The 57,399-nt window shown below is 58.9% G+C and carries 53 protein-coding genes (2 of these 53 running past the window's edge); 28 read left to right on the top strand and 25 right to left on the bottom strand.

Annotation, left to right across the window (positions count from 1 at the left end; all coding sequences use genetic code 11):
* From CLH62_RS12475 to ftsY, 8 genes are all read right to left on the bottom strand, one after another.
* Window positions 1–30, bottom strand: partial view of a HAMP domain-containing sensor histidine kinase gene (locus CLH62_RS12475; protein WP_099618468.1) — the beginning only. The gene continues 1,464 nt to the left of window position 1, outside the view; 30 of the gene's 1,494 nt are visible here — the first part of the coding sequence; the start codon lies at window positions 28–30; the stop codon falls past the left edge of the window.
* The gene (locus tag CLH62_RS12470) at window positions 17–697 is read right to left on the bottom strand and encodes a winged helix-turn-helix domain-containing protein (protein WP_099618467.1); all 681 of its coding nucleotides are present in this window, start codon (window positions 695–697) and stop codon (window positions 17–19) included. Before CLH62_RS12470 ends, CLH62_RS12475 begins: the two co-directional genes overlap by 14 nt.
* Window positions 698–800: 103 nt before the next feature.
* Complete coding sequence (hyi, locus tag CLH62_RS12465) at window positions 801–1,580, bottom strand: hydroxypyruvate isomerase (protein ID WP_099618466.1); 780 nt, start codon at window positions 1,578–1,580, stop codon at window positions 801–803.
* Between the two features lie 7 nt (window positions 1,581–1,587).
* Window positions 1,588–2,499 (bottom strand): NAD(P)-dependent oxidoreductase, encoded by a 912-nt coding sequence (locus tag CLH62_RS12460; protein ID WP_099618465.1) that lies wholly within the window; start codon window positions 2,497–2,499, stop codon window positions 1,588–1,590.
* Between the two features lie 240 nt (window positions 2,500–2,739).
* Window positions 2,740–3,600 carry an RNA polymerase sigma factor RpoH gene (gene rpoH, locus CLH62_RS12455; RefSeq protein WP_099618464.1) on the bottom strand — a complete coding sequence of 287 codons (861 nt, stop codon included), beginning with the start codon at window positions 3,598–3,600 and terminating at the stop codon, window positions 2,740–2,742.
* 195 nt (window positions 3,601–3,795) lie between these two features.
* The gene (gene ftsX / locus CLH62_RS12450) at window positions 3,796–4,800 is read right to left on the bottom strand and encodes a permease-like cell division protein FtsX (protein WP_099618463.1); all 1,005 of its coding nucleotides are present in this window, start codon (window positions 4,798–4,800) and stop codon (window positions 3,796–3,798) included.
* The gene (gene ftsE / locus CLH62_RS12445; protein ID WP_099618462.1) at window positions 4,790–5,479 is read right to left on the bottom strand and encodes a cell division ATP-binding protein FtsE; all 690 of its coding nucleotides are present in this window, start codon (window positions 5,477–5,479) and stop codon (window positions 4,790–4,792) included. Before ftsE ends, ftsX begins: the two co-directional genes overlap by 11 nt.
* A 29-nt stretch (window positions 5,480–5,508) precedes the next feature.
* Entirely contained in the window at window positions 5,509–6,684 is a 1,176-nt protein-coding gene (gene ftsY / locus CLH62_RS12440; RefSeq protein WP_099618461.1) for a signal recognition particle-docking protein FtsY, read from the bottom strand.
* Window positions 6,685–6,844: 160 nt separating this feature from the next.
* Between ftsY and rsmD the strand changes: the two genes are divergently transcribed.
* Window positions 6,845–7,495, top strand: a complete 651-nt coding sequence (gene rsmD / locus CLH62_RS12435) for a 16S rRNA (guanine(966)-N(2))-methyltransferase RsmD (protein ID WP_099618460.1) — start codon at window positions 6,845–6,847, stop codon at window positions 7,493–7,495.
* Window positions 7,496–7,563: 68 nt separating this feature from the next.
* Here rsmD and CLH62_RS12430 read toward each other — a convergent pair whose 3' ends face one another.
* A complete protein-coding gene (locus CLH62_RS12430) occupies window positions 7,564–8,742 on the bottom strand; it encodes a DesA family fatty acid desaturase (protein WP_099618459.1) in 1,179 nt (392 codons plus the stop codon).
* Window positions 8,743–8,880: 138 nt separating this feature from the next.
* Between CLH62_RS12430 and mutM the strand changes: the two genes are divergently transcribed.
* The 7 genes from mutM to CLH62_RS21425 all read left to right on the top strand — a co-directional run bounded on the left by mutM (window position 8,881) and on the right by CLH62_RS21425 (window position 14,573).
* Window positions 8,881–9,693, top strand: coding sequence for a bifunctional DNA-formamidopyrimidine glycosylase/DNA-(apurinic or apyrimidinic site) lyase (gene mutM / locus CLH62_RS12425; protein WP_099618458.1), 813 nt, complete (start codon window positions 8,881–8,883; stop codon window positions 9,691–9,693).
* Between the two features lie 183 nt (window positions 9,694–9,876).
* Window positions 9,877–10,209, top strand: a complete 333-nt coding sequence (locus CLH62_RS12420; RefSeq protein WP_099618457.1) for a hypothetical protein — start codon at window positions 9,877–9,879, stop codon at window positions 10,207–10,209.
* Window positions 10,210–10,303: 94 nt separating this feature from the next.
* Window positions 10,304–10,993 (top strand): GMP/IMP nucleotidase, encoded by a 690-nt coding sequence (gene yrfG / locus CLH62_RS12415; protein ID WP_099618456.1) that lies wholly within the window; start codon window positions 10,304–10,306, stop codon window positions 10,991–10,993.
* 41 nt (window positions 10,994–11,034) lie between these two features.
* Window positions 11,035–11,442 (top strand): ribosome-associated heat shock protein Hsp15, encoded by a 408-nt coding sequence (gene hslR / locus CLH62_RS12410; protein ID WP_099618455.1) that lies wholly within the window; start codon window positions 11,035–11,037, stop codon window positions 11,440–11,442.
* Window positions 11,443–11,519: 77 nt separating this feature from the next.
* Window positions 11,520–12,374, top strand: a complete 855-nt coding sequence (gene hslO / locus CLH62_RS12405; protein ID WP_099618454.1) for an Hsp33 family molecular chaperone HslO — start codon at window positions 11,520–11,522, stop codon at window positions 12,372–12,374.
* Window positions 12,375–12,547: 173 nt separating this feature from the next.
* Window positions 12,548–14,080 (top strand): phosphoenolpyruvate carboxykinase, encoded by a 1,533-nt coding sequence (locus CLH62_RS12400; RefSeq protein WP_099618453.1) that lies wholly within the window; start codon window positions 12,548–12,550, stop codon window positions 14,078–14,080.
* A 265-nt stretch (window positions 14,081–14,345) separates the two neighbouring features.
* Window positions 14,346–14,573: a GDCCVxC domain-containing (seleno)protein gene (locus CLH62_RS21425; RefSeq protein ID WP_456085523.1), complete on the top strand. Its 228-nt coding sequence runs from the start codon at window positions 14,346–14,348 to the stop codon at window positions 14,571–14,573.
* Between the two features lie 87 nt (window positions 14,574–14,660).
* Here the strand turns inward: CLH62_RS21425 and CLH62_RS12390 are convergent, their stop codons facing one another.
* From CLH62_RS12390 to CLH62_RS12380, 3 genes are read right to left on the bottom strand one after another with little or no spacing between them, the layout of a single operon-like run.
* Window positions 14,661–16,079: an efflux transporter outer membrane subunit gene (locus CLH62_RS12390; protein WP_099618451.1), complete on the bottom strand. Its 1,419-nt coding sequence runs from the start codon at window positions 16,077–16,079 to the stop codon at window positions 14,661–14,663.
* Window positions 16,072–19,275 carry an efflux RND transporter permease subunit gene (locus tag CLH62_RS12385; protein ID WP_099618450.1) on the bottom strand — a complete coding sequence of 1,068 codons (3,204 nt, stop codon included), beginning with the start codon at window positions 19,273–19,275 and terminating at the stop codon, window positions 16,072–16,074. The genes CLH62_RS12390 and CLH62_RS12385 overlap by 8 nt, the downstream gene beginning before the upstream one ends.
* Window positions 19,272–20,462 carry an efflux RND transporter periplasmic adaptor subunit gene (locus CLH62_RS12380; protein ID WP_099618862.1) on the bottom strand — a complete coding sequence of 397 codons (1,191 nt, stop codon included), beginning with the start codon at window positions 20,460–20,462 and terminating at the stop codon, window positions 19,272–19,274. The genes CLH62_RS12385 and CLH62_RS12380 overlap by 4 nt, the downstream gene beginning before the upstream one ends.
* A gap of 354 nt (window positions 20,463–20,816) precedes the next feature.
* On the opposite strand from CLH62_RS12380, the gene CLH62_RS12375 reads away from it, so the two are divergent.
* A complete protein-coding gene (locus tag CLH62_RS12375) occupies window positions 20,817–21,776 on the top strand; it encodes an AraC family transcriptional regulator (protein WP_099618449.1) in 960 nt (319 codons plus the stop codon).
* A gap of 10 nt (window positions 21,777–21,786) precedes the next feature.
* On the opposite strand, the gene CLH62_RS12370 is transcribed toward CLH62_RS12375, so the two are convergent.
* Both CLH62_RS12370 and CLH62_RS12365 read right to left on the bottom strand, forming a co-directional pair.
* Window positions 21,787–23,850 (bottom strand): TRAP transporter large permease subunit, encoded by a 2,064-nt coding sequence (locus tag CLH62_RS12370; protein ID WP_099618448.1) that lies wholly within the window; start codon window positions 23,848–23,850, stop codon window positions 21,787–21,789.
* 26 nt (window positions 23,851–23,876) lie between these two features.
* Window positions 23,877–24,941: a hypothetical protein gene (locus tag CLH62_RS12365; protein WP_099618861.1), complete on the bottom strand. Its 1,065-nt coding sequence runs from the start codon at window positions 24,939–24,941 to the stop codon at window positions 23,877–23,879.
* Window positions 24,942–25,232: 291 nt separating this feature from the next.
* On the opposite strand from CLH62_RS12365, the gene CLH62_RS12360 reads away from it, so the two are divergent.
* Window positions 25,233–25,505: an HU family DNA-binding protein gene (locus CLH62_RS12360; RefSeq protein ID WP_099618447.1), complete on the top strand. Its 273-nt coding sequence runs from the start codon at window positions 25,233–25,235 to the stop codon at window positions 25,503–25,505.
* Between the two features lie 48 nt (window positions 25,506–25,553).
* Here CLH62_RS12360 and CLH62_RS12355 read toward each other — a convergent pair whose 3' ends face one another.
* From CLH62_RS12355 to gshB, 8 genes are all read right to left on the bottom strand, one after another.
* On the bottom strand, window positions 25,554–26,591 hold the full coding sequence (locus CLH62_RS12355) for a putative solute-binding protein (RefSeq protein WP_099618446.1): 1,038 nt from the start codon (window positions 26,589–26,591) through the stop codon (window positions 25,554–25,556).
* A 213-nt stretch (window positions 26,592–26,804) separates the two neighbouring features.
* Window positions 26,805–28,112 carry a dihydroorotase gene (locus tag CLH62_RS12350; protein ID WP_099618445.1) on the bottom strand — a complete coding sequence of 436 codons (1,308 nt, stop codon included), beginning with the start codon at window positions 28,110–28,112 and terminating at the stop codon, window positions 26,805–26,807.
* Window positions 28,109–29,122 carry an aspartate carbamoyltransferase catalytic subunit gene (locus CLH62_RS12345; protein ID WP_099618444.1) on the bottom strand — a complete coding sequence of 338 codons (1,014 nt, stop codon included), beginning with the start codon at window positions 29,120–29,122 and terminating at the stop codon, window positions 28,109–28,111. Before CLH62_RS12345 ends, CLH62_RS12350 begins: the two co-directional genes overlap by 4 nt.
* Before the next feature lie 27 nt (window positions 29,123–29,149).
* Window positions 29,150–29,659, bottom strand: a complete 510-nt coding sequence (pyrR, locus tag CLH62_RS12340) for a bifunctional pyr operon transcriptional regulator/uracil phosphoribosyltransferase PyrR (protein WP_099618443.1) — start codon at window positions 29,657–29,659, stop codon at window positions 29,150–29,152.
* 42 nt (window positions 29,660–29,701) lie between these two features.
* Complete coding sequence (ruvX, locus tag CLH62_RS12335) at window positions 29,702–30,145, bottom strand: Holliday junction resolvase RuvX (RefSeq protein ID WP_099618442.1); 444 nt, start codon at window positions 30,143–30,145, stop codon at window positions 29,702–29,704.
* Window positions 30,138–30,704, bottom strand: coding sequence for a YqgE/AlgH family protein (locus CLH62_RS12330; protein ID WP_170005794.1), 567 nt, complete (start codon window positions 30,702–30,704; stop codon window positions 30,138–30,140). The genes ruvX and CLH62_RS12330 overlap by 8 nt, the downstream gene beginning before the upstream one ends.
* Window positions 30,701–31,567, bottom strand: a complete 867-nt coding sequence (locus tag CLH62_RS12325; protein WP_099618441.1) for an energy transducer TonB — start codon at window positions 31,565–31,567, stop codon at window positions 30,701–30,703. Before CLH62_RS12325 ends, CLH62_RS12330 begins: the two co-directional genes overlap by 4 nt.
* A 48-nt stretch (window positions 31,568–31,615) precedes the next feature.
* The gene (gene gshB, locus CLH62_RS12320) at window positions 31,616–32,569 is read right to left on the bottom strand and encodes a glutathione synthase (RefSeq protein ID WP_099618440.1); all 954 of its coding nucleotides are present in this window, start codon (window positions 32,567–32,569) and stop codon (window positions 31,616–31,618) included.
* Between the two features lie 297 nt (window positions 32,570–32,866).
* Between gshB and pilG the strand changes: the two genes are divergently transcribed.
* The 12 genes from pilG (at window position 32,867) to CLH62_RS12260 (ending at window position 49,605) form a co-directional block, all read left to right on the top strand.
* The gene (gene pilG, locus CLH62_RS12315) at window positions 32,867–33,259 is read left to right on the top strand and encodes a twitching motility response regulator PilG (protein ID WP_099618439.1); all 393 of its coding nucleotides are present in this window, start codon (window positions 32,867–32,869) and stop codon (window positions 33,257–33,259) included.
* A gap of 32 nt (window positions 33,260–33,291) precedes the next feature.
* Window positions 33,292–33,654: a twitching motility response regulator PilH gene (pilH, locus tag CLH62_RS12310; protein WP_011787171.1), complete on the top strand. Its 363-nt coding sequence runs from the start codon at window positions 33,292–33,294 to the stop codon at window positions 33,652–33,654.
* Window positions 33,655–33,674: 20 nt separating this feature from the next.
* On the top strand, window positions 33,675–34,220 hold the full coding sequence (locus CLH62_RS12305) for a chemotaxis protein CheW (RefSeq protein WP_099618438.1): 546 nt from the start codon (window positions 33,675–33,677) through the stop codon (window positions 34,218–34,220).
* Window positions 34,221–34,311: 91 nt separating this feature from the next.
* Window positions 34,312–36,387, top strand: coding sequence for a methyl-accepting chemotaxis protein (locus tag CLH62_RS12300; RefSeq protein ID WP_170005793.1), 2,076 nt, complete (start codon window positions 34,312–34,314; stop codon window positions 36,385–36,387).
* Window positions 36,388–36,414: 27 nt separating this feature from the next.
* On the top strand, window positions 36,415–37,314 hold the full coding sequence (locus CLH62_RS12295) for a CheR family methyltransferase (protein ID WP_099618436.1): 900 nt from the start codon (window positions 36,415–36,417) through the stop codon (window positions 37,312–37,314).
* A gap of 11 nt (window positions 37,315–37,325) precedes the next feature.
* Complete coding sequence (locus CLH62_RS12290) at window positions 37,326–44,828, top strand: hybrid sensor histidine kinase/response regulator (RefSeq protein ID WP_099618435.1); 7,503 nt, start codon at window positions 37,326–37,328, stop codon at window positions 44,826–44,828.
* A complete protein-coding gene (locus CLH62_RS12285; RefSeq protein ID WP_099618434.1) occupies window positions 44,828–45,880 on the top strand; it encodes a chemotaxis protein CheB in 1,053 nt (350 codons plus the stop codon). The genes CLH62_RS12290 and CLH62_RS12285 overlap by 1 nt, the downstream gene beginning before the upstream one ends.
* A gap of 11 nt (window positions 45,881–45,891) precedes the next feature.
* Complete coding sequence (locus CLH62_RS12280; RefSeq protein WP_099618433.1) at window positions 45,892–46,353, top strand: chemotaxis protein CheW; 462 nt, start codon at window positions 45,892–45,894, stop codon at window positions 46,351–46,353.
* Window positions 46,354–46,435: 82 nt separating this feature from the next.
* Window positions 46,436–46,927 (top strand): Fur family transcriptional regulator, encoded by a 492-nt coding sequence (locus tag CLH62_RS12275; protein WP_099618432.1) that lies wholly within the window; start codon window positions 46,436–46,438, stop codon window positions 46,925–46,927.
* Complete coding sequence (gene znuC, locus CLH62_RS12270; protein WP_099618431.1) at window positions 46,920–47,708, top strand: zinc ABC transporter ATP-binding protein ZnuC; 789 nt, start codon at window positions 46,920–46,922, stop codon at window positions 47,706–47,708. Before CLH62_RS12275 ends, znuC begins: the two co-directional genes overlap by 8 nt.
* Complete coding sequence (locus tag CLH62_RS12265; RefSeq protein WP_099618430.1) at window positions 47,695–48,507, top strand: metal ABC transporter permease; 813 nt, start codon at window positions 47,695–47,697, stop codon at window positions 48,505–48,507. Before znuC ends, CLH62_RS12265 begins: the two co-directional genes overlap by 14 nt.
* Window positions 48,508–48,600: 93 nt before the next feature.
* The gene (locus tag CLH62_RS12260; RefSeq protein WP_099618429.1) at window positions 48,601–49,605 is read left to right on the top strand and encodes a PAS domain-containing protein; all 1,005 of its coding nucleotides are present in this window, start codon (window positions 48,601–48,603) and stop codon (window positions 49,603–49,605) included.
* On the opposite strand, the gene CLH62_RS12255 is transcribed toward CLH62_RS12260, so the two are convergent.
* The gene (locus tag CLH62_RS12255) at window positions 49,602–49,850 is read right to left on the bottom strand and encodes a CDGSH iron-sulfur domain-containing protein (RefSeq protein WP_099618428.1); all 249 of its coding nucleotides are present in this window, start codon (window positions 49,848–49,850) and stop codon (window positions 49,602–49,604) included. The genes CLH62_RS12260 and CLH62_RS12255 overlap by 4 nt on opposite strands.
* A 48-nt stretch (window positions 49,851–49,898) precedes the next feature.
* Window positions 49,899–50,981 carry a patatin-like phospholipase family protein gene (locus tag CLH62_RS12250; RefSeq protein ID WP_099618427.1) on the bottom strand — a complete coding sequence of 361 codons (1,083 nt, stop codon included), beginning with the start codon at window positions 50,979–50,981 and terminating at the stop codon, window positions 49,899–49,901.
* Between the two features lie 195 nt (window positions 50,982–51,176).
* Between CLH62_RS12250 and CLH62_RS12245 the strand changes: the two genes are divergently transcribed.
* Window positions 51,177–52,250 (top strand): GGDEF domain-containing protein, encoded by a 1,074-nt coding sequence (locus CLH62_RS12245; RefSeq protein WP_099618859.1) that lies wholly within the window; start codon window positions 51,177–51,179, stop codon window positions 52,248–52,250.
* 19 nt (window positions 52,251–52,269) lie between these two features.
* Here the strand turns inward: CLH62_RS12245 and CLH62_RS12240 are convergent, their stop codons facing one another.
* Window positions 52,270–53,190: an alpha/beta fold hydrolase gene (locus CLH62_RS12240; protein WP_099618426.1), complete on the bottom strand. Its 921-nt coding sequence runs from the start codon at window positions 53,188–53,190 to the stop codon at window positions 52,270–52,272.
* 195 nt (window positions 53,191–53,385) lie between these two features.
* Between CLH62_RS12240 and folE the strand changes: the two genes are divergently transcribed.
* The 5 genes from folE to CLH62_RS12215 form a co-directional block, all read left to right on the top strand.
* Window positions 53,386–53,955: a GTP cyclohydrolase I FolE gene (gene folE, locus CLH62_RS12235; protein WP_099618425.1), complete on the top strand. Its 570-nt coding sequence runs from the start codon at window positions 53,386–53,388 to the stop codon at window positions 53,953–53,955.
* 25 nt (window positions 53,956–53,980) lie between these two features.
* Entirely contained in the window at window positions 53,981–54,355 is a 375-nt protein-coding gene (gene folX, locus CLH62_RS12230) for a dihydroneopterin triphosphate 2'-epimerase (RefSeq protein WP_099618424.1), read from the top strand.
* 23 nt (window positions 54,356–54,378) lie between these two features.
* On the top strand, window positions 54,379–54,816 hold the full coding sequence (locus tag CLH62_RS12225; protein WP_099618423.1) for a CoA-binding protein: 438 nt from the start codon (window positions 54,379–54,381) through the stop codon (window positions 54,814–54,816).
* Between the two features lie 106 nt (window positions 54,817–54,922).
* A complete protein-coding gene (locus CLH62_RS12220) occupies window positions 54,923–55,324 on the top strand; it encodes a DUF3391 domain-containing protein (protein WP_228152839.1) in 402 nt (133 codons plus the stop codon).
* 122 nt (window positions 55,325–55,446) lie between these two features.
* Window positions 55,447–57,399: the 5' portion of a putative bifunctional diguanylate cyclase/phosphodiesterase gene (locus CLH62_RS12215; RefSeq protein ID WP_099618422.1), read on the top strand. Its footprint extends 315 nt past the window's final position; the window shows 1,953 of its 2,268 coding nt (coding positions 1–1,953); its start codon is at window positions 55,447–55,449; its stop codon lies off the right edge, out of view.

Here is a 57,399-nt window from a genome sequence, read left to right as displayed (position 1 = left end):
CGAAGTCCTTAGCTGACTAAGCAGTTTCACGTAACATGTACCCTGCTCCCCGGATGGTTTGCAGTAAGGGTGTCTCGAATTCCTTGTCGATCTTGGCACGCAGCCGGCTGATGTGCACGTCGATGACGTTGGTCTGGGGATCAAAGTGATAATCCCAGACTTTCTCCAGCAGCATGGTCCGGGTAACCACCTGGCCGGCGTTCCGCATCAGGTATTCAAGCAACCGGAATTCACGGGGCTGAACATCAATATTCTGGCCAGCCCTCTTGACGGTCCTCGCCAGCAGATCCATTTCCAGATCGGCCACCCGTAACACGGTTTCAGTTTCCGCCGCCTGGCGGTTGCGTCGAATCAGGGATTCGATGCGAGCCAGCAGCTCAGTGAAGGAAAACGGCTTGGTCAGGTAATCGTCTCCACCGCCCCGCAGGCCTTCGACCCGGTCGTCCACATCACCCAGGGCGCTCAGAATCAGAACCGGCACCTGGTTTCCGGTCGCCCGGACGGTTTTTATGATAGACAGTCCGTCCATCCCCGGCAGCATACGGTCCACAATCATAATGTCGTAGTCTTCACTGGCCGCCATCATCATGCCTTCCTTGCCATCGGCCGCATGATCCACCACGAAGTCGGATTCCTTCAGCCCTTTGACAAGATAATTTGCTACGTCCTGATCGTCTTCGATTACCAGCGCTTTCACCGGCTCTCCTCCCGATAGCGGATTACATTGACCACAAGGGTACGAAGAACTTGGGAAGCCGGCCAGTTACGATCTTGTAAGAGGGTGTCGCCTATGGCGACGGTCACCCCTGACCCACGAACCAGCCGAGGCTGTCCCCCGTAGCGGCTGAGGGCCGGTACTCGGCACCAACCCAGCCTTCATAACCCATGCGATCGATGGCTGCAAAAACATTCGAAAAGTTAATCTCCCCGGTGCCGGGTTCGTGGCGCCCGGGATTATCCGCAAACTGAATGTGGCCAATCCACGGTAACAGGCACTCCATCGAGCGCACCAGATCCCCTTCCATGATCTGCATATGGTACAGGTCATACTGCAGGCGAACGTTGTCTGCGTCCACCTCCTCAATCAGCGCCAGCACCTTGCCGGAGGTATCCAGAAAGAAATCCGGCATATCCACCCGCGAATTTATGGCTTCCAGGCATAGAGTTATATTCTCCTCTGCCAGCTTATCGGCTGCCCAGGTCACGTTCTCCACCAGCGTCTGCCATGCAATTTCCTCCGACAGGCCAGCCGGCTTAAGCCCTGCCAGGCAGTTCAGCTGCCGGCAACCCAATGCCCTGGCATATTCGATGGCCTGATCCACACCCGCCTGAAACTCCTCCACCCGGTCTGGCAGGCAGGCAATGCCACGCTCTCCGGCATCCCAGTCACCCGGTGGCAGGTTGAACAGCACCTGAGTCAACTGATTGTCGCTCAGCATCTGACTGAGCATGTCTTTCGGGTAGGCATAGGGAAACAGATACTCAACCCCCTCAAACCCGGCAGCCCGGGCCATGGCAAAGCGCTCGGGGAAATCCACTTCGGTGAACAGCATGGACAGGTTGGCAGCAAAACGGGGCATGGCGTCGTTACTCCTTAGGGCCGCGGCCGAGCGAGCCAAGCAAAGCACCGTTCAGGTGCTCCAGCTCCAGCAGCAGGCCGCTGTGGTCAACATCACTGTGACCATTGGCCACCAGCGACAGATATTCATTATGGGTCTGCTGGGCCAGCGGCAGTGTCAAACCCTCCGCGCGGGCCTCATCCAGAATCATCCGCATGTCCTTGAGCTGAATCCGGGCCGGGGCACCGGGTGCAAAATCCCGGTCAATCATCCGCTGACCGTGCAATTCCAGAATCCGGCTACCGGCAAAGCCACCCAGCAAGGCCTCCCGAACCGCCGCCGGATCAGCCCCGCCCTTGGCCGCCAGCAACAGTGCCTCGGACACGGCCCCGATCGTAATTCCGACAATCGCCTGGTTGGCCAACTTGGCCAGTTGGCCAGACCCCACAGGACCAATCCTCGTGCATTTGCCCAGCGCCTCAAACACCGGCCGGGCCCGATCAACGTCCTCCTTCGAACCCCCGACCATGATGCTCAGACGCGCCTCAGCTGCGCCCACAGTACCCCCGGAGACCGGCGCGTCCAAATACCCCGCCCCCTGCTCCGCCACAAGCGAAGCATGACGACGAGCCACGGAGGGCTGGACAGAACTCATATCAATCACCAGCGCCCCCGGCTTCAAGGCATCAATCGCACCCTGGGCCACCATCACCTGTTCCACCACATCGCTGTTCTCGAGCATGGTGATCACCACGTCAGCATCGGCAACCGCCTCTGCCGGAGATTTTGCAATGGTTGCCTCGGAGGAAAACGGTTCACACTTGCTGGTGGTCCGGTTCCACAAGGTCATCGGAAATCCGGCCTTCAAGAGATTGCGGGTCATGGGCGCGCCCATCAGACCGATACCAAGAAAAGCGATATGAGGAAGTTCTTTGGTCATTTATTAGGGCCTTAACACCAGAAGTCAGGGAAGGGATTGGGTGGGTCTTTCCAAAACCGTGCGGAGCCATGGATGGCGGAGCCGAGCATACATGGACGTATTCACAGCGTGTTTTGGAAAGACCCACCCAATCGCTTCTACCCCCAAGGTTTAGTTTCCGATTATACAAACAAAAACGCCACCAACCGGAACCGGTGGTGGCGTTTTTCATCGCGTAGTCTGTAAAGTCCGGCCAATAAATCAGGCGGCCTCAGACATCTGCACGCGAATCTTCTTCATCGCATTCTTCTCAAGCTGGCGAATCCGCTCCGCAGAAACGCCGTACCTGTCGGCCAACTCATGCAGCGTCGACTTGCTTTCCGACAACCAGCGCTCGCGCAGAATATCCTGACTACGCTCATCCAGCTGCTCGAGGGCCTGCATCAAGCGGCCGTTGGAATCCTCTGACCAGTTGGAATTCTCCAGCTGGGTAGCCGGATTACTACGGGTGTCTTCCAGATAATAAGCAGGCGCCTGATAGGCGTTATCCTCATCATCATCCATCGGACCATCGAACGCCGTGTCATGGGAGGCCAACCGGCCTTCCATTTCCCGGACCACCTTGGGCGCGACACCCAGATCTTCCGCAACGGCGTTCAACTCATCATGGCTCAGCCAGGCCAGCTTCTTCTTCTGGCTGCGCAGATTGAAGAACAGCTTGCGCTGGGCCTTGGTGGTAGCCACTTTCACAATCCGCCAATTGCGCAGAATGAACTCGTGAATCTCGGCCTTGATCCAGTGCACGGCAAACGACACCAGCCGAACCCCGTATTCCGGGTTGAAGCGCTTGACCGCTTTCATCAGACCAACGTTACCTTCCTGGATAAGGTCGGCCTGGGCCAGACCGTACCCGGAGTAACTCCGGGCAATGTGGATCACGAAGCGCAGATGTGACATAACCAGATAACGGGCTGCGTCTACGTCGTCCTCGTAATGGAGCCGCTCAGCCAGCTCCCGCTCTTCATCCGCTGTGAGCACCGGAATGCGACTCGCAGCCTGAATGTACGCCTCGAGATTCGCGCCCGGAACCAGTCTGTCAACCAGCTGTAAATTCGTACCCATGCTTTAACCTCCGAACCCGACGGTCCTTGAATATATCAATGACTACTTAGACCGCCAAGAACCTTAAAAGTTCCCGAACTTCCCAGTAAAACGTTATTAATCAACCATCTGGGAAATTCACCGTGGCTCTGCTGACTTTGACACTACGTCAGCGGAAGCTGTTTCCACAATACGGTTTTCCCGCTATCCGGATCATTATCCTCCGGCAATATCGCCCGGTTCCATGTCATCCAGATGACGCTTCACCGCGACCCAGGCGCCAAGCCAGCCTAGCAGCATCGCTACAATAATCAACGCCAGGGCACCATCAAAGTTCAGTCCGTTGAGCGAGAAATCGCTCCGGTACAGGCCTGCCAGCCGCTCTATGGGCCCACTGAGCCACCACAAGGAGAGCTGCAACAATATCAGTGCAACTACCCCTCCACCCAGACCAAACCAGGCGCCGGTGTAGAGAAAGGGCCTGCGAACGAAGCCGTCGGTACCGCCCACCAGTTTGGCGACGAGAATTTCATCCCGCCGGCTCTCGATTGATAGCCGCACAGTATTACCTATCACCAGCACCACCGCAGCCGCAAGCAGGATAGCCAGCGCCCACACAGCCCGGGCCAACAGATCGGTCATGGCATTCAGGCGCTGCAACCAGCCCAGATCCACCTGAACCCGCTCGACGCCTTCCATCCCCTCCATAAACCGGACCAGAGCTTCCACGCCTTCGGCAGAACGGGCGCTTTCCTCCGGCGTCACCAGCAGCGTGTGCGGCAAGGGGTTTTCTTCCAGGTAATCCAGGGCATCTTCAAGCCCGGACGATGCCCTGAACTCTTTCAGCGCCTGATCGCGGTCCACCAGTTCAACACTGGCGACCCGGCCATCTGCTGCCATCTCGCCACGGAGCTCGCGGGCCTGTTCAAGGGGCACGTCCAGGTCAATATAGGCCGTCACCCGCGCACTGCTCTCCCAGCCAGCACTCACACCCTGAAGACTGGTCAGCAACAATAGCAGCGCGACCGGCAGCGCCAGCGCCACCCCCATGACTGTCCAGGTCATCAGGCTGGCAACCGGCGTATGCCATAGGCGCTGGGCGCTGTCCCGGGCCACCTTTCGGTGATGGGTCAGGTAGCTTTCCGCCTGCTCGCGCCATGCCGAGCGAGCCCTGTTGGCTCCACGGGACTGCTCCGGCTTTCGACGGGGGTCAGTGGCCACTCACACCTCCCGTATCCGGCGCGCCAGCGGCTGTAAGGCGACCGTGATCAAGCGTCAGGGTCCGCCGCCCCATTTCGTTGATCAGGGCAATATCGTGGGTGGCAATCAGTACAGTGACACCCACCTGGCTGAACTGACCAAAGAGATTCATGATGTCTGAAGACAGCGCGGGGTCAAGGTTACCAGTGGGCTCATCCGCCAGCAGTACCGGGGGCTTGTTAACCACTGCCCGGGCAATACCCACCCTCTGTTGCTCACCACCGGAGAGCTGCATCGGATTCATTTTTTCCTTGTTCAGCAATCCAACCTTATCCAGGGCGGCACGGACTCGACGCCCGGTGTCCCGTGGGGATGCCCCCATGACTTCCAGGGGCATGGCCACATTGTCAAAAACCGTGCGGTCAAACAGCAGTTGATGGTTCTGGAACACCACGCCGATGTGGCGGCGAATGTAAGGGATCTGGCGGCGGGGCAAACGGTTCAGTACCTGCCCGCCAACGATCACTTCGCCGGCAGTAGGACGCTCCATCACCATAATCAGTTTCAGAAGGGTGCTTTTACCGGCACCGGAATGGCCGGTGAGGAACGCCAGCTCACCGCGCTCCAGGCCAAAATTGACCTGGCGCAGGGCGGTGTGATCACTGTCGTATCGCTTGGTGACCTGACGAAACTCAATCATGAACGGCTACCGCTGCGTTTAACTCCGGGCTATTCGTCAAACAGTGCATCCACAAAGGTTTCAGCGTCGAAACTGCGCAGGTCGTCCACCTGCTCACCGACCCCGATAAAGCGGATGGGCAGCTGCAACTGACGGGCAATGGCGAACACAATACCGCCTTTGGCGGTGCCGTCCAGTTTCGTTAAGGTAATGCCGCTCACACCGACGGCCTGCTGGAACACCTGGGCCTGGCTCAGAGCGTTCTGGCCGGTGCCGGCATCCAGCACCAGCATCACCTCGTGCGGCGCGGTTTCATCCAGCTTTTTCATCACCCGGACAACCTTCTCCAGCTCGCTCATCAGGTTGTCCTTGTTCTGCAACCGCCCGGCGGTATCGGCAATCAGAACGTCCACCCCACGAGACTTGGCGGACTGAATGCCGTCAAAAATTACCGAAGCACTGTCAGCACCGGTATGTTGCGCCACCACCGGCACGTTATTACGCTCCCCCCACACCTGCAGCTGCTCAACGGCGGCCGCTCGGAAAGTATCACCTGCCGCCAGCATCACCGATTTACCCTCGTTCAGGAATTTTTTGGTGAGCTTGCCAATGGTCGTGGTTTTACCCACCCCGTTAACACCCACCATCAGAATCACATAGGGTGTCTTGCCGGCATCCACTTCCAAGGGCTTGGTCACATCTTTCAGCAGACCGTGCAGCTCATCCCTGAGAGCCTTGCGCAGGGCCTCACCGTCCTTGAGCTGATTGCGCTCAAGCTTGTCGGTCAGGGAATCGATAATTTCGGAGGTAGCGGTGACGCCGACATCGGCCATCAAGAGTGTGGTCTCGATTTCCTCCAGCAGATCTTCGTCAATTTTCTTGCTCAGCGAGAAGAGGTCCGACAGGCCGCCGGTCAGGTTCGCCCGGGTTTTGCCCAGGCCCTGCCGAATGCGCTCGAACACACTGACCTGAGGTTCAGGTTCCGGCATTTTCTCCGGTTCGGGAACTGCTTCGGGCTCCGGAACTGGCTCTGGCCTGGCGGGTGTCTCGACGGCAGCTGGCGCTTCGCTCTCGACCGGCTCAGGTGCCGGCCCCTTCGCAACTTCCGGCTTACGTTGCGGAACCGGTTTGGGCCGGGGCGCGCGGCTTCGGTTACCAGCAATATCCAGAACAAATACGAGCACAAGAAGGGCCAGGAGGCCGATTGAAATCCACTCTGCCGTCATAAAGTCATACCATCAGTCTGAATGGGCGGGACAAATAAAGCCGACATTCTAGCAGACTGTCCCGGTGAAGTGAGGCCTGGCCGGATTATCGCGCCAGCGTCGGTTTCCGTTACCATGCCACCAGATATTCCGAATCAGACCCGCCTCTGGAGCTGCAAACATGGCGCGCCGAAACCCCGCAAACCGGAGCCAACCAGGCAAACCACAACGAAGGTCCGGCCCTGCTTCATCCCGGAACGAGGCCGGGACCGGCGAGCTGCGCATCATAGGCGGCGACTGGCGCAGCCGGAAACTGCGCTTTCCGGACGCTGGCGGCGTTCGGCCGACACCGGCCCGAACCCGGGAAACCCTGTTCAACTGGCTCTCCTTTCACCTTGCCGGCAGTGATTGCCTGGATCTGTTTGCCGGCTCCGGCGCCTTGGGTCTGGAGGCACTTTCCCGGGGCGCTGCCACGGTCACACTGGTGGACCACACTCCGGCATTGGCCACGGCATTAAGGGACAACCTCAGGCTGTTGAAATCCAACGGCGGTGAAGTGGTCTGTGCAGGCGTTGAAAACTACCTGAAACAGCGGAGCCGGCCACCGTTCGACATTGTGTTCATGGATCCGCCGTTCCGACAGGGCTGGCTTGAAAGACTGTTCCCGCTCCTTGACCAGCAGGAATGGATCATGCCAGGGGGTTGGGTGTACGTGGAACACGAAAGTGAAATCCCGACCCCGGTCGTACCAGCCACCTGGCAGTTACATCGCCAGAAAAGCGCTGGTCAGGTGACCTATTCCCTGTTTCGGGTAATGACCGGGGCGGAATGAAAAAGGGGTCAGATGAAAGCTTTCATCTGACCCCCAGTTCACAGGTCTTGTCGAACTCGTGAGCCTGATCAGCCCGCGGGCCGCAGGGAGTAGGCCCGTAGGTGCTCGGCAAACTCTTCCAGATAACGGATACCACTGGCTTCCGCTTCCCGGCACCACTCCATCAGGGCGTTAAGCTTATCCTGGGGCTTGAGCCCCCGCTGGCGCCAGAGTGCCTGTAACTCATGACTCTTCTCGTAGATCTGGCGCAGCACGGCGTTACGTTCCAGCACCGTCTCCAGGGTTTCTTTTTCCTTGGGCTGAATCAGTGTGACTTCACGAGACAGCAAATGCTTGAGCTTCCGGTACCTGGGACGGATTTCATCGTCCATAAGCGCCTTCTGCTGGCGCAGCACGGGCTCCATCACCCGCTTGCGGTACTGACGCATGATATCAAACCGGTTATTGGCAATGGCCTGAACGGTTTCCACGTCAACATCGATCTTACCGGGCACATGATGGGCAATCGGGCGGAACCCTTTCGGCTTCGCCAGCCCGAACAACTGGAATAGCCGGATATAGCCCCAGCCTATGTCCACTTCGAACCAGCGCCGGGACAGCTTGGAGGAGTTCGGATAGGTGTGATGGTTGTTATGCAGCTCTTCGCCACCGATCAGCAGCCCGAGGGGTGAGATGTTCCGGGCGTTATCGGCACATTCATAGTTGCGATAACCCATCCAGTGGCCGATACCATTCACCACGCCAGCCGCCCATACCGGGATCCACATCATCTGCACCGCCCAGATCCAGATGCCATGAACACCGAACAGCGCCAGATTGATGACCGCCATCAGTGTGATACCCAGCATCCGATACCGGCTGTAAACCTTACGCTCGACCCAGTCTTCCGGGGTGCGCTGGCCATATCGCTCAAGGGTCTCCGCCGTTGCCGACTCGGCATAAAGTTCGGCACCCTCGAACAGGACCTTGCGGATACCCAACACCACCGGGCTGTGAGGATCTTCCTCGGTTTCGCATTTGGCGTGGTGTTTGCGGTGAATGGCTGTCCATTCCTTCGTGTTCTGGGCGGTGGTCAGCCACAGCCAGAACCGGAAAAAGTGTTTCAGGGCCGGATGCAGATCCAGCGAGTTGTGCGCCGAATGGCGATGCAGGTAGAGCGTTACACTGACAATCGTGATGTGGGTCATTCCAAGCGTAACCAGAACGAGTTGCATCACCGACAGGTCAAGAAGACCATTAAACCACATAGTAAATCCTCAAAATCATCATCTATGGCGCAAGGCCAACTTCTTCACTTTAGCGTACAGCTGTAAGCCACAACAACAGCATTTGGCTGCAAAATTGTTACTGATTAAACTTGTGCCTTTTCCTGCGGAGAATCACCCTTGCCCGAACTGCCTGAAGTCGAAACCACCCGCCGCGGCATTGCGCCCCATTGCGAAGGCCAGACCATCGTTGGTGTTACTGTGCGAAACGGCAGCCTGAGGTGGCCGGTTCCGGCGGATCTGGGCGAGAGACTCAGGGCTCAAGTCATAAGAAGTATAGACCGGCGTGCAAAATATTTATTCCTCAACATGGACCAGGGAACGGTGATTGTTCACTTGGGCATGTCCGGCAGCCTCCGGATCATTACCGATGACACCCCACCTATGGCCCATGACCATATCGACCTGGCTCTACAATCCGGTGTCATCCTGCGCTTCAACGATCCCCGGCGCTTTGGCTGCTGGCTCTGGGCGCACTCCGTCACAGAGCACCCCCTGATCAGCCACCTGGGGCCGGAACCTCTGGCGCCGGAATTCAACGGTGCAGTGCTGTTCCGGCGCTCCCGAGGCAAAAACACGCCAGTGAAGTCCTTCATCATGGACAATCACGTGGTGGTGGGCGTTGGCAACATCTACGCCAATGAAGCCCTGTTCAAGTCGGGCATACACCCCCGGCGCAAGGCGGGTCGCATCAGCCTGGACCGCTATCACCGGCTGGCCGAGGCCATTCGGGAGACCCTCAGCGCAGCCATCCTGATGGGCGGTACCACCCTGAGGGATTTCGTCAACAGCGACGGCAAGCCGGGCTACTTTGCCCAGTCCCTGCTGGTGTATGGCCGTGGCGGAGAACCCTGTAAGGAATGCGAAACCCCGCTAAAAGAAATTCGCATGAACAACCGTGCCACGGTGTATTGCCCCCGCTGTCAGCGCTGAACGCTAACGAAAATGCACAATCCGCAACGAAAAATCGTTTGAAAATACGCAAATATGATTCATAGTTAACAGAGAATTAATGCCCACCGTTTACAATAGGGTCGTATTCACACGATGCGATCGGGATGCTGATTTCCCCTGAACACAGCATCGACAAGGGCCAGAAGCTCAGGAGACAGTACGATGACCCGCAAGATTCCCCGCACCCTGGTGGCCACAGTGGCAGCCTGCCTGCTGGCATTTTCGGCGGTTGGCCACGCCCGTGCCGTTGATGAGAAGCCATCGGCCCTGGCCATGACCGGAGACGCCATTTTTGCCCGTCCGGTCCTGCTGGCAACCACCATCGTGGGCAGCGCCGTATACCTCGTGTCACTGCCCTTCTCCCTGCTGGGCGGTAACGCCGACGAAGCGGGTGAAGTGCTGGTCATGGGCCCGGCCCGAGCCACCTTTGTTCGTTGTCTGGGCTGCACCCGCACCGGGGTCAAACCGGAAACGGTTGAACAGACCGACAACTGATCCGGTTTTCCGGGACAGCCTCCGTACTATCACGGCTTGCCCCGGCGAGCGATCTCCGGCAGCCTGAAGAAAAATCTTCAGGCTGTTTTTGTATATGGTTGACTGGTCTTCTCTCGAAACGGTGTTCCTCGACATGGACGGAACACTGCTGGATCTGCATTTTGATAACCACTTCTGGCTCGAGCACCTGCCTGCGCGCTACGCCGAGCAATATGACCTTCATCCCCAGGAGGCCAAAGACCGGCTGATCCCGATGATCATGGCCGAACGCGGCTCCCTGAATTGGTATTGCACCGACTACTGGAGTGAGCGGCTTTCCCTGGACATCACCGGCCTGAAAGCGGAAATCGGCGACCGGATCGGTTACCGGCCCCACGTGACTGATTTCCTTGACGCCCTTCGGGCATCCGGCCTTCGCTCGGTGATTGTCACCAACTGCCACCCGGACCCCCTGGCCCTGAAACTCCGGCGTACCGGGCTTGCAGCCCGGGTTGATGACATTGTTTCCAGCCACCAGCTTGGAAAACCCAAGGAAGATCCCGAATTCTGGCACGATCTTCACGGACTGGCGCCTTACCGGGCCGAAACTACCCTGATGGTGGACGACAGCTTCCCGGTGCTGGAGAGCGCCCGAAGTGCCGGCATTGCGCAATGTCTTGCGGTACTGGCGCCGGACAGCCAGCAACAGGCCCGGGCACGGCACCCGGAAATACCCTGCATCCACCACTTCGACGAAATCCTCCCGGCCCTGCGCCAGCGCTCACCCCTGCCATCCGTCCGATGACAGGGTTATAATCGGATTACAAGCCCATCAGGTGAGGAGATATGACGGCATCAACCCCTGACGACCAACGGATTAGGCTCGACAAATGGCTTTGGGCTGCTCGCTTCTACAAGACCCGGGCCCTGGCCAAGGAAGCGATTGAGGGCGGCAAGGTTCATTACAACAGCCAGCGCTGCAAACCCGGAAGACTGGTGGAGACCGGCGCCAAACTGACCCTTCGCCTGGGCTGGCAGGAGATGGTCATCATCGTTGACGACATCAGCGACCGGCGCCGTGGTGCACCGGAAGCCCAGAAGCTGTATCACGAAACCGAAGAAAGCGTAAAAAAACGCGAGGAAATGGCCTGGCAGCGTAAAACCATGCAGGCGGCTCAGCTTCCTCCGGCCAGGCGTCCCTCCAAAAAGGATCGCCGCGATATTCAGCGTTTCCGCGAGCAAAACGGTATCTGAACCCTTCCATGCACTCCCGCGCGTATTGACGGGATCATCACTGCCAAGACCGGCATTCAGTTTTCAGGAGACATATCATGGCATCCCGCGACCAGTTCCAACGTTTTATCTTCGAGCACAGCCAGGTGCGGGGAGCCTGGGTACAACTGGGAGACAGCTATCGGGAAATCGGCAGCCAGGCGCCCTACCCAGACACCGTTCGAAGCCTGCTGGGAGAAACCCTGGCAGCCAGTATTCTGATGAGCAGCACCCTGAAATTTGAGGGCACCCTGTCGATCCAGGCCCAGGGGGAAGGCCCCTTGCGCACGCTGATGGCGGAGTGCAGCCACGACCGCCATATCCGGGGGCTGGCCCGCTTTGACGAGCACGCCGTGAGCGAAGAGAGCTTCCATGCCCTTTTGGGCGAGGGCCGTATGGCCATCACAATTACCCCGAACAAGGGCAACCGTTATCAGGGTGTGGTACCACGGGAACAGGACACCCTCGGTGGCTGTCTGGAAGAATATTTCGAACGCTCGGAACAGATTCCCACCAGTCTGTTCCTGTTTGCTGATGAAAATGCCGCCGCCGGCCTGATGCTGCAGCGGCTGCCGGGCGCTACAGAAGAAGATGACGATCTGTGGGACCGGGTCAACCATCTCGCCCGGACAGTAGAGGCCTCCGAGCTTCTGGAACTGGACAGCGAAACTCTCCTGCACCGCCTGTTCCACGAGGAGACCGTGCGCCTGTTCGATGCGGAACCGGTCGCCTTCCGTTGCAGCTGCTCCAGGGAACGTACCCTCGGCGCGCTGGAGGCCATTGGCAGTGATGAGTGCTACAGTATTTTAGATGAACAGGGTTCAATCGAAATGGACTGCCAGTTCTGTCATGCTCACTATCGCTTCGATAGAAATGATATTGATCATCTTTTCACCGGTCATACGTTACACTAGAAGCTCTTCTGAATTCGCCGGGAAGCCACTGATAGCAAGGCTTCCCGGGCAGTCGTTTTTTACCGGCGTCTCTGGCATAATAGCGCGCCTGAATTGACCCGATTGCTCAGATTTCCGTCAATTTTTGGGGGCGGCCTGAGCAATCACTAAGACATCCCGAGGGCGAGGTCGAAGTGAGCAACACTTATAATGATCTGAGTACAGCACGACTGGTCGAGGTGGCACTGGCACGTGGCGAAGGCCAGCTGGCTTCCAACGGTTCCCTGGTTGTAAGAACCGGTGATCGCACTGGCCGGTCTCCTATGGACCGTTACATTGTCGAGGAGCCAAGTACCTCTGACGACATCCATTGGGGTCCGATCAACCGTCCTTTTGACGCCGAAAAGTTCGACGCCCTCTGGGACCGTGTTGAAGCCTACATCGCCGAAAAAGACCGTTTTGTGTCCCACGTTCACGTCGGCTCCGACCCCGAACACTATCTGCCGGTGAAAATGACCACCGAAACCGCCTGGCAGAACCTGTTCGGCCGCAACCTGTTTATCCGCCCGGACAGTTACAACCCGGCCGACAAGCAGGAATGGCAGATCCTGAATGCCGCCGACTTCGAGTGCGTACCCGAGCGGGACGGCACCAACAGCGACGGCTGCGTCATGATCAACTTTGCCAAGCGCAAGGTTCTTCTGGCGGGCATGCATTACGCCGGTGAGATGAAAAAAGCCATGTTCTCCGTGCAGAACTTCCTGTTGCCGGAAAAAGACGTGCTGCCGATGCACTGCTCCGCCAATGTTGGCGAAGACGGCGAGACCTGCCTGTTCTTCGGCCTGTCCGGCACTGGCAAGACCACCCTCTCTGCTGACCCGCACCGTTTCCTGATCGGCGATGACGAGCATGGCTGGGGCCCGGGCACTGTGTTCAATATTGAGGGCGGCTGCTACGCCAAGTGTATCGACCTCTCCCAGAAGAACGAACCGATCATCTGGAACGCCATCCGATTCGGCGCCATCGTCGAAAACGTGATGATCGATCCGGAGACCCGCGAGCCGGATTACACCGACGTTTCCCTCACCGAAAACTCCCGCTGCGCTTACCCGCTCGAGCACGTCGAGAAACGGGTGATCGAGAACCGTGCCGGTGAACCCTCGCACATCGTGTTCCTGACCTGTGACATGACTGGTGTATTGCCGCCTGTGTCGATCCTGAGCCGTGAAGGTGCGGCCTATCACTTCCTGAGTGGTTATACCGCGCTGGTCGGCTCCACCGAGATGGGCTCGTCCTCCAAGCTGAAGTCCACCTTCTCCACCTGCTTCGGTGCCCCTTTCTTCCCGCGCCCGGCCGGCGTTTACGCCGAGCTGTTGATGAAGCGCATGGACGAGTTTGGCAGCAAGGTATTCCTGGTAAATACAGGCTGGACTGGTGGTCCCTACGGTGAAGGCGAGCGTTTCAGCATCCCCACGACCCGCGCCATCATCGCCGCGATCCAGAACGGTGATCTTGATGATGTGGCAACCGAGCATCTGCCTACCCTGAACCTGGACGTTCCAAAACGCGTTCCGGGTGTGGATACCGAGCTGTTGAACCCACGTAATACCTGGGTAAGTCCGGACTACTACGACGGCAAGGCCCAGGAGCTGATTGCCCAGTTCGTGGAGAACTTCAAGAAGTTCGATGTGGCAGACGCGATTGTGGAAGCCGGGCCAAAAGCATAAGCCCGCCTTTACCAGAAAAAGCGCCCTGCTCTTAGAGTATGGCGCTTTCTCAATTTTGAGCGCGTTGATTTCAGTAAGAGGCGCCCCTGGAACTCCGGGGCAGGAATCGGGCACAGGGCATTACCAACGGCAGTAAAGCGACCGACTTTTCGCCGCTGCACACCTTCAAACCAACGCGTGTGTCGGACGTTGTTGGCCTGCCTATCTTCCGTGTGGGATTTAGTCTAATGGGTTTTGGGCGAAAATTCACACCATCCAAGAAAGCATGATTATGGTCGATATCGTTCTGGAATCGACGATCAAATGCCCAAACTGTGGCCACCAGAAAACAGAAACCTTGCCTACTGATTCCTGCCAGTACTTTTACGAGTGTGAATCTTGTCGTAGTTTACTGAAGCCCAAGCATGGAGACTGTTGTGTCTTTTGCTCATCTGTCACAGTACCGTGCCCGCCAATCCAGCAAGGGGCAATGTGTTGTGCTCCTGACCAATAACACCTACGAGCCTTCTCGGATTCAACAGGCAATAGTCATTTCTTTGTCCACGCGTCCCGCCAACATCAAACACAAATAGGGGCTCGCTTACGTGGCGTTTCCACCGGGCCGGTGGTCGGGGGCGCCCACCAGCGCCCGGTAGACGTCCACCATCGCCAGGGTCACCGCCGTGCGGCTGCGAACAGCGGCATCCCGGGTGGTGGTAAACTCCTGTTCCGCCGCCAGTACCTCGAAGTAGCCAATAAACCCTTCTTCATAGCGAGCCCGGGCCAGCTTCACGGCTTTCTCCGCGTTGTTCATCGCCCGTTCAAGCCGCTCTTCCCGCTGTTGCGCACGCTGGTAACGCACCAGCCGTGTCTCTGCTTCTTCCAGTGCTTCCAGTACGGTTTGCTGGTAATTGGCCAGTGCCGCACGGCTGTCGGCTCCCGCGGCCTCTATACGCGCTTTGACCTTGCCATGGTCCAGGAAGGTCCAATCGATACCTAGTGCCACACGCCGGGTTTCCGCGGAGCCACTGAACAGGTCGCTGGTGTCTGCCGCAACGGACCCGATCAGCCCACTGAAGGTAAAGCGGGGAAACAGGTCTGCGGCGGCAATGCCAATGCGGGCAGTGGCAGCAGCCAGGCGGCGTTCCGCAGCCGCAATGTCCGGCCGGCGGCGCAGCACATCCCCGGGGCTGTCCACGGGGATCACCGGCAGGGTTTCTGGCAGTGCACGCTGGGGTGACAGCGTTTCCACCAGCGCCATCGGAGGCTGGCCGGTGAGTATGGCAATGCGATGCATGGCCGCCCGGATTCCCGCTTGTAAGGTAGGCAGTTCGGCGCGGGTTCGTTCCAGTTGAGCACGGGCACGCACCTGGTCAAACTCGGTACCACGTCCGGCTTGTACCCGGACTTCCACGATATCCAGGGACTGTTGTTGCAATGCCACGCTTTGCCTGGCCACCTGTAACTGTTGCTGCAGTCCCCTCAGCTCAAAGTAGCTGCTGGCCATTTGCCCCGTCAGCGCCACCTGCACGGCACCGAAATCAGCGCCAGCGGCTTCCAGCTCCGCTCTTTGGGCCTCCGTGGCGCGTCGCAGCCGCCCGAAAAGGTCCAGTTCCCAACTGGCGGCTAGGCCAGCCTGGAAACGCTGCACCCGCTCAGGTCCTGCCCCCGGGGGCGATTGCTCAATATCCGCCAGGTACTGCTCAGCGGCAGAGGCACTGGCGGTTATGCTGGGCCATTGTTCCCTCTCGGCGCCGTACAACAGGGCCGCCGCGCGCTCGTAGCGGGCTACCGCTGCTTCCAGGGTATGGTTGGCGATCAGGGTCTGGTCGATCAGCTGCGCCAGCAGTGGATCATCAAACCCCTGCCAGAAGCGTTGCTGGCCGCTATCCCCCGCAATCATTTTCCGCCCTTCCGAGAAGGCCTCCGGTTCCGGTGTCACCGGGGGCTGGTAATCCGGCCCCACAGCGCAACCCGCCAACAGGGCCAGCGCTCCGATCATGCTGATTGCTTTAAGCATGGCTACCTCCCGGCAGTGCAGCCTCACCCTGGTCATCGTCGCAGATCAGGGTAGATGTATGGTGACTCTTCAGGCGATGGCTGCCGGAAAGCTTACGCAGCGCCACATAGAACACGGGCGTGAGGAACAGGCCAAACAGGGTGACCCCAATCATGCCGGCAAACACCGCTGTGCCCAGGGCTTGGCGAATCTCTGCGCCTGCACCAGTGGCGAGCACCAGGGGAACCACCGCCGCAGTGAAGGTAATAGAGGTCATGATAATGGGCCGCAGCCGCAACCGGCAGGCTTCCAGCGCCGCCTCCACAATACTTCGGCCCTGAAGTTCCAGTTCGCGAGCAAATTCCACGATCAGGATGGCATTCTTGCAGGCCAGGCCAATCAACACCACCAGGCCCACCTGGACGAAGATGTTGTTGTCGCCGCCACCAAACCACACACCGATCAGGGCCGAGAGCATGCACATGGGCACAATGAGAATCACCGCCAGCGGCAGCGTCCAGCTCTCATACAGCGCCGCCAGCACCAGGAACACCAGCAGGATGGCCAGCGGGAACACCACCAGTGCAGCGTTGCCCTGGGTGGCCTGCTGGTAGCTTAGGTCAGTCCACTCGAACGCCATACCAGCGGGCAGCGTTTTATCCGCTAGTGCGGTCAGGGTGTCCATGGCCTGGGCCGAGGACAGTACCCGTGGGTCTGCCTCCCCCGCGAGGTCCGCTGCGGGGTAGCCATTGTAGCGAAGTACCGGGTCTGGCCCGAAGCTCTGGCGGATGTCCACCATGGAGCCGATGGGCACCATCTCGCCCTGCTCATTGCGGGTGCGCAGGCGGGCTATGTCCTCCACGCTGTCGCGATAGGGAGCATCAGCCTGGGCGATTACCTGCCAGGTACGCCCAAAGCGGTTGAAGTCGTTGACGTAGGTGGAGCCCAGATAGGTCTGCAGGGTATCGAACAGCTCTGTCAGTGGCACGCCCTGGGCCTTGGCCTTGAGTCGGTCCACTTCCGCATCCAGTTGCGGCACATTTGCCTGGTAGCTGCTGATGGGGTATCCCATGCCCGGTGTCTGGGCAATGGCACCCTGGAACTGGTACACCGCGTTCTGCAGCGCACCGTAGCCCAGGTTACCCCGGTCTTCAATAAACAACTGGTAGCCGGAACCATTGCCCAGGCCCAGAATCGGGGGCGGCATGAAGGAGAACGCAAAACCTTCCTTCAACCCGGCGATTTGCTGGCTGATGCGGGCGTTGATTTCAGCCGCACTCAGACTGCGCTCGTCAAACGGCTTAAGGGGAAAAAACACCACGCCAGTGTTGGAGGTGTTGGTGAACTGCAACGCGTTAAGGCCGGGGAAAGCCACAGCGTTGGCCACGCCCTCGGTCTCCATGGCGATACTGGTCACCTGCTGCAGTAATTGGTCGGTGCGCTCCAGGGAAGCCCCTTCCGGCAGTTTCACGCCCGCTATCAGATACAGCTTGTCCTGGATGGGGATGAAGCCCGGCGGTACCGCCTTGAACATCAACCCGGTGCCTGTCAGGAGCAAGGCATACACCACAAACACCGCACCGCGCCGGCGCAGGGAGCGGGACACGCCACCTTGGTAATTCTCCGCGCTGGCGTTGAAGAACCGGTTGAAGGGCCGGAACAGCCAGCCAAACAGAACATCGATGGTCCGCTGTAACCGGTCTTTGGGACCGCCATGGGGCTTGAGCAGCATGGCCGCCAGTGCCGGTGACAGGGTCAGCGAGTTGATGGTTGAGATCACCGTGGAAATGGCGATGGTCACCGCGAACTGGCGGTAGAATTGGCCGGTGACACCGGACAGGAAGGCCATGGGTATAAACACTGCGCACAGCACCAGGCCGATGGCGATGATCGGGCCGGAGACTTCTTTCATAGCCTGGTGAGCCGCCGCCAGCGGGCTCCGGCCATCTTCAATATTGCGTTCGACGTTCTCCACTACCACGATGGCGTCGTCCACCACGATACCGATGGCCAGTACCAGCCCGAACAGGGTCAGCGTATTGATTGAGTACCCCAGCAGGTAAAGCGCGCCAAACGTGCCAATAACCGACACGGGCACCGCCAGCAACGGGATAATGGACGCCCGCCAGGTCTGCAGGAACAGAGTGACCACCAGCACTACCAGCAATACCGCTTCCAGCAGGGTAGCGACCACCGCCTTGATGGAGTCGCTGACGAAGATGGTGGTGTCATAGACCGCTTCGTACGCCACGCCTTCCGGGAAACGGGTGGCCATCTCGTCCATGGTAGCGATGACTTCATCGCGGATATTCAGGGCGTTTGCTCCGGGTGACTGGAAGATACCGATTGCCACGGCATCCTTGCCATCAAGCTGGGAGCGCAGGGTGTAATCGCCAGCTCCCATCTCCAGCCGGGCCACGTCGTCCAGCTTCAGGAGCTCGCCGTTGTCGCCGCGCTTAAGCACGATGTCACCGAACTCTTCCACAGTTTCCAGCCGGCCTTGAGCATTGATCAGGGTGAGGAAGTCGCTGTCCGGCACCGGCTCGGCGCCGATCTGGCCGGCGGACACCTGCACATTCTGTTCGCGCATGGCACGGACCACGTCGCTGGCGGTCAGGCCCCGGGCCGCAATCCGTTCCGGATCCAGCCAGGCACGCATGGCGTAGTCACCTCCCCCGAAGATCTGCGCGTCCCCGACCCCCCCTATACGCGCCAGCCGATCCCGCACGTGCAGCCGGGCGTAATTGCGCAGGTACAGGGTATCGTAGGTGCCGTTCGGTGACGTCAGGTGAACCACCATCAGAAAAGTGGGCGACTGCTTTTGCGTGGTCACGCCCTGGCGCCGCACCTCTTCCGGCAGCCGGGCCAGCGCCTGGCTGACACGGTTCTGCACCCGCACGGTGGCTTCCTCGGCGTCGGTGCCGGGCCGGAAGGTAACCGTCATCTGCAGCACGCCGTCCGAGCCAGCCACAGACTTGAAGTACATCATGTCCTCGACACCGCTGACGGCTTCTTCCAGCGGCGTGGCCACGGTTTCTGCAATCTCCTTGGGGTTGGCGCCGGGATAGACAGTGCGCACCACAACGGATGGCGGCACCACTTCTGGGTACTCGCTGACCGGCAGATTGGGGATCGAAATCAACCCGATGGCAAAAATGATGATGGACAGCACCGCTGCGAATATCGGCCGGTCCACAAAGAAACGGGAGACATTCATTTCGACACCTCCTGAGCAACGGCAATCGCGCCCCCGTCCCGTGCGGATTCCCTCATGGCGACCCGTTGCGGATTGACTTCCATACCAGCACCAAACACCTTCTGTACGCCGTTGATTATCACCAGGTCACCGCGGTTTAGACCGTCGCGAATCACCAGAAGATCGTTCACCTGGCGGCCAGTGATCACATGCCGGGGCGCAACACGGTTGTTCTCATCCACCACATAGACGTAGCGACGGTCCTGGTCGGTCAATACCGCCGTGCGGTTCACCAGCAATGCACTATCCAGCTCGGCCACAGGCATTTCCACACGGGCAAACTGACCAGGCCTGATCAGGCCGTCCGGATTGGCGAGCACCGCACGATACTGCAGGGTGCCTGTTCCCGGGTTCAGGTGGTTATCGACGAAATCCAGCTTGCCCCGGTACTGGCTGCCTTCATCGCCACCAAGCGAGATGCGAACGCCGGGGGGCTGGCTATTCGCAAGCAGTTGCTGGCTGCTGAATGCGGATGCTTCATCCGCCTCGAAATAGACGTGCACCGGGTCCACCGATACCACGGTGGTCAGCAGGCTCTGGTCCGCGTTGGCCAGGTTGCCACGAGTGACCAATGCCCGCCCGGCACGACCGCTGACCGGTGCGGTTACCCGGGTGTACTGCAGGTCCAGCTCGGCACTGTCCAATGCAGCCTGGGCGGCCTTTACCCTAGCCTGGGCGCTTATCATCGCGGCCTTGCGCTGGTCGTACTCCTCCCGGGAAATAGCGCGGCCTTCCAGTAGCGTCTTCGCCCGGCCAGCTTCGCTCCGGGCCAGTTCCAATTGGCTGCTGGCCAACGCCAGTTCTGCACGGGCCGCCTGCTCTCGGGCTTTGTACGGCCGGGGGTCGATCTGGAACAACAGATCACCGGCTTGAACCAGTTCACCTTCCTCAAAGGCCACCTCGTTGATGTAACCACTGACCCGCGGACGCAGTTCCACTGTTTCCGGTGACGTTACCCGGCCGGTGAAGGACTCCCAAAGCGTGACCGGTTCCACCAAAACCTCCGCAACATCCACCTCAGGCGGTGGAGGCATGGTCATCGCCTCATCGCCCTGTGCCTCGCAGCCGGTTAACAACACCACAAGGGCGATAGCCAGACCCAGCATCCGGCCAGATACGTTATATTTTCTCGCAGTCAGACATTCCATGGTTTCTCGCTCCACTATCGGGGCCGCCTTGTGAGCAGTCCCGGTTGCCAAGTAATCTGTTGGATCGCTTGTTAAGTCGGTTGGGATTCAACTATTTCGACACACCGGCTACTTCCTCACGTTAACCTGCGGCCAGTAATCCGGAATCGAGGTCTGAGCTAAGATAAAGAGTGCAGGGATGAAGACGGTATCGGGTTACTGCGGGAAACTTGCCTGATTCTGCGGGCTGTCTTGAGCCAGGGAAAGACAGTTGCCAATTTCTACGTGGTCATTGCCTGATCCTGCAAAACAAACATGACCTCCCGTACGATTCAGGGTGCGAAGGACTATACTACGGCAAAGGGAGATGCATTGATGACTGCCACCATTCCCGAGATTTCCGGAAATCTCGACCTCAATCTACAGCAGCAGCTCGCCCGGGTAGTGCGTCAATCGACGACACAACTGGGAATTCAGGGTTCCGCCATTGATGGTGTAGAGCTTATTCGTTGCGATCAGCCATCCAGCTGTGGTTCAAGTGTTTACGAGCCATCCCTGTGCTTTGTGATCCAAGGCACCAAGACCATCCAGCTGGGTGACCGCGAAATCACGTACCAGCCACTTTCCTATCTGGCAAGTTCCGTCCATCTGCCGGTACTGGGGCGAATAATCGACGCTTCCGAGGAGCGGCCCTACCTGGCGGCAATGCTCAAGGTGGACCCGCAGGAGGTGGCAGATCTGGTATTGGAACTGGGTGACAAGGCGCCGCCACTCGACCCGCTTGGGCATTGCCCGGAACTGGAATGTGGTCTGTGTGTGTCATCCATGGATGAGCTTATGCAGAGTGCGCTTTACCGGCTGCTGAGCCTGCTGAATTCACCAACGGACATTCCCATACTCGCCCCCCTGGCCCGCCGGGAAATCATCTACCGGACGCTGATCGGTGAGATGGGGTCCCGGATGCGCAAATTTGCCGCTGCCGAGTCCCAGTCGCACCGGATTTCAACGGTGATCTCGGCATTGAAGGATCACTACGCGGAACCCCTGCGCATCCGCGAACTGGCGGAAGCGGCCAACATGAGCGAATCCACCCTGTATCACAGCTTCAAACAGGTGACCCGAATGTCGCCACTGCAATTCCAGAAGAAACTTCGCCTGCATGAAGCCAGGCGCCTGATGCTGACCGAAGGCCTTGAGGCCGCCACAGCCAGTTATCGGGTGGGTTATGAAAGCCCCTCCCACTTCAGCCGCGAATACAGCCGCCTGTTCGGCGCACCGCCCAGAGCCGACGTAACGCTTCTTCGCGGTGAACGGCGAACACCCGAGCCGGTCTGATCACTCCGGCTCAGGTATAAAACAGCAACGGTACAAACGCCACCAGCAACAATGAGATACCCATGGCAATCAGCGGCATGATGATACGCTCGTGACGTTGATAGAAGGTTCCGGTTTGCTGCTGGGCCGCCAGAACTTCGGCCTCGCCGACCACCTGCCTGGTCAGCAGGTGATTCAGTGCCACCGGCGGGCTCAGGTAACCCAGTTCGAACGCCACCAGGGTCACCATCCAGAAATGAATGGGGTGAATGCCACTGGAGTAGGCAATGGTCGCAACCGTGGCAGTCACCAGGATCACCGCACCGAAGGCGTCCATGATCATGCCCAGTATCACCAGAATCACCACCATCAGCAGCATCGCCGACCAGGCATTGTCGAAGGACTGCGGGAATGTCGCCATGATGTGGGACCGTTCAATGACCCCGCCAATGCTGACGGACAACCCCAGTAACAGCAGCAGAGCGCCGATCTCGGCCGTTGTGTCATTGGTGGCGCCGCGCAGGCTCCGCTCCAGCCCCTGATGGTTGATTTCTCCGGACGCCCTGCCCCCGCCATTTTTCAGACTGACATACTCATACACCAGGATTGCCAGCATAATCACCGGCAACAGTCTCGGTGCTGAGAACTCGTCCATGCTCACATCCAGGGCAAAACGGTAGAACAGCACCACACCGGCGATCACCAGCACATAGGGAATCAGCGGCCGAAGCGCCTGAGTCATGGCCGGGAAGGCTTCGGCGGCAGGCGCCAGGTTGAATTGGCTTTGGCGATTTACGGTCAGGGCCACCGCCGCAAACATGGTGGCTGTCAGCATAAACATCCAGATGCCCCAGCCGAACAGCTCGTCAGTGGTCACTTCCCGATTCAGATAGGCAATCACAACCACGAGCAGACAGGGTCGTAAGACGACCCCCAGGGAACCGGACATGGCCGTCGCGGCCAGTGCCAGATGGCGGCGGGCACCGGCGGCTCTCAGCTCACTGTAAATCACCGCCCCGGCTGCAATTACGAAGATGCCGGAAGCACCGGTGTAGGCGGTCGGCACCGCCGCAACCAGAACGGCCACGACCGCCAGCATCTCCGGCGGCATGCGCCAGGGCCGGAAAACATTGAACACCAGGGTGGCAAGGCGTGTCTGCTTGAGCATCATGCCCACCCACACGTAAAGACCGACATTCAGGAACATATCGGACAGTTCCATCATCTTGCCGAGATAAATGCCAATCCCCGAGGCGTGTCCAATCAGGGCGAAATAGGTGCCGGAAATCAGGCACATAACGGTGTAGAGCGGCACCGCCAGGAAGGCCTTGTTCAGACTGCCACCTTCCTGCAGGTCATTCGGAACCCGGAACAGCCGGTACAGGCTGGCCAGGGTCAGACAGGCAAAACCGATAATCCAGAAATTGTGCAGAAGTAGCTCTTCCGATGAGACCGCGGTATCGGACCCCAGACTGGATTGCCGGAAGATGGCACTGGACCCTAGCAGCATGGCGTTGGCAATGGTTTGCAGGGTATGGGATACCGTGTAGTCCAGCCGGGTTTCCATCGCCCGCATGGCGATGTGGTGGCGGGTGAGGGTGGCAGTCACTGCGCACAACATGACCAGAATAACGAGGATGAAACGCTGGGATTCCAGGCCAAAGGCGATCAGATCGGCAATGAACAGTTCCACGGCCCGGTAGGCTTTGACACCCGGCGTCAGCGTGTCCTGAAGATTCTTGAAGCTTCGGTGCGCCTGCCGGCAGTCTGCGACTGAACGCTCGATGGCCAGGCGGATATCTGCCGGGTCCTTTTCCTCAGCGCCCAGCAAGGCGGCCATCGGGTCGTCTGCAGGGGCTTCAGCAGCCAGTTCGGCAGCCACTGCCGCCTCAATGTCCCGGTCGGGATCACACGTTGGCTGAACCGGATCCATGCGCAACTTGTAATAGCCACTCCAGAGTTGCTCGCCGCCTCGCAACATCTGGTTATGAATATCACTGCTGGTGGAGAAGATGACCACTGCCAGCAACAGCAGGCACGCGGGCAGTGACGAAAACCACTCCAACCCGCTACGATGAAAACCGCCCTTCGACATAACTGATTACTCTGGGTAGGGAATGGTTACAGCAGATCATCCAGATCCATGGTTTCAACCTCTTCCTGCTGGTCATCCCAGAAGGTGCCAAGCTGTCCAAGCGGCGTACGATGGCCGGTATTTTCAACCCAGAGTCGATCGGAAACTGCCACGATCATGTCGGTTGCCATGGCGTCCACAAACCGCCAGTCCTCATTGGCGGGCGTGCTCTCCAGGGATTCAGCATGATCCCGGATGACCTTCCGGACCATGGCCTCATCACCCTTGTTCAGAGCAGCGATGGCATGAAACACGTGAGGCAGCCGGACGCCCGCGGCCTCCCCCTGGGCATCCGCAATTTCCAGTCGCTCGAAGGCATCCTCACCCGCCGGTTGGGCACCGGGGATCATGGCCCATACGGTTGCCCGCAATGCCATGGGCGCGCCCCACCATTTGTCGTTTTCCAGGCAACTGGTGGCCCGGGCCACGATCGAACCGATGTTCGCCGGAACGCCAATGGATGAGGTGGACTGAATCTGGCCGTTCAGGGCCTGCAGACCGGAGAGCAGGCCGGCCATGTAGATGAACTCGTCCATGTCGTCGTCAAAATCGGGGCATTCGCCATTGCCGGGTTCCCCGTAGTGGGCATTGTGGTGCTGCCAGCCCTTGAAATAGCGCTCGGCTGCCATAGTATGGGCCCGCTTCTGGCGGATCATTGCGTCTTCCGCGGCATTCCCGTTCATGGCATGCATGGCGGCGAGAGCCGCCAGCTCATGTTCCCGCGCCTGTTCATCGGCGCAGCCACCGGCAGACAGGTAGAGCATGACGGCAAGCTGGTCCGGCTCACTCGTCACCCGGCCGAAAGACATCAGCAACGGTGCTGTGGCCTCGCTCATGGCGCAGCCCATGGCCAGATCATCGCTTCCCATGAGGAAGGGAACCGTGTGATCTCGAGAGAAGCCCTGCATGACATCGCCGGTGGTCTTGTAGATCATATGATTGACCACACCGCAGCCGCTCAGGACCGCACTGGCTGTGCAGGCTGCCACCAGGTTACGGAAACGGCGCGCCGTAAAAAGCGCCTTGCGGGAGGGATTCCGGAAATGGGTCATACCTTCTTCACCTTTTGCGTTTTTGTTCTGATGCACACTTATGCCAATCACATGGGCCGGACTCCGGCCGCGAAGGAGTTTGTTACAGACTGTAACCAGGCAGGCATTATGGCGTACAAGATCCTGTTTTTATGCGACAGATGCCGCAAATGACGTCAAATTACACACACCTCCAACGCCTGATCGTTTGCACAATAGGCCGGGAACCACTATAGATTGGAGCAACCGTGAGTCGTTGTGATTCCGGCCAGGACCAGAATAAAAAGCAGAACTACAAAAAAGGAGTATCCGATGCGCAAACCTGAACTCGCCGCGGCCATTGCCGACCGAACCGGCCTGACCCGTGAAAAGGCCAGCGAAGTGATCACCGCCTTTACCGACCAGGTCTCAGCCGCAGCTTCCCGGGGCGAAGATACCACCCTGATCGGCTTTGGCACGTTCAATATCCGCAGCCGCGAGGCGCGGGACGGGCGAAACCCGCAAACCGGCGAGACCCTTCGCATCCCTGCCAGCAAGACCGTGGGCTTCAAAGCCGGAAAGGCACTGAAGGACGAGATTCGCTAGGCAGCAACAGGCCCGCCTCTGCGGGCCTGTTTTTCGACAGCGTCAGCCTCAGGTTCCGGCGACGGACGCACACTCGGAACGGGTGGCATCAACCCGGCAGCGGATCGCTTTCATGAGCTTGATGGCCCGCTCGTCGTAGACCCCATCCTCCAGCAGCGACAACCGAACCTTCCGCAGCATCTTGTCGTACTCCGCAGTGTCTTCCTGTGGCAGGGTCATCCAGACGTCCTTAGGTATCTCGGCCTCCGCTTGGGCAATGATGTCGTAGGCCTCATCAATGCGTTTGATCGCCTGGTCCCGCACCATCTGCCCAGCAGAATCAGGGAAACGGTCGCGGTGGATGATCACCTGGAAATTCATGTAACCCAAAGCGTACTTCACCACCGCGCCGTTTGGCTGCACACCCTTGTAGAGCTCGAGCGGGGTGAAGGCGACCGCGGGTGCGTAAGCGAGATCGACGCTGCCGTTATTGAACTTGCCGGCAAAGTTGGCCGAGTTGGACCCCACCACCGACGCGCCAACGTGTCGAACCATACGGACTGACGCCTCATCATAGTCCAGCGTCGCAATTCGCTTGCCCTGGAGTTTCTCGACCGAATCAATACTGCGGTCACGAGTGTGCAGGTATATGGCACCGCCCGGGAATACACCGGCAACTTCGTAGGGGCCGTCAATCAGAAATGGCCGTGCCTTGGGCTGGCTCAGGGTGTTGTATAGCAGCCGCATTTCCTCTTCACCGGGCACGGCCCCCATGGCCTCCAGGCTGCCGGTGAACTTGTTGAACTCCCGGGCCCGGGTGCCAGTCAACAGGACAGCATCGCATTGCCCTGCCTTGAAGTCCTCGGCGGCAACTTTCTCATCGGTGTAGGCGCGAAGATCCAGCTTGATGCCATTCTTCAAGGCAACCGGCTGGAAGGTTTTGGTGATGGCGAACAACGGGCCGTTGGCGCCGACCGGGTCGAACACGCAGAAACTGCGCTCAAGGATCTCGTTCTGAGCCTGAGCGTGACCCAGGGACGGCAACACCAGACTGGCACAGAGGGCAGCCGCCACGGCTATCCGCTGGGGAAGATTTGCTGATTTCACGGGATGACTCCTGATTGTTATTGTCGGGCACCGGTATGTTCCTGTGTACCGGCCAGGCCACACTTTCCTTGGTCGACCATAGGCCGACGGCTACAAGAATACGTTGGCACGGGTGCCTGCCATCAAGGGTTTTTCAGCAAAAGGGGGAGATTCTGTGATGGTGTCGACAGAGGTACCGCAACCTCTGCCGCACTTTACGCCGGCGCGGGCAGATCAGCCGGCCGGCTGTTGCCAGGCTTTTCTGCCCTCGGCAAGGGTAAGCCGGACAACGCCCGGCAATTCCCGATCGGTCACCGGTGCGTGACGGCCAGCCGAGACGAGGGTCTGCGCCCCCGGCGCCCAGAATGCTTCGGGATCAAACAGGCAAAGATCGGCGGGCTCGCCCTCCGCGAGGCGGGCCGTTCGTCCAAGCACCGATGCCGGGCCCGTGGTCAGCGCCCGAATCAGATCAGACAAAGCCAGCTCGTTCATTTCGACCAGTTCCAGTCCCAGTGACAACACACTCTCGATGCTGGATAGCCCGGACTCGGTGGCCGCCATGGGCGCCTGCTTGGCCGCAGTGTCATGGGGCTGATGCTGACTCACGATGGCGTCAATGACACCCTCCCGAACACCGGCGATCAGGGCCTTGCGGTCGCTCTCGCTCCGCAGCGGGGGCCGCACGTGGAACCGGCTGTCGAATCCGGCCAGAGCGTCTTCGGTGAACGCCAGCTGGTGCATGGCCACGTCGGCGGTCACGGCAATGCCGCGACGGCGGGCGTCCGCCAGCATTTCCACACTGCGGGCGCAAGACAGCTGGCTCAGATGCAACCGCACGCCGGTTTCCTCTGCCAGTAACAGCATTTCCATCACCGCCGCCGTTTCCGCCACTTCCGGAATCCCAAGCAGGCCCAGACGAGAGGTTACCAACCCGTCGTGGGCATAGCCGTCCGCCGCCAGGGCCTGGTTTTCGGGACTGAACATCACAGTCAAACCAAAGGTCTGGGCGTACGCCATGCACCGGCGCAATATCCGGGCGTTACGCACACCCCGGGAGCCGTTACCAACCGCCACGCAGCCGGCAGCAGTCAGTCCGGCCATGTCGCTGAGCAGGTCGCCTTCAAGACCCCGGGTAATCGCACCGACGGGCAGCACCCGGATAGGCGAACGGCTGGCGGCACCGTCACGGATCAGGTGGGTAACCGCACTGGAATCGTTCACCGGCGAGGTTTCCGGAGATGCACAGACGGTGGTGAAGCCGCCATGGGCGGCAGCCCGGGTTTCCGAGGCGATGTTGCCCTTCTGGCCGTTGCCCGGTTCCCGCAGGTTGCAGCACAGATCGATAAAACCCGGGGCAATCACACAGTTATCAGCACTAATGGTTTCGTCCGCCCGCGTCCTGCTGGCCGCCTCACCCATAGCGGCGATGCGGCCATCCCGGATCAGTAAGGCGATGTTTTCAGACTCACTGCCTTCGCCGTCGTACAGACGTCCACCGGTGATTTTCAGGCTGTTGCCGGTAGATGTTTCAGCACTGCTCATGCCTGGCCCCTCTCACTCAGTTTGTGCTGGCGCTCGGCCACCTGGCCACCCATGGCCATGGACATGACCGCCATCCGGATGGCGATGCCATTGGTCACCTGGTTAAGAATCACGGACTGCGGGCCATCCGCCACCGCAGATTCAATCTCAACGCCCCGGTTGATCGGGCCCGGGTGCATGACAATGCACTCAGGATGAGCCAGAGCCAGCTTCTCCTGATTAAGGCCATAGAGCCGATAAAACTCCCGCTCGCTCGGCAGCAGCGCCCCTTCCATCCGCTCTTTCTGCAGGCGCAACATGATCACCACATCCAGGTCGCTCATGCCTCGGGTCATATCGTACTCGACCTTACAACCCAGGCTTTCCACGTCGTTGGGCAACAGGGTACCCGGGGCAATCACCCGGACCTCCTCCGCCCCAAGCACATTCAGGGCACGAATCTGGGAGCGGGCCACCCGGGAATGCAGAACATCACCGACAATGGCCACTTTCAGCCCCTCAAATTGCCCCTTGTGCTGGCGAATGGTAAGCATGTCGAGCATGGCCTGGGTCGGATGGGCGTGGCGGCCGTCACCGGCGTTAATTATGGCAACGCCCGGGGTGACGCTTTCGGCGATGAAGTGCGGCGCCCCGCTTTGCGAGTGGCGGACCACGAACATGTCGCTGGCCATGGCTTCCAGGTTCAGAAGCGTGTCGGACAGGGATTCGCCTTTCGAAGTGGCCGAGGTGCTGATATCAAGATTAAGCACGTCGGCGGACAGACGCTTGGCCGCCAACTCAAAGGTGCTGCGAGTCCGGGTGCTGGATTCGAAGAACAGGTTCACCACCGTCCGGCCGCGCAGCAGCGGTACTTTCTTGATGCTGCGCTCACCCACCTCGATAAAGGAATCCGCGGTGTCCAGAATGTCAGTCAGCAAAGCGCGGTCGAGGCCATCGAGGGTGAGAAAGTGCCGCAACTGACCATCCCGGGTCAGCTGCAAATGGTGCGGGGAAGCGTCGTTTGCGGTCATGGGTCGCCTGTTATCTGATTCGGAGGTTTACTGTCCGGCTTCCTGAAGCTCGATACGGAGCGGGTCGGGGCCACGGAGCTTGACGCGCTGATGGGCATCCAACGCCAGCTTTCGACCGGTCACGTCCGGCTGGATCGGCAGCTCCCGGGCTCCAAGGTCAATCAGGGTGGCCAATATGATACTGGCTGGACGGCCATAATCGAATATTTCATTCATCGCCGCCCGAATGGTGCGGCCACTCATAATGACGTCGTCAATCAGGATGATGTCCCGTCCTTCGGTATCAAATGGCAGACTGGAAGGTTTGACCCTGGGGTTCAGCCCGATGCGGCTGAAGTCATCCCGATAGAAGGAGATATCCAGTTCTCCGAACGGCTCTTCGATATCAAGACGCTTGCTGAGCACATCCGCCAGCCAGACCCCACCGGTACGGATACCAATGAGCACCGGGGACTCAACGCCCCGATGCTCAAGAACCTGGCGCAATCCGGTTTCCATCTGATCCAGCAACTGGTCCATATCAAGCAATGCGGTCATTACTGCCTCACTGTTATTAAACGCGGGGGATTATCCTTTCTTTCATTCACCGGCACGGTTGCCCTGCAGGCCAAACCAGGTTTCCAGAATCAGAACCGCCGCCCGGTCATCCACCCCATGGCGACCAAAGTCGCGACTGCCACCGGCTGCCATTACATCGCCCTTGGCCTCAAAACTGGTCAGCCGCTCATCCACCATTTCAACCGGCACGTGGTAACGGCCGTGGACGCGCTTTCCGAACTTGCGCGCACGGGCACACATGTCGTTTTCGGTGTCATCCATATTCAACGGCAGGCCAACCACCACCAAGTCCGGGCGCCACTCTTCCAGCAACGTTTCAATCTGCTGCCAGTCCGGAATACCGTCCCGGGCAGCAATCAGCGCCACGGGCTGGCCGGTGCCCAGCATTTCCTGGCCGGTGGCCACTCCGATCCGGCGGGTTCCGAAATCAAACGCCATCACCCGGCGGCTACCGGCCTCAGGCATGGCCAACAGACTCACTCAGCTGGTTCAGGTCAATACCAATCAGTTCAAGTACGGCCTTGTAACGATCTTTCCAGGGCGTTCTAAACAGGATATCCGTGTTAGCAGGACACGTGAGCCAGGCGTTACTGCCCAGCTCATCCTCCAGCTGGCCCTCACCCCAGCCTGAGTACCCGAGCGCCACGAGGTATTCTTCCGGGCCTTCCCCACGGCCAATGCCTGCCAGTACATCACGGGATGTGGTCAGCAGAACGTCTTCGGTCACCTTTGCCGTGTTCTGCCAGCTGGTCTCGGGAGGATGCAGGACAAAGCCACGTTCCGGCTGCACCGGGCCGCCACTGAAAACCGGCAGATCCAGCTCACCACCTGGCAGATCCAGCTGCTCCAGAATCTCGCCCAGATGGATATCCAGGGGGTGATTGATCATCAGCCCCAGGGCCCCGTCGTCAGAATGTTCACAGAGATAGACAACACCGCCATGAAAGCGCGGGTCGGCAAGATAGGGTGAGGCCACCAGAAAGTGGTGCCGCAGACTGTGGGGAGAGTGTTTTGACGCTGTCATCCGGATGTCAGCCCCCGACGTTGGAAAGACCAGGTACGTATGATTTCAAGTTCATCGACCTCTTGCCGCATTTCATCTGGGAATGGGGCAAAAGGTGCGGCCATTCTGACAATCCGGATAGCAGCATCGTCCAGAACGGTGCTGCCGGAGGACTGCAGAATCGCCACTTCTTTTATCGTGCCATCTTTCTGCAACGACACCAGCATTCTCAGTGTGCCATAGATTCCTGCACGGCGCGCCTCGGTGGGGTAGTTGATGTTGCCGACCCGGGTCACCTTGGTGACCCAATTCTGGACGTACCAGGCGTTGGTGGATTTGAGCGTGGACGCTGCTGTTACGCGCATCACCCTCGGCTTCCGGGCGTACGCCCTTTGCTGGGCATCGAAGCGGGCCTCCAGATTGGCGATCTCGAGACTGCGCTCCATCAGGCTCTTTTTCTTGCGCACCGGCAGAGGCTCTTCTTCCGGTGTCGGCCGCTCCTCCGGCTGCCGCACTTTCTGACTGGACGGGCTTTCAGTCTGCACCACTGTCTTTTCCTGGCGCGGCTGCGGTTCGGTCTGGGCGGGGGGGTCCGGCTGGACCTGGGCCACTTCCGGCTGGCTGATCTCGGCAGGCTGGGGCGTGGTCATTTCCTGGACATCTTCTTCAGTACCACTGCCCTGCTGGCTGGTCTGGGCAAGAAAGTCCGCTTTCTCCGGTGCTTTCTCATCATCAAACTGCGAGAGGGTAATTTCCATGGTCTGAGCGGACGACCGGGGCGGTTCAGGCGCAAAGCTGATCCCCAGCACGACAATGGCGTGCACCGCCAATGCCATAAAAAGGGTGAAGGAAAACCGGTCGAAGTCGCTTACCTGAACTGCCATTCCTGATCTTGGTCCTGTCGTTAAACCTGTCCCGCCAGTGTTGCCGGGTTACGCCTGTCCCAGACGCTTTGCAATGGCGTCCATCAGCATGCCACCGATATCGATCCCGAAGGCCGCATCAAGTTCCCTGATGCAGGTCGGGCTGGTGACATTGATCTCGGTAAGATAATCACCGATCACGTCCAGTCCGACAAAAATCAGGCCTTTCTCCCGGATTACCGGCGCCACACGATCGCAGATCTCACGATCCCGGGCGGTCAGCTCACGGCCTTCGCCTCGGCCGCCAGCGGCCAGGTTGCCGCGATTCTCGCCGTGGGAGGGAATTCGCGCAAGGGCATAGGGCACCGGCTCACCGTCAATCAGCAGGATGCGCTTGTCGCCGTCACTGATTTCCGGGATGTATTTCTGGGCCATGGCCTGATGGCTGCCATAGTTGGTCAGGGTCTCAATGATCACCCCGAGATTGAAGTCATTTTCCCGGATACGGAAGATGGAGTGGCCACCCATCCCATCCACCGGTTTCATGATGACATCACCGTGCTCGGCGTAAAACTTCCGGAAACGGGTCGCCGAACGGCTGACCAATAAGGGCGGTGTCAGGTCCTCAAACTGGGTGGCGAACAGCTTTTCATTGCAGTCACGCAGTGTTGAAGCAGGATTGACCACCAGCGCGCCCTGTTGCTCGGCCGACTCCAGAATGTAGGTGGCCATCAGGAACTCCCGGTCCACCGGAGGATCCTTGCGCATCAGGATCACATCCAGATCGCCCAGAGCCCGGTCCTGGCCAGGGCCGAAGCTATACCAGTTCTCGGGATCCATATGAACGGTCAGGTCCCGGGTATGAGCCATTGCCTTGCCGCCATCCAGATACATGTCTGGCAACTCCATGTATTCAATCTGCCAACCCCGTTTCTGGGCAGCCAGCAACATGGCCAGTGAGCTGTCTTTCTTGAAGTGGATATCTTCAATCGGATCCATCACGATCCCGAGGCGGACGGTCATAGGCTCTCTTACGCTCCTGAGGGTTAAAAACACGAACCGGTCTGCAGAGTGCACCGGGCGATAAGTGCTATGCTGTGACCTCAGATGGTATTGTACCCGAGCTGCGAATGCATCCGGAGAAATCCTCAGTCAGTTACGTGACGTTGCGGGCAGAAGTACATTTGGTCACAAACTAATACTTTTTATCCGGCCATTGATAATCTATAAATGAGCGGGGTTTATAGAAGAACCTTAAGGTTTGTGTTAAAAACCCCGTTTTAAAATAATGACAGTCGCTGAGCGCAAGGCAGTTGGACAATGGATGACAACTTCGAGAACTTGAAGATCATGGTGATCGACGACAGTAAAACCATACGTCGCACCGCAGAAACCCTTCTGAAAAAGGTCGGCTGTGAGGTCATCACCGCAACTGACGGCTTTGACGCTCTTGCCAAGATTGCCGATTCCCAGCCGGACATCATCTTTGTTGATATCATGATGCCCCGCCTGGACGGCTACCAGACCTGCGCACTCATCAAGAACAATTCCTCCTTCAAAAAGACGCCGGTTATCATGCTCTCCAGCAAGGACGGGCTGTTCGACAAGGCCAAAGGCCGGATCGTAGGCTCGGACCAGTACCTGACCAAACCGTTCAGCAAGGATGAGCTTCTCAATACCATCCGCCAGTACGTTCCGCAGGCGGAACGGTAAACCTGCTGACACCAAGAACCATCGAGGAAACCATGGCCCGCATTCTGATAGTTGACGATTCCCCTACCGAGGTTAAGAAAATTTCCACGATTCTGGAAAAGCACAAGCACGAAGTCCTGACCGCCGATAATGGTGCAGACGGCGTTGCCAAAGCCCGTGCTGAAACCCCGGATCTGGTTCTGATGGACGTGGTTATGCCGGGACTGAACGGCTTCCAGGCAACCCGTCAACTGACCCGCGCACCGGAGACCGCTTCCATCCCCGTGGTTATTGTAACCACCAAGGATCAGGAAACTGATCGTGTGTGGGGCACGCGCCAGGGCGCCAAGGGTTATCTGGTCAAGCCGGTTAACGAAGACGATCTGATCAAAACAATCAACAGTCTGATTGCCTGATCCCCAACCGTGGAGTAAGCATGTCCGCCCAGGCCGCCCCTTTTGCCGTTCTGACGGATATCGCCCAGCGCAGCCGGTCCATGGCAGCCGGCCTGCCGGAACAACAGGAAGCCGTTGAACTCTGGAACGGCATCGGCTTCGTTCTTGCAGGTGAACGCTACGTTGCTCCAATGGGTGAAGTCACTGAAATCCTCCACGTCCCCCGGTTTACCCATATTCCAGGGGTTCGCCCGTTTCTGCTCGGGGCCGCCAATGTCCGTGGCCGCCTCCTGCCTCTTGTTGATCTCGCCGGCTTTTTTGATATTCCCCGCTCGTCCCGAAGCCAACGGGAGCGCCGTGTACTGGTGGTTGAACAGGGGGATATTTTCAGTGGGCTCGTGGTCGACAGCGTGCTGGGTATGCAGTACTTCGCAACAGACAGTTTCCGGGATGCGCCCGAAGGCGTGCCTGAAAACGTTCGACCGTTTGTCTCAGGCGGATACGAACGCAACGAAGAAGTCTGGAAAGTGTTTTCGGCCGTCGACCTGCTCGAGGACGAACGCTTTCTGGACGTCGCACAGTGGTAAGGGTGGTGACAATGGCAGGAACATCACCCTGACCGCCTGAAACCCGATAAAACAAACTTGCCAATTTCTTGAAGAGGCCGGGAGCCAGAAAATGAAGAACAGAGCCGGAAGACTCGGTATGGGACAGGGGGGCAACAAGCTGGTTGCCGGCCTGATCGCCGCACTGATCGCACTCACCGTCCTGCTCGTTGTGGTGCTGTTCATTATCAACAAAGACAGCCAGAACGATCAGCAATACATTACCAACACCGCCGAGCTGAGGGTACTCTCGCAGCAGATCGCCAAGAACGCGACCGAGGCTGCCGGTGGCACCGCCGAAGCATTCAACCAGTTGCGCAGCTCCCGGGACGGATTCCAGCAGCTCTGGACGAACGTAACCGAGGGTAACCCGCAGACCGGCCTGCCACCGAGTGAACTGGCCCAGCAAAGCGGTGTACAGGAGAACTGGAACACTGTCCGGGAAAACGCCGACAGCATCCTCTCCACCCAGGACGCCGTGCTTGGCCTGCACGAAGTTGCCCGGACCCTGAACGAAACCATTCCGCAGCTGCAGGTAGAGTACGACGACATCGTACAGATCCTGCTGGACAACAACGCCCCGGCCGAACAGATCGCACTGGCACAGCGCCAGTCCCTGCTGGCAGAACGGATTGTCCGCTCGGTTAACAACGTACTGTCCGGTGACGAGGATGCGGTTATCGCCGCCGACCGTTTCGGCCGGGACGCCAGCCTGTTTGGCCGGGTTCTGGACGGTCAGCTCAACGGCAACGAAGCCATGGGCATCTCGCGGGTAACCGATGAAGACGCAATCTACGGCCTCGAAGCCGTAGCCGAACTGTTTGAATTCGTGTCCCAGAACGTGGACGCCATCCTTGAAGCCTCTCCCGACCTCTTCAAGGTACGCACCGCCGCCAGCGACATCTTCCAGAATTCCGAAGTACTGCTCTCCGAGCTGTCGGTACTGGCGGAGAATCTCCGCAACCAGTCCGGCTCGCGATTGATCAGCCCGACGCTGGCCTTTGCTCTTCTTGCCGCCATGGTGGCCATTGTTGTGTTCATCGGCCTCGCCCTTTACCGGGAAGCCCAGGCCCGACTGGCGACCACCCAGGAACAGAACGAACAGAATCAGAACGCGATCCTGCGACTGCTGGACGAACTGGCTGACCTGGCCGACGGTGACCTGACCACCGAGGCCACGGTTACCGAGGACTTCACCGGTGCCATCGCCGACTCCATCAACTACGCGATCGACCAGATGCGCGGTCTGGTGCAGGCGATTCGTGGTACGGCCGTACGAGTAGCGTCAGCCGCCCAGGAAACCCAGGCCACGGCCATGCATCTGGCCGACGCTTCCGAGCACCAGGCCCAGGAAATTGCCGGCGCCTCCGCTGCGGTGAACGAGATGGCGGTGTCCATCGACCAGGTATCCTCGAACGCTGCTGAATCCTCCGCGGTTGCGGAGCGGTCGGTTGCGATCGCCAAGAAAGGCGCGGAAGTGGTACAGAACACCATCCGCGGCATGGACAATATTCGTGAGCAGATCCAGGAAACGTCCAAACGGATCAAGCGTCTGGGTGAATCTTCCCAGGAAATCGGTGACATCGTATCCCTGATCAACGACATTGCCGACCAGACCAACATCCTGTCCCTGAACGCAGCAATCCAGGCCTCTATGGCCGGTGATGCGGGCCGGGGCTTCGCGGTTGTAGCGGACGAGGTTCAGCGCCTCGCGGAACGTTCCTCTGCGGCAACCAAGCAGATTGAAGCGCTGGTCAAGACGATCCAGTCTGACACCAACGAAGCGGTTATCTCCATGGAACACACCACCGCTGAGGTGGTCCGTGGTGCCCGTCTGGCCCAGGACGCGGGTATCGCCCTCGAGGAAATCGAGAACGTATCCATGTCTCTGGCGGAACTGATCCAGAACATCTCCAACGCCGCACGTCAGCAGTCGTCGTCTGCAGCGCACATTTCCAACACCATGAACGTAATCCAGGAAATCACCTCCCAGACTTCCTCCGGTACCAATGCGACAGCGAAGTCCATCGGTAACCTGGCAGAAATGGCGTCCGAGCTGCGGTCCTCCGTTGCCGGCTTCACCCTGCCAGAAGAAGACGAGGCTGATCAGGAAGAAGAGGAAGACAGCGACGTTCCGGTGGTGGGCTGATTTCGGGTCCAGGGCTGTTGACGGTTTATGGCGCAAATGCATAACAACCTGTCACCTGCCGAGGGCATCTGGTCACTGCGCCGACTCCCCGATATGGACGAGGCGCAGTTCAGCCAGTGGCGAACCCTGCTGGAACATCGCACAGGCATAACGCTGTCTACCGAGCGCCGGTCCTTTCTGGAAACCAATCTTGGAATCCGGATGCGGGAGATAGGCTGCAGCAGTTATCAGGCCTATTACGAAAAAATTGTCTCCGGGCCTGATGCGATCAGGGAATGGTCAACGCTGGTAGACAGACTGACGGTACAGGAAACCCGGTTCTTTCGGGATCCCGACGCCTTCAGGCTGGTTTCCGACTATGTTCTGACAAGACCCAGGGAGCCGTTGAAAAAGCGTCCCCTGGAAGCCTGGAGTGTCGGATGCTCCACCGGGGAGGAGCCATACACACTGGCCATGGTGCTGAACGAATGCATGAGTCAGCTGGCGTTGCAGCCGCTGTTTGGCGTCACCGGCTCTGATATCAGCAAGCCCGTGATAGACAAGGCCAGGAACGGCCAGTTCAATCCGCGCAAATTGCTGGGAATGGACGAGGGCATGAAATCCCGGTATTTCCGCCCGGCCGAGCGGAATACTGTAGAAATTGTGAATAGCATCCGTGACAGGGTGTGCTTTACCAGACTGAACGTTCTGGATCTCGACAAGGCACCCATGCACGGGATGAACATTATCTTCTGCCAGAATCTGCTGATTTATTTTCGCCGCTGGCGCCGGCGGGAAATTGTCAAGCGACTTGCAGAGCGGCTGGCGCCCGGGGGTTTGCTGGTGCTGGGCCAGGGGGAACTGACCGATTGGCAGCCTCCAGGTTTACAGAGAGTTCCCTCGGAACATGTGCTGGCGTGGATAAAACGCCAGACTGACGAAGAATAACCGGAGTGGTTATGGGCAATCACCATGACAGCATCGCCCTCGACTGGGTTCGGGGCGAAATACAGGACACGCTGACTCAGGGTCAGCATGCACTGGAAGCGTATGTCGAGAATCGTGACGACACTGCGCGCCTGCGCTTCTGCCTGAATTATCTCCATCAGGTGCATGGCACCCTGCAAATGGTCGAGCTTTATGGTGCGGCGCTGCTTACCGAAGAAATGGAAAAGCTCACCCAGGCGGTACTGAACGACACCGTCGCCAATACCGATGAAGCCGTCGAAGTACTGATGCAGGCAATCCTTCAGTTGCCCCAGTACCTTGAGCACCTGGCCAGCAGCCAGGACGATTTTCCGATGGTGCTGCTGCCGCTGCTGAACGACCTCCGTGCTGCCCGGGGCGAACCGCTGCTGTCTGATACGTCACTGTTCAAACCCGATCTCAGCCCCTCAAAGATCCGGGTCACCGGAAAGGTTTCGCAGCGACTGCAGGACCCGACGGTTCTCGGCCACATCCGCAAGCTGCGGCAGATGTACCAGTTCGCTCTGGCCGGCGTCATCCGGGAAGCGGATCTCAGCGCCCATTTCGATTACATGCAGAAGGTCCTCCAGCGGCTGATCCGGTTATGCCAGAAAACGCCCAGGGGCGAACTCTGGAAAGCCGCCAGTGCATTTGTTGAGACCCTGCAGGCAAACGTCAATCCGGTGAATGCAGCTGTGAAGTCCCTGCTTCGGGAACTGGACAGCGAAATACGCCGACTGACCGATGAGCACGCGGATGTTCTCCAGCAACCAGTGCCTGAAGCCCTCCTCAAGCACCTGCTGTATTACGTGGCTCGTGCCCGGGATCTGGATTCACCCCAGGTCAGTGCCCTTCGGGAAGCTTACCAGCTCAACCAGGCCCTGCCCTCCGAAGACGACGTGGATGCCGCCCGAAGCCGGGTCTCCGGCCCTGGCCGAGATGCGATTCACTCGGTCGTCGGCGCGCTTAACGAAGAATTGGCCAAGCTGAAAGATCAGCTCGACCTGTATGTACGTTCAGAGCTGCGCCAGAACAGCGAGCTTGAAGACCTGCTGCCGGGACTGCGCCAGGTGGCCAATACCCTGGCGGTACTTGGTCTTGGCATTCCGCGAAAGGTCGTCACCGAGCAGGTTGAACTGGTCGAGAAACTCAGCGCCCAGACAGAACAGGTTGATGACGGCACCCTGATGGACATTGCCGGTGCACTGCTCTATGTAGAAGCCAGTCTGGCCGGCCTGGACGCAGAAGGCCGCCAGGAAACGTCTGGTGACGAAACCACCGATGCCCCGATCAACCTGGGCTCTCGTGAGCTTGGAGAAGCCAGCGGCGCCCTGCTGAGAGAATCCCGGAACACGCTGGAACAGGTCAAGTCCGCCATTGTGAACTTCATTGCCTCACAATGGGATACCCGGGAAATTGAGCACGTGCCCGGCCTGCTACACAGCATCCGCGGTGGTCTCAGTCTGATTCCGCTGGATCGCGTTGCCGACATGCTGGCCTCAGCCGAGCGCTACATTACCGACGTTCTGCTGGGCAGCAAGCAGGTGCCGGACTGGAAACAGCTCGACATCCTGGCCGATGCGGTTACCAGCATTGAGTATTACCTGGAGCGTCTTGCCGAAGGGATCGGAGAGAACGACTCCATCCTCAGAGTGGCAGAGGACAGCCTTGCTTCCCTCGGTTTTCCGGTTGGTGCCGAGCCTACCTGGTCCGTATCCGCCGCGGAAGAAATTCCCGTGGTTGAGCCGGTCGAAGAGCTTCCAGAAACCAGTGCGACCACACCCGATGAGTCCAAGAGCTCGGATTCGGAGCTTCTGGACGATGAAATTCTCGGCATTTTTGTTGAGGAAGCCGAGGAAGTTCTCGAAACCATCCATGAGTTTTACCCGCGCCTGCGCCAGCATCATGATGACCATGAGGCCCTGACCGAAGTTCGTCGGGCTTTCCATACGCTCAAGGGCAGCGGCCGCCTCGTCGGCGCAACCAGTATTGGTGAACTGGCCTGGTCGGTGGAAAACCTGCTCAACCGGGTTATCGACCAGACCATCCGCCCGACCGACGACATGTTTACCCTGGTTGATGAGGTCAATGCCCGCATTCCCTCTCTGATTCGGGAATTCAAGGCTGGCCAGACGGCCGGTGATGTCGGTGAGCTCATTCAGCGCGCCGAAGCCATGGCTACCACCCGCCGCACCGAAGGGGACGCACCGGCCGAAACGGTTGCTCAAGAAGCAGCTGAAGCGCCATTGGAACAGCTGCCGCCTGTCGAGGAACCGGAGTTCACGCCCGCAGACACCAGCGCAGCCGGCGCCGCATTTGAAGAGGCCGGCGATGACGACGACCTGATCGACGACGAGATCCTTGAAATCTTTATCGAGGAAGCCGGTGAGGTACTGGAAACCATCCGCGAATACCTTCCCATGCTCCTGCGCCAACACGATGACCGCAGCGCATTATCCGAGGTTCGCCGGGCATTCCATACCCTGAAGGGCAGTGGCCGGATGGTAGGCGCGCTGGTAGTCGGGGAACTTGCCTGGTCCGTGGAAAACATGCTGAACCGGGTCATCGACGGCAGCATCTTCATGAATGACGACATTGCCAGCCTGCTGGACGATGTCACCGCCAATCTGCCGGCACTGGTTGAGGATTTTGAAAAGCGCCGGGCACCCTCGCTGGACACTTCCAGTCTTGAAGCCCGGGCCAACGCTCTGGCCAATGGAGAAATCCCGGACGCCAGCATGATGCCCGCCGCGGAACCCATCGACGAGACGGGAACAGAGACCGGCGCCAGCACCATAGAAGCTGACGAAGATGCCGTTGATCCGGTTTTGCTCGACATCTTTGAGAGCGAAACCGAGACTCACCTGCAAACGCTGAAAGACTTCCTGGCTACCGCCGGTGACAAGACGACCGTAACCTATACCGACGACCTGTCCCGGGCCCTGCACACACTCAAGGGCAGCGCCCATACGGCCGGCATTGCACCGATCGCGGCAGTCATCACGCCACTGGAAAGGTTCGTCAAGGAATCCCGCGCCCAGAACAAACGGGCCAACCGCGAGGTTCTCTCGCTGATCGAGTCTGCCTGCGATTTCCTGACCCAGGGCCTGGCCCAGATACGCGAAAACCCACAGATCTCCCTGCCAGGTACTGAAGCGTTCCTTGAAAAACTGGATCGCCTCACGGATGAGACGCTGCGCACTCATAGCGAGGACAGAACCGACCAGCATCAGCAGGAAGCGCCCTCTCAGCTGATTCAACTGTTCCTCAACGAAGGTCTGGATATCGTTCTTGATGCCGACCGGATTCTTGATCACTGGGCCGCGAACCCCCAGGAGACTGGCTCACTGGATCAGCTTCGCTCCGAACTCGAGCAGCTCACCCAGGGTTCGTCCGATGCTGGTCTTTCAGATGTGGCCGCACTCTCGGGTGCCCTTAAGGAAACTTACGATTCCGCCGCCGAAAACGGTGGAGCGCCCGATGACGGCTTCTTTGAGACCGTTCGTGCGGCCCACGAACAACTGATCAACATGATGGATCAGGTCGCCGCCGGACTCGCCACCGAGTCCAGTGACGAGCTGGTTGCCAGTCTCGAGGCTCTGAAGCAGGCCCCAACGGAAGAACACGCCGAACCGGATGCCTTCGAACGGGAGTTCACCGACGACCTGGAAGAGATCGATCTCAGCTTCAACATGGATGAGATCGAGGCGCCTTCGGAAGAAGCATCCCCGGCCGAGGAGCAGCCGCCCCTGCCGGAAATGTCAGAATCTGAAGATGATATGGACGAGGAGCTGGCAGAGATCTTCCTGGAAGAAGCCAAGGACCTCATCGACAGCACCGCAGAAGCTCTCCAGAGCTGGAGCGAAAATACCGGCAACCTCGATATCCTCCGCCTGCTGCAAAGGGACCTGCACACCCTCAAGGGCGGTGCACGATTGGCAGATATTCCAGCGGTTGGCGATCTCTCGCACGAGCTGGAGAACCTGTTCGAAGGACTGACTGAACAACGGCTGTCGATTAACCATGAGCTTTCAGATCTGCTGTTCCGTTGCCACGATCGCCTGGCCGGTATGGTCGAGAACCTGGACGCCAGGGAAGCACCACGCCCGGCACCGGATCTGATCGGTGAGATCCAGGCTTACATGGACAGCTCTACCGGGACACGATCGGTGACTAACGTCAGTGGCCCGGGCGACCAGTCTGATCTGGAGGACAGCTCCGGGGAGCATGCTCCCCTTCCGGACCTTGATGAGCCGGAGGAGCTCGAACCGTCAGAGGCTGCCGCTGAACAGGAACCGGATGTGGAGGAGGGCGTAACCGACCTCTCCCACCTAGATCCGGAACTGCTGGGCATCTTCCTGGAAGAAGCCTACGACCTGATCAATTCCACCGGCAGTGCCCTGCACACCTGGACCGAGAATCCCTCGGATCGTGCGGTTGCCGCAGAACTCCAAAGGGATGTGCACACCCTCAAGGGTGGCGCCAGAATGGCCGGCGTGGACGCCATTGGCGATCTGACCCATGTTCTCGAAGACCTTTTCGAGAAGGTTGCCGAAGGTCATCTGGAAGCCAGCGATACCATGAACGACTTGCTGTTCGCCTGCCATGACCGGCTGGCCCAGATGGTCGAACAGGTCGCCACCCAGAAACCCTGCCCGCCGGCAGACGAACTGGTTGCGCAGGTTCAGTCTCTTCTTCGTGGCGAGGCACCGTCGGAAACCACCAGCCTCAGCGATACCCTCGCTCAGGCCAGTGATGACGACCTGATTGGCATCTTCCTGGACGAAGGTCTGGAAATCCAGGATGCCATCAGTGAGTGTCTCGACCAGTGGCGGGATGAACCAGAGGAACTGACCGGTCTGACCCAGTTGCAGCAGGAGTTGCATACCCTGAAGGGCGGGGCGAGACTGTCCGACGTAGACCCGATTGCCGATCTGGCAGAAGCCTGGTCCGATGCCCTCGACCCCCTGATTTCGGGCGCCAACAACCAGAAGACTCTGCTCAGCCTAAGCGACCGGGCACTGATCAGCCTGAAGGGCATGCTTAATAGCCTGGAAGATGGTAGCAAGGCCGAACCCGATACTGCTCTCCTCGCCGACTTCCGTTCAGCCCACGATGTCGCCGCCGAAGAAACTGCTGAACTCCGGGAAGAAACCGCTGAAACCGGACAGGAAGCCATTGACCCGGAAGTGCTGGAAATCTTCCTCGAAGAAGCCGGGGAAATCATGGATCAGCTGGAACAGCTGCTCGATGATTGGCGCAAAGAGCCCGCAAACCACAACTTCAATCAGGAAGCCCAGCGGGCATTGCACACCCTCAAGGGTGGCGCCCGCCTGTCCCAGCTAACCCAGCTTGGCGACAAGGCCCACGCCTTTGAAACCCGCCTGATCGATCTGGGCGGAAATGCCCCGGACGAACAACAGTGGCAGGCTATTACCGACGACCACGACGCCATTATTGCCCTGGTCTCCGATATCCAGAAACGGTTTGAATCCGGTGCGTCTGCGCCGGAACCGGCCCAGGCCGAAGAGCCCAGGCCAGCTCCCGTCACGCCAGAGCCGGAACAGCCAGCCAAAGCCGAGCAACCGGCAGCACCGGAACCGAAGCCTGCCAGGTCTCCCGCCAAAGTTCGCAAACAGGCGACAGAAGCACAGCGGGCTGCCCAGGAAACCATCCGGGTATCTGCGCCGCTGCTGGACGAGCTGGTCAACCTGGCGGGTGAAACCAGTATCACCCGTGGACGGCTGGAGCAACAGACCAGCGATTTCGGCCACACCCTGGACGAAATGGCCGCCACCATCGAGCGGTTGCGTGAACAGTTGCGACGCATGGAAATCGAGACCGAAGCCCAGATCCTGTTCAGTGCCGAAAAGGAACACGGGCCGGACTACGGGGATGATTTCGATCCCCTGGAAATGGACCGTTACTCTTCCATTCAGCAGCTGTCACGGGCCCTGACCGAGTCCTCCTCTGACCTGACGGACCTTCGTGAAACCCTGTCGGACCGGGTAAGAGACACCGAAACCCTGCTGGTACAACAGTCACGGATCAATACGGAACTCCAGGAAGGTCTGATGAAGACCCGGATGATTCCGTTTGCCTCCATGGTGCCTCGCCTGCGCCGGATCGTTCGCCAGATCAGCGGCGAACTTGGCAAGAAAGTGGAGTTTGATGTCCGTAACGCCGAAGGCGAGATGGACCGTAACATCCTTGAACGAATGATTGCGCCTCTTGAGCACATGCTCCGGAACGCGCTTGATCACGGCATCGAGAGCCCCGCCGACCGCATGAAATCCGGCAAGCCTGAAACCGGCGAAGTGACCCTGTCACTGACCCGGGAAGGTGGTGATGTGGTACTGCGGATGATTGACGACGGCGCCGGCATTCCCTCCTCGGTCATCCGTGACAAGGCCATCCGCCAGGGCTTGCTGCGCAAAGACGAGGACCTGTCGGAACGGGAAATCCTGCAGTTCATTCTGCAGCCCGGTTTCTCGACCGCGCAACAGGTGACCCAGATTTCCGGCCGTGGTGTAGGCATGGATGTGGTTGCCAGCGAAATCAAGCAGCTCGGCGGCAGCCTGGATATTGATTCTTCTGTAGGTCGTGGCACGACCTTCACGGTGCGCCTGCCGTTCACGGTATCGGTCAACCGGGCCCTGATGGTTTCCACCGGCGAAGACTTCTACGCCATCCCGCTGAACACTATTGAAGGTATTGTCCGGGTCAGCACTTACGAGCTCGAAGAGTACTACAAACCGGACGCGCCGATGTACGAATATGCCGGCCAGGAATACCGGCTTCAGTACCTCGGCAGCCTGCTGAACAGTGACCACCATCCCAAGCTGCAGGGCCAGGCCCTGCCGCTTCCGGTAATTCTGGTTCGTGGCGCCGAACAGCCCATGGCCCTGCAGGTGGATAACCTGATGGGTAGCCGGGAAATCGTTGTTAAATCCCTGGGCCCGCAGTTCAGCACGGTCCGGGGCGTGTCCGGCGCCACCATCCTGGGCGATGGCAACGTGGTGGTGATTCTCGACCTGCCGGCGATGATCCGTTCCGACATATTGTCTGAACGCCAGCGTCTGGCCAACCTTGAGAAGGCCCGCGAGTCGGCTCGGTATGAGGAGCAGGCCACCGTGGTTATGGTGGTGGACGATTCGGTTACCGTTAGGAAGGTTACATCGCGACTGCTGGAGCGCAACGGCATGGAAGTCATCACCGCGAAAGACGGCCTGGATGCTGTGGCCCAGCTTCAGGACCACAAACCGGACATCATTCTTCTGGATATCGAGATGCCACGCATGGATGGCTTCGAGGTTGCCAGCTTCGTGCGCCACGACGATAACCTGCGGGAAACCCCGATCTGCATGATCACCTCCCGTACCGGTGAAAAGCACCGTGAGCGGGCGCTCGCCATCGGTGTAAATGAGTATCTCGGCAAGCCGTTCCAGGAAACCGAGTTGCTTGAGACGATTGAGCGGCTGACCGGAAGGCAGTGATGGCTGGCCAGTCCGCCAGGCCACGAGTCGGGATTGTCTCGGATGTGGTTCTGCAGCGTCATCGCTTGCAGGCCGCCACGGCCAAATTCGGTCTCGACGTCTGCTTTTCCGGGGATCCGGACCGACTCCAGGGCTATCCGGAATTTCCGGATGCCAGCCTCTGGCTGGTGACCCTGGAAGACGAAGCGGATCACCCGGTGCTGTTCGATCACCTTCTGGAGAACACCGAAGCACCGGTGCTCTTCGGTCTGGACCAAGCGCCCAAGCCCGGCAGCACCGATTATTTTCGCTGGGAACGGCGACTGTTGGGCAAGCTGGAGCAACAGCTGGGGCACCTGGAAGAACTGGATTCCGAGGCGACGCTGGAGCAACTGGAGGAGGACGCAGCGGCCGCTCCTCCCTCTCCGGATCTGCCACACTGGATTTCGCCGGCGGATCCCGGATCGGTGGCCGAGGAGGTCTGGATTCTGGGCGCCTCACTTGGTGGCCCGGCGGCGGTCAAGACTTTCCTCGATCACCTTCCAGCCGGCCTTCCGGTAGGTTTTATCTACGCCCAGCACATCGATGGCAATTTCACCGATGTGCTGACCCGGGTGCTGGGCCGCCATGCCCATTACAAACTCAAACGGGCAGATGAAGGCTACCGGGTAAAAAACGGCGATGTGGTACTGATGCCGGTTGAACACGAATGGAAATTGAACGAGCAGGGTGCGCTGACGGAGACCAGCAACAGCTGGCCGGGGCCCTACGGCCCTTCCATTGACCAGGTGCTGCTGAATATTGCTGATCATTATGGCCAGCATTGCCATGCCATTCTTTTTTCCGGCATGGGCAACGACGGCGCTATTGCGGCGCCTCTGCTAAAAGCCTACGGCAGCCGGATCTGGGTCCAGGAAAGCACCAGTTGCGGCAACAGCTCGATGCCGGACTCCGTAGCAGCAACCGGCTGCACCGGATTTTGCGGTACCCCGGAGCAACTGGCCCGGGAATTGGTAAAAGCCATTGAAGAATCCTGCCTGCTCAAGGGCCGGCAGAAACGGGACTCCGCCTGAGGAAACAAGCAATGAATGACAACAGCCAAACCCTCTCCTGCGTCATGATTCCCATGAGCGGCCGGCAACTGTTGCTGCCCAACGTCTCGATTGCGGAAGTAGTGGACTACGCCAGCACCGATGCGGGAGCCAACACGCCGGAGTGGCTTGTGGGTTATCTGGACTGGCGGGGGCTGCAGCTCCCGGTGATTTCCTACGATGCGGCCAACGGCGGCGCTCTGACCGTGCCCGGCGATAACCGCGGCCGGATTGTGGTGCTCAACAGCATCGGGGACCACCACAAGGACGTTCCGTTCATGGCCCTGGTTACCCAGGGTATTCCCAGCCAGGCCCGCCTGACCGAGGACCAGGTCAGGAAGCTGGAGGGCGAACCCGGCCCCGCTGACCTGATGCAAGTGGAAGTGGACGGGGAAAATGCCTGGATCCCCAACCTCGAGTTCCTGGAGTCTCTCGTCCGACAGACCCGTCACTGAGCTGTAGTCCCGGACTGCCGCACCGGCATGGCAAGGATTCGTGCAAATGTTATAATGTTGCAAATTTTGCAGGATCTCCGTCATGTCCGCCCGAGCCATTCCCTATCGGCCCCACAATCACGATGCCTGTGTCAGCCAGGCCCTTGCTGACGCCAGGGCCATCTGCCAGCAGCATAATGCCCGACTGACCCCCATCCGGGAGCGCGTTCTTGAACTTATCTGGCAGTCCCACAAGCCCCTGGGAGCCTATGATGTGCTGGGAGAGCTGTCCTCCGATGGCCATAACGCGGCTCCACCCACGGTCTATCGAGCGCTGGATTTCCTGCAGCAAAACGGCCTGGTGCACCGCATTGCCTCTCTCAATGCCTTTATTGGCTGTACCCACGCCGGGCAAAGTCATACCGGTATGTTTCTGATCTGCCGAGCCTGTAGCAACGTGCTGGAACTGACCGCACCAATGGTCACCTCCGAGGTCTGTAAAGCGGCGGCTGGCGAGGGCTTCAGGGCCGAAAACACCACTCTCGAGATAGCTGGACTATGCCCCCGTTGTCAGGCGGAGCCCGGCCATGACTGAGCCATTGGTAACCCTCGACCATCTCACCGTCCTGTTTGACGAACGGCCGGTGGTGGACCGGGTCAATCTGAAAGTACACCGCGGGGATATCATCACCGTTATCGGGCCCAACGGGGCGGGCAAAACCACTTTAATCAAGGCCATCCTTGGCATTCAAAAGGTGTCGAGCGGCCAGGTATCGCTTCAGAAAAATCTGGTGATCGGCTACGTTCCGCAACACCTCACACTCGAAGCAACACTTCCCCTGAGCGTCAAGCGGTTCATGTTGCTCAGTGGTAAGCCACTGGCGAAATGTGCGTCAGCCCTGGCCCGCACCGGGGTCGGACATCTGCTGGACGCTTCTGTCCACCACCTGTCGGGCGGCGAGAAACAGCGGCTCCTGCTGGCACGGGCCCTGGCCCGGAAGCCGGATCTTCTGGTACTCGACGAACCCGCCCAGGGCGTGGATATCAACGGCCAGGCAGCGCTGTATGACCTGATTCGCCAGCTACGGGACGACCTGAACTGCGGCGTAATTATGATCTCCCACGATCTGCACCTGGTCATGGCAGCAACCGACAAGGTCATCTGCCTGAACCAGCATGTGTGCTGCAGCGGCACCCCGGCGGATATTTCCCACGACCCGGCTTTTATCGAAACCTTCGGCCAGCCGGTGGCTGAATCCCTCGCGGTTTATCATCACCACCACAATCATCGCCATGATCTGCACGGCAATGTGGTCGCTGGCGGACAGCATGGCGCCCATACCGGCCATGAGGAGTGCGATCATGCCCACCATTGATGCGGTTCTGGACGATTTCTTCTGGCGTGCCCTGATCGGGGGCCTCGGTGTGGCGCTTGTTGCTGGCCCCCTCGGCTGTTTCGTGGTCTGGCGCCGCATGGCCTACTTTGGCGACACCCTGGCGCACTCTGCCCTGCTCGGCATTGCCCTGAGTTTTCTGATCAGCGTGCCACTGAACGTCGGTGTCATCATCACCTGTGTGGTTCTGGCCATGGCACTGGTGCTGTTTTCTCGCACCCAGGCCCTGGCCACCGATACCCTGTTGGGCATTCTCGCCCACAGTGCCCTGGCTATCGGTCTGGTTACCCTGAGTTTCATGCCGGATGTCCGGGTGGATCTCACCGGCCTGCTGTTCGGAGACCTGCTCGCCATGAGCCGGTACGACCTTCTTTGGATCTATGGCGGCGCCACCCTGATTCTGGTGCTTCTGGCCGTGCTCTGGCGCGGGCTGTTAATGAGTACCATTCACGAGGAGCTGGCGCGGGTGGAAGGCATTGCCGTGGAGCGTCTGCGCCTGGTGCTGATGTTGATGTTTTCACTGGTGATCGCAGTCGCCATGAAAATTGTCGGTGTGCTGCTGATCACCGCCTTGCTGATTATCCCTGCGGCCACAGCCCGGCGACTGGCCCATAATCCGGAAATCATGGTTGCCATGGCGGTGGCGTTCGGATTTGTTGCGGTAACCGGTGGCCTGAGCCTGTCCTGGCACCTGGACACACCTGCAGGGCCCTCGGTAGTGGTAACTGCCTTTGCTACTTTTCTACTGGTATACGGAGCGGCCGGCAAGGCCCGGGTCTGAGCATTTCCCTCTGTCATTCAGCTGGGCTAGAGTGTAGGAATACAGGCAGTTGCTCGAATCAGGGCGCAGGCCCTGCCGCAAAGGACGCCAGGCATGGAAAGCTCAGATTCTGCCAGGTCCCGGAAGCCCGTGTTGTGGCCAGGGATCTGGATTCCCCTGCTGCTGGTCACCTCCGGATTGCTGGCAACCGGGATTACCGCGAACATCGAAGCTAAGCGAGCGATGGCACTCGCCGAAACACGTTACTATGCCCAGCACCAGGCACTGGTCAATCACCTGTTGGCCAACGCTCCGGACCCTACCGCCTCTCCAAAAGAACCCGTCACGCCAACTGAAGCCTGGCTACAGACCTTGTTTGACAACACCCTGCCAGATTCCCTGGGCCTTCGGATCGACACCCTGGAACGTCACACCAAGATTCCATTGCTGGAAATCCGGGCAAACGGTTCAATGGATCCCACCCGGGCCCTGCGCACCGAAGTCTCCCCCATGAACCAGAACTGGATTCTGACGACCCTGCCCTCTCCGGCGCTTCTGGAGCAAGCCGCCCGGGCATCGAGGCAAACTGTCTGGATTTCCGGTATCGCGTTATGCACACTTGCCGGTTTGCTGACTCTGTTACTCAATCGGCGACTATACTGGCAAGCCTTGCGTATCGGCGAGCTTGAGCTGCGGGAGGCAGGATCGGATCATCAGATTGCCAACCTTCAGGTGGAAAAATCCGTACTGCGGCAGGCGCTGAATGACAGCGAGCAGCGGAGCCGGGATCTGGTGGCTCTGTCCGGCGCGGTTATCTGGGAACTGGATGAAAACGGCAGGATCGGTTTCGTATCACCGCAGATCGCCGGACTGCTGGACCGGGCGCCGGCCGATCTCACTGGTCTGCCCTTCGAGGATCTGGTGCCGCTGGCCTTTCAGGATAATTTCAGGCGAACCCTGGCAGCTTCGCGCAGTGACGGCTCGGTTGAACGGATTGACCTGCCCCTGATGCATCGGGACCGGGAGCACGAGGTTCCCGTCGTACTGAGAGTCCGGGCCTTGAAAGACCCGATCCGCGGTCTCACCGGTTTCCGGATCAGCGCGCTACATCATGTCTAGGCGAGATTCTTGTGGGTACCGTCGCAAAGCGGGGCATTGCCGGTCTGCTTGCAGCCGCAAAACCAGATCCACTCCTTCTTCTCCGCCTCATACTTCACCGGTGTTATACCGGTACCTTTATGGGACCCATCACAGAAGGGCTGACTTTCACTGCGGCCACAGGCACACCAAAAGTAGTTCTTGCCGGCTTCCACAAGCACGGAAAAAGGTGTCTTGCTGGCCACTACCGGTTTTTCATCTGACATATTGCGCTCCCGAACGGTTCGATCTGTAACAGTATAGACATTGTGCCATCAGAGTGGTCTGACAACGTCGGACAGACGCCCGTTTTCGACCAGCTCAAGGAATTCATCTCCCAGGCGGTCACTCTCGGCAATGGCCAACCGCCAGGCACTCTCCCGACCGGCATCGTCCCCGACATAGTGTTCGAAATCCTTGCGGTCCGGTAGCTTACTGTCCGGCAGGGATTCAAGGTAGGATTTCGATGGGGCAACCAGCAGCACATCCTGCAACCGGGTGGCGTCACCACGTCTCCAGGGCAGGGACTTATCAAACCAGCCCGGAACCACCTTGTCGGTAAAATGCGGGTAGAGCACTACGCCCGGCTGTTCGTAGGGCAAATCCAGGTGGTAATCCAGCAGGCCACCGTCGCGGTAGACTCCGTCCGGAGCGCCAGGAATATTGCGAACACCGGACATCACCAACGGAATAGACGCCGAGGCCAGCAGCGCTGGCATAAGGTTTTCCCGGGTCAAAGCCACTTCGTGGCTGGGGAAGTCCACCAGTTTGGACACAGGTGTTCCAAGGCGGGCATCGTGGATGATACCCCGCTCCATAAACCGACCAAGGTGCCGGCGGCTGACCATGTTGGCACTGATAGCACTCATGAGGCCAAGACCAAGTCGCCCCCGTGTGTCCTCCGCCAGCCGGCCAAGGCTACGAACGACCACCACATTCAACCGGTACCAGGGGTGATTCAGAATGGCCTCTTCCCGGCCTCCGAGAAGCTCCTCCAGGAACAATACGCTCTTTCGACTGACTTCAGCGGCACTGACACCCTTGGCAAACCGCTGGGAAGTATAGAGATCAGCCAGCCTGGCAAGCTGGGCTTTCGGATCATCGGAGGAGGTCACGGCGGCAAATCGCCAGCTGCCAATAGAGGAGCCAATCAGGGACCGAACTTGCTGAACACGGGGCAGCCAGTCGCCGAAAATGGCCTTATCCAGGCCACTGATTCCCAGCGCCTTCGGGCCGCCGGCAGCACCGGGAATGACATGCACGTCTTCCGGCGATAGCGGTTTTTCCTTGAGACGCTGCATGGCACGTCGGCCTGCCCTAATCGTCAGTGCCGGTTCGCGGATATGAATAGCGGTCATATGGAGTTCCCTGAACGTGCTCCCTGAATCAATCCCGCGGAGTTTAGCGAAGTGGACATGGCCGGGCCAACTGAACAAAACTAATAGTGGCCATAAACGGCGCTATCTGCTTAATTAATGAATGGCAATGCTAGACTTCGGGATTATCCCGGCACCGGAACCGGGCAGATTGGACTCAGACAGCGGGAGTATGCTGTGAATTTTTCTGCACCAACCAATGCCAATGCCCTGGCGACCAACCCGACTCTGGCGGTCCTGGGCTTCAAGCGGCAACTGGTTTACCACCTGTATTTCTGGGCTTTCATCGCGGTGGCGCCTCTGGTCATGGTGCAATGGCAACAGTCGCATTATCTGCTTTCCGGTATTCTGATTCTGTTCTGTACCAATGCCCTCCTGGTCATTGCTTTTCTCAGGCTCCGCGGCAGCTATTTCCTGAAAGGCCGCCTGTTTCCCCTGCTTGCTGTGGTGAGTGCTGCCTACTCCACTCACATCAATGGCCATGCCGGCCTCTACTGGGCTTACCCTGCCGCTTCAGCGCTGTTTTTCCTTCTACCCTTGCGAGAGGCTATTGGCAGCAACATTATTTTCGTTGTGGTTATGGCGGTCGTGTCCTTCATGAAGTTTCCCGAAGCGGATTTCTGGCGGATTACCTTTTCCCTGGGCCTCACCTGCCTGTTTGCGATGATCTTCGCCTGGCTGGTGGGCAAGCTCCAGCAGGAGCTGACCCGGCTTGCCACCACGGACCCTCTGACCGGGTGCCTGAACCGCTCCCAGCTGGCTGATATTCTCAACGGCCAGATCCAGATGCGCGAACGGTATGAACGGGTGTCCAGTCTGATTCTTCTGGATCTGGACTATTTCAAGACCATCAACGACCAGTGGGGCCATCTGGCAGGCGACAAGGTGCTCACGGAGTTGGCACTGAGGCTGCGCAAACGGCTCAGGGAAAGCGATCAGCTGTTCCGGATCGGCGGCGAGGAATTCATGATCGTGCTGCCGGAAACCCGCCAGAAAGATGCTGACGCCCTTGCCCAGCAACTGCTCACGAGCATCAGCGCCCGGCCTTTCCTCAACGACATCAAGGTTACTGCCAGCGCCAGCGTGGCGGAAGTGAGCAAGGGTGAGACCTGGTCGGTATGGCTTAACCGGGCAGACCAGGCGCTCTACGAGGCGAAGTCCCGGGGCCGCAACCAGGCTGTCAAAGCAGCACGGCCGCTGCCAGTGGTCGGTCGCGGGGTCGAAGACATGCCCGACTCTGCTTCTGGTTGAGACCAGAGACCAACCCCGCTCATTGGCCGCTCGGTTTGCGAAAATCCCGATAGGCGGTAAAGACGTCCCACGGGCATTCGAAATGCGGGTAATGGCCGATGTTCCTCAGGCAGACCACATCGGCATCGGGAATCAGTTCCCGGTAACGCCTGACCATACCCGCACCCGACACCGGATCGGCGGTACCGGAAATCAGTCGCATGGGCTGTTTGGCCTTCTGCAAAGCGCCGACCCACCGGTTTCGATGACACCGGCGCTCCTCCATGAACTGGATCAGGTGGTGCAGTATGCCCCGGCCGTTGTTGTAAGTCAGCAGGTGCCAGAAGTCTTCCATATCCTGCCTGTCCGGCGGGTTCTGGCTCCCGAACAGCCTGCGGAAGTTGCGCTCGAAACTGCGCCGGGTCAGACCCCGGCTGATCAGCCCGCCAAAAGGGCTTCGCAACAGTTTCTGGATCAGTAACGGATTGTGCACTTCCGGAAAAAGAGCACCGTTCAGAAAGCACACACTGGCAATCCGGAACGGCAGTGCACCTTCCTGCTCGCGGGCCAGCAGCTCTTGCGCCACGCTGCATCCGTAATCATGGACAAACAGATGCACCGAAGGCAAACCCAGCCCTTCGATCCAGCCCTGGAAAAGGTCAGCCTGGTCCTCAATGCTGTAGTCGTAGTTCAGAGGCTTGTCGGAAAAACCGAAACCCAACATGTCCAGGGTCAGGACATTGTGCTGCTGCACCAGCATTGGCCAGAGCCGGTTCCAGTCCCAGCTGGCGGTGGGAAATCCGTGAATCAGGACCAGCGGTTCTCCCTTGCCTGCCATGCGGCTAAAAATGGCGTGGCCCTCATAACTGAACCATTTACCTCCCTGTTGCCATCCTTCAAGGGTGGCGACATCACGCCCTGCGGCGGTTGCACCACCGACATTGGGTATCACCTGTTCCATGCACTGTCCCCGGCGAGCTGTCTCAGCCTGAAACTTTAGAACAAACCCGTCCCCTCTGCCATAGCCTTACCGAACAGTCCGGCCCGGTTACAGCCAAAGTGGTCTTTTCCCGGAGTGTTTCCGTAAACCGTAGAGATGACGCGTAATTTGCCTTAAGCTTTCGCTCTCGTAAGACACTGCTAACCGGAAGAGACTATGACCAAACTCCTTGATGACCTCTCGGGCCACTACCGCGCCATAATTGACGGGCTGGGCGAAGACACCAACCGTGAAGGTCTGCAGGACACCCCCATGCGTGCCGCCAAAGCCATGCAGTTCCTGACCCGCGGCTATCAGCAGGACCTCGGCGACCTGGTCAACAATGCCGTGTTCGAGTCTGCCATGGACGAGATGGTAGTGGTTCAGGACATTGAGCTATACAGTATGTGCGAACACCACATTTTGCCGTTCATTGGCAAGTGCCACATCGCCTATCTGCCCCAAGGCAAGGTGCTCGGCCTGTCAAAGTTTGCCCGCATCGTCGATATGTACGCACGTCGTCTGCAGATTCAGGAAAACCTGACCCGGCAGATTGCCGAGGCCATCGAAAGCGTTACCGACGCCAAGGGCGTGGCCGTCGTCATCGAGGCACAGCATATGTGCATGATGATGCGGGGCGTGGAGAAACAGAACTCCCGCATGAAAACCTCAATGATGCTGGGGCAATTCCGCAAATCCCAGGCGACACGTACCGAGTTCCTCACTCTGATTGGCACCAACCGCTGAGAGCAGTGACCCGGAGATCGACGGCATGACAGAGATTATCGGCAATCACCAGGCAAAAGTCCGAATCAAGGATCTTCTGCTAAGAGCCTACATCGGCATCAAGGAAGAAGAGATCAACAATCAGCAGGACGTCCTGATCAACGTTTGCCTGACTTACGATGCCACTGAGGCGGTCAACCGCAACGAGATTTCGGCGGCCCTGAACTACCGCACCATCACCAAACAGATCATTTCTCATGTGGATGGTAACCGCTTCGCCCTGCTGGAAAGGCTGACCCACGAAGTCCTCACCATCGTGATGGAGCACAAAGCGGTACAGTGGGCCCAGGTGGAAATCGACAAGCCTCACGCGCTACGCTATGCCGAATCCGTGTCTGTCTGTCTCGAGGCACGCCGATAAATCAGCGAGAGCGTCCCGACTTCATGCCAAGCAATAACCCTGACCAGTTACGCCACATTCTGGAAACCGTAAAAACCATTGCCCTCGTCGGCGCCAGTGAAAAGACCAACCGGCCCTCCCACGAGGTCATGGAATACCTGCTGGCCCACGGCTACCGGATCATTCCGGTGAATCCCCGGCTGGCGGGGCAGCAGGTACTCGGTGAAACCGTCTATGCCGACCTCCATGCCCTGCCGGAACCGGTTGACATGGTTGAGCTCTTCCTCGCGCCTGAGCGCACCGACACCGTGATCGACCAGGCCATCGAGCTTGATATTCCGGTGGTCTGGATGCAGATCGGGGTGATTAACGAGGAGGGTGCCGCCCGGGCCGAGACTGCCGGACTGACGGTGGTGATGGACCGCTGTCCAAAACAGGAAATCTCTCGCCAGGGCATCCCCCCAGTCTCCGAACGTGCCTGAAACCTGACCTGAATCAGGGAACTGCGTCACACTTCTGGTACTCCGCTGTAATGGGCCTGTCAGGTCTGACATAATCGGCACAAATAACCAGAAGCCTGGAAGAGCCATGTGGTTCCGACGTAAATCCAGCAAACCGGCCCTGAAATCAACGAGTTCAGCGAGCACGTTTCCTGACAATGCCCGCTCCCGCGTTTCGACCCTTCAGCGGGTAAGGCTACCTGTCGATCTGCTAAAACCGGGTATGCGGATTGTCAGCCTGGACCGGCCGTGGACTCAGGTTCCGGTTCTGTTCCAGGGATTTACTCTCACCGATGATGCCGAGGCGCAGATTCTCCGCCAGTACTGCGAATGGGTGCTCGTGGAAGAGGTGACCCGGCAGATTGAGGCAGGCAACGACCTCAATCTCCAGGGTGCTCGTCCAATAATCCGGGAATGCGTTGAAAGCATAAAATCCAATCCCAGCGCCATGTTCTGGATGAGCCGGATCAAGTCCCGGGGCGCAAGCTGAGGCCGATGGCGCATTCGGGGTCTCGTTGCACGCCAGGATTCAGCAAGTGATAGCGGTACCCGATCAAAATGCCTCATAATCGGTTGCGCTCTGCCAACCCGTTCAAAGTCACGGAGTAACCTGTGGAAAAACCTGCATCACCCCCTAAAGCTGTTATATCGGGTCTTTTAAGCCCGGCATTTCCGGTGGTGATCTTTCTGGTTTTCCTGGGCCTGGCCACAGGCCTGCGTTACGGACTGGTACAACAGGACAGGAACCAGATCGAAGCCAACTTGGCCAATGAGGCCCGGGCCCTGGCCAACCATCTGGAACGGGAATTCCTGGTCCATTCCGAAGCCATCCGCCGCATGGCGAAACGCCTGCAGGCAGATCCCTCCACGACCGAACGTGAATGGCGGCAGGATGCCCGCAATTACCTGGACGACTTCGGCGTTTACCAGGCCATCGAGTGGATCGACCGGAACTTTGTTATCCGCTGGCTGGAGCCGATAGCCGAAAACGAAGATGTCGCCGGCTACAACGTGGCTTTTAACGATGAACGCCGACAAGCCCTTGAACTGGCGGGCAGAACCGGTAACTGGGACCTGTCAGGCATCATTGATCTACGCCAGGGCGGCAAGGGTATGGTGATCTATGCCCCGGTGGGCGCCGGCGCCGACAACAACGGCTTCATTGCCGGCGTATTCCGGATGGAAGTGCTGGCCCGCCAACTGCTGACCAGCCGGGTGCTGGAGTTTTTCCGGATCGAGATCCGTCAGGCCGGCGTAGTGAGCTATGCGCTGAACGACTCGCAATCGGTAAGTCCGCACTTCTCCCATACCCAATCGGTTGATCTGCCGACACTGGACTGGACACTGACCCTCTACCCTTCCGAACAGTGGGTGGAAAAGCAGTACAGCTCCTGGCCGGGAATGACCTTCACAACCCTCCTGCTGATGGGCCTGCTCACAAGTCTGACCGCCCTGCTGGTACAACTGATCCTGAAACGAAACCGGGCCCTGCTGAAAACCCGCCGGGAACTGGATCAGGAAATCGAGCAACGAACCGCCATCCAGAATGACCTGGCCCGACTGGAATCCACGGATACCCTGACCGGCCTCGCGAACCGTCGTTTCTTCATGGAAGATTTGTCCCATACTCTGAATATCGCCGATCGCCAGATGCGCCAGGTCGCCCTGATCATGCTCGACCTGGACCGTTTCCAGACCCTCAATGACTCTCTTGGGCATCAATTTGGTGATGAACTGTTGATCAAGGTTTCCGAACGGCTGAACCGGCTCAGCAACGAGCGGATTCTGGTGGCCTACTCAGGAGGTGACGAGTTCATGCTCTGCCAGCAGCAGGTGGATGACATCGACGACATCATTCACCTGCTGGGCCAGATCAAACAGTGTTTCGACCTGCCTTTTGATGTGCAGGGACAATCCAACAGCATTACCGCCACAATGGGCGTGGCGGTATATCCCCAGAGTGGCCTGGACGCTGACACCCTGCTGCGTAACGCCGACGTTGCCCTCTACCGGGCCAAGGAACAGGGCCGAAACACCTATCAGTTCTACACCGAAGGTATGCAGGAACGCGAGGTGATGCGACTGGAGCTGGACAAGGATCTGAGCCAGGCCCTGGCCAACAATGAATTCGTGCTCTACTACCAACCCCAGCTGAACCTGGACAGCGGAGAAATCCAGAGCGTGGAGGCGCTGATTCGCTGGCAGCACCCCCGCCGGGGGCTGTTGCCACCGGTGGAGTTCATCCCTCTGGCCGAGGAAAGCGGCCGGATTACCGACATTGGCCGCTGGGTGGTAATGGCAGCGTGCCGCCAGCTGGCAAAATGGAAGGGGACTCCGCAAGAGGGGCTTCGGATTGCGGTGAATCTCTCCGGCCGGGAGCTGGATGATGAAGATCTGGTGGATCATATCCGGGAAGCTCTGGCCGCAGAAAATGTGTCCGCTGATCGTCTGGAGGTGGAGCTCACCGAGGAGATCTTCATCCAGAACATTGAGCATAACCTGAACCAGCTGTCTCGTCTGCACCAGCTCGGGGTGCATCTGGCCATTGATGATTTCGGTGTTGGC

Origin of the sequence: Marinobacter guineae (assembly GCF_002744735.1) — a bacterium.
In the GTDB taxonomy this organism is placed as follows: Bacteria; Pseudomonadota; Gammaproteobacteria; order Pseudomonadales; family Oleiphilaceae; genus Marinobacter; species Marinobacter guineae.
Note: the sequence above shows the minus strand (reverse complement) of the source record. Positions and strands in the feature narration are given on the sequence as shown.

What these genes read in the sequence shown, in the direction of transcription:
- CLH62_RS12390 (WP_099618451.1), bottom strand. Translation starts at nt 16,079, where the DNA reads ATGCTTAAAGCAATCAGCATGATCGGAGCGCTGGCCCTGTTGGCGGGT.
- ftsY (WP_099618461.1), bottom strand. Translation starts at nt 6,684, where the DNA reads ATGACGGCAGAGTGGATTTCAATCGGCCTCCTGGCCCTTCTTGTGCTC.
- CLH62_RS12265 (WP_099618430.1), top strand. Translation starts at nt 47,695, where the DNA reads ATGCCCACCATTGATGCGGTTCTGGACGATTTCTTCTGGCGTGCCCTG.
- CLH62_RS12220 (WP_228152839.1), top strand. Translation starts at nt 54,923, where the DNA reads ATGTGGTTCCGACGTAAATCCAGCAAACCGGCCCTGAAATCAACGAGT.
- CLH62_RS12375 (WP_099618449.1), top strand. Translation starts at nt 20,817, where the DNA reads ATGACTGCCACCATTCCCGAGATTTCCGGAAATCTCGACCTCAATCTA.
- CLH62_RS12325 (WP_099618441.1), bottom strand. Translation starts at nt 31,567, where the DNA reads ATGGCAGTTCAGGTAAGCGACTTCGACCGGTTTTCCTTCACCCTTTTT.
- pyrR (WP_099618443.1), bottom strand. Translation starts at nt 29,659, where the DNA reads ATGACCGCATTGCTTGATATGGACCAGTTGCTGGATCAGATGGAAACC.
- hslO (WP_099618454.1), top strand. Translation starts at nt 11,520, where the DNA reads ATGGCATCCCGCGACCAGTTCCAACGTTTTATCTTCGAGCACAGCCAG.
- CLH62_RS12370 (WP_099618448.1), bottom strand. Translation starts at nt 23,850, where the DNA reads ATGTCGAAGGGCGGTTTTCATCGTAGCGGGTTGGAGTGGTTTTCGTCA.
- hslR (WP_099618455.1), top strand. Translation starts at nt 11,035, where the DNA reads ATGACGGCATCAACCCCTGACGACCAACGGATTAGGCTCGACAAATGG.
- CLH62_RS12420 (WP_099618457.1), top strand. Translation starts at nt 9,877, where the DNA reads ATGACCCGCAAGATTCCCCGCACCCTGGTGGCCACAGTGGCAGCCTGC.
- CLH62_RS12260 (WP_099618429.1), top strand. Translation starts at nt 48,601, where the DNA reads ATGGAAAGCTCAGATTCTGCCAGGTCCCGGAAGCCCGTGTTGTGGCCA.
- CLH62_RS12305 (WP_099618438.1), top strand. Translation starts at nt 33,675, where the DNA reads ATGTCCGCCCAGGCCGCCCCTTTTGCCGTTCTGACGGATATCGCCCAG.
- CLH62_RS12330 (WP_170005794.1), bottom strand. Translation starts at nt 30,704, where the DNA reads ATGACAGCGTCAAAACACTCTCCCCACAGTCTGCGGCACCACTTTCTG.
- CLH62_RS21425 (WP_456085523.1), top strand. Translation starts at nt 14,346, where the DNA reads ATGATTATGGTCGATATCGTTCTGGAATCGACGATCAAATGCCCAAAC.
- gshB (WP_099618440.1), bottom strand. Translation starts at nt 32,569, where the DNA reads ATGACCGTCCGCCTCGGGATCGTGATGGATCCGATTGAAGATATCCAC.
- folE (WP_099618425.1), top strand. Translation starts at nt 53,386, where the DNA reads ATGACCAAACTCCTTGATGACCTCTCGGGCCACTACCGCGCCATAATT.
- rsmD (WP_099618460.1), top strand. Translation starts at nt 6,845, where the DNA reads ATGGCGCGCCGAAACCCCGCAAACCGGAGCCAACCAGGCAAACCACAA.
- CLH62_RS12385 (WP_099618450.1), bottom strand. Translation starts at nt 19,275, where the DNA reads ATGAATGTCTCCCGTTTCTTTGTGGACCGGCCGATATTCGCAGCGGTG.
- folX (WP_099618424.1), top strand. Translation starts at nt 53,981, where the DNA reads ATGACAGAGATTATCGGCAATCACCAGGCAAAAGTCCGAATCAAGGAT.
- znuC (WP_099618431.1), top strand. Translation starts at nt 46,920, where the DNA reads ATGACTGAGCCATTGGTAACCCTCGACCATCTCACCGTCCTGTTTGAC.
- yrfG (WP_099618456.1), top strand. Translation starts at nt 10,304, where the DNA reads ATGGTTGACTGGTCTTCTCTCGAAACGGTGTTCCTCGACATGGACGGA.
- CLH62_RS12350 (WP_099618445.1), bottom strand. Translation starts at nt 28,112, where the DNA reads ATGAGCAGTGCTGAAACATCTACCGGCAACAGCCTGAAAATCACCGGT.
- CLH62_RS12240 (WP_099618426.1), bottom strand. Translation starts at nt 53,190, where the DNA reads ATGGAACAGGTGATACCCAATGTCGGTGGTGCAACCGCCGCAGGGCGT.
- CLH62_RS12225 (WP_099618423.1), top strand. Translation starts at nt 54,379, where the DNA reads ATGCCAAGCAATAACCCTGACCAGTTACGCCACATTCTGGAAACCGTA.
- CLH62_RS12290 (WP_099618435.1), top strand. Translation starts at nt 37,326, where the DNA reads ATGGGCAATCACCATGACAGCATCGCCCTCGACTGGGTTCGGGGCGAA.
- CLH62_RS12345 (WP_099618444.1), bottom strand. Translation starts at nt 29,122, where the DNA reads ATGACCGCAAACGACGCTTCCCCGCACCATTTGCAGCTGACCCGGGAT.
- CLH62_RS12460 (WP_099618465.1), bottom strand. Translation starts at nt 2,499, where the DNA reads ATGACCAAAGAACTTCCTCATATCGCTTTTCTTGGTATCGGTCTGATG.
- CLH62_RS12430 (WP_099618459.1), bottom strand. Translation starts at nt 8,742, where the DNA reads ATGTGGTTTAATGGTCTTCTTGACCTGTCGGTGATGCAACTCGTTCTG.
- CLH62_RS12295 (WP_099618436.1), top strand. Translation starts at nt 36,415, where the DNA reads ATGGCGCAAATGCATAACAACCTGTCACCTGCCGAGGGCATCTGGTCA.
- CLH62_RS12360 (WP_099618447.1), top strand. Translation starts at nt 25,233, where the DNA reads ATGCGCAAACCTGAACTCGCCGCGGCCATTGCCGACCGAACCGGCCTG.
- CLH62_RS12255 (WP_099618428.1), bottom strand. Translation starts at nt 49,850, where the DNA reads ATGTCAGATGAAAAACCGGTAGTGGCCAGCAAGACACCTTTTTCCGTG.
- CLH62_RS12285 (WP_099618434.1), top strand. Translation starts at nt 44,828, where the DNA reads ATGGCTGGCCAGTCCGCCAGGCCACGAGTCGGGATTGTCTCGGATGTG.
- CLH62_RS12365 (WP_099618861.1), bottom strand. Translation starts at nt 24,941, where the DNA reads ATGACCCATTTCCGGAATCCCTCCCGCAAGGCGCTTTTTACGGCGCGC.
- CLH62_RS12250 (WP_099618427.1), bottom strand. Translation starts at nt 50,981, where the DNA reads ATGACCGCTATTCATATCCGCGAACCGGCACTGACGATTAGGGCAGGC.
- pilG (WP_099618439.1), top strand. Translation starts at nt 32,867, where the DNA reads ATGGATGACAACTTCGAGAACTTGAAGATCATGGTGATCGACGACAGT.
- rpoH (WP_099618464.1), bottom strand. Translation starts at nt 3,600, where the DNA reads ATGGGTACGAATTTACAGCTGGTTGACAGACTGGTTCCGGGCGCGAAT.
- CLH62_RS12300 (WP_170005793.1), top strand. Translation starts at nt 34,312, where the DNA reads ATGAAGAACAGAGCCGGAAGACTCGGTATGGGACAGGGGGGCAACAAG.
- CLH62_RS12380 (WP_099618862.1), bottom strand. Translation starts at nt 20,462, where the DNA reads ATGGAATGTCTGACTGCGAGAAAATATAACGTATCTGGCCGGATGCTG.
- ftsE (WP_099618462.1), bottom strand. Translation starts at nt 5,479, where the DNA reads ATGATTGAGTTTCGTCAGGTCACCAAGCGATACGACAGTGATCACACC.
- ruvX (WP_099618442.1), bottom strand. Translation starts at nt 30,145, where the DNA reads ATGCCTGAGGCCGGTAGCCGCCGGGTGATGGCGTTTGATTTCGGAACC.
- hyi (WP_099618466.1), bottom strand. Translation starts at nt 1,580, where the DNA reads ATGCCCCGTTTTGCTGCCAACCTGTCCATGCTGTTCACCGAAGTGGAT.
- pilH (WP_011787171.1), top strand. Translation starts at nt 33,292, where the DNA reads ATGGCCCGCATTCTGATAGTTGACGATTCCCCTACCGAGGTTAAGAAA.
- CLH62_RS12275 (WP_099618432.1), top strand. Translation starts at nt 46,436, where the DNA reads ATGTCCGCCCGAGCCATTCCCTATCGGCCCCACAATCACGATGCCTGT.
- CLH62_RS12280 (WP_099618433.1), top strand. Translation starts at nt 45,892, where the DNA reads ATGAATGACAACAGCCAAACCCTCTCCTGCGTCATGATTCCCATGAGC.